We start from the raw sequence: 57,671 nt of genomic DNA, 5'->3' as shown, positions 1-57,671 counted from the left end.
CGTTGAGGTAGTCCAGGGTGGCGGGGGCGGACACACCGAAGGAGTTGCCGACCGAGTCGATGAACTTCTTCAGGTGCCCGTCGATCTTCTTGCGCACCGCTTCGGCGGTCTTGCCGACGAAGCTGTCGGTGGACTGGTTCAGCACCCGGTCCAGGCCGGAGGTGACCTCGCGGGCAAGGCTGCCCAGATCCTCCATCTGGCTGTGGATCGACGACAGGACGTCCGCGTCGCCGGGAGTGGGGTCGCCGTGCAGCCCCAGCGCACTCCAGTCGCCCGGTCGTGCCATCTGTATCCTCCACCGAGTCCGTTCCGGCTTCCACAGCATCCACGAAGAGACCCCCGGGATGGTTCACTTGGGGCCGCAGAGATTATTGTCACGTACCGGATTCACGCATGGAAACGTGGAGCGTTGAACCGCTTACGGGGACCGTACGTGTCACTGTGCGGGACTGTGGCAGCAAGTGGAGGATCACGGCGTGGCCGACATCGTCATCGACTACGAGCTCCTGAACCAGTTGGGCAAGGACACCGACACCCTCAAGCACAAGATCTCGGACGCGCGGACGTCCAACCACCACTACGCGCCGAACGACGTGGGTCCGGACGCGTCGTTCATGATCGACATGTACTACCACGCGTGGAGCGGCGCCTTCAAACACGCCTGGAACCTGCTGGAATCGCTCAGCAACACGTACACCAGCGTCGCCAAGCAGTGGTTCGACCAGGACGCGGGCTACGCGGCGACCGCCAACGAGCAGGCGGCGGGCTTCACCCACAGCATGTGGGAGATGAAGAAGTCGGCGTACGACAGCTGGCAGCGACTGTCGCACACGTACGTGACGGTGCACGGCTTCGACGACAACGGCAACCCGTACGAGAAGCAGGTGCCGCTGGCGGACCCCAACCAGCCGCCGGAGGCGCCGGGGACCGAACCGGACGGCTACCACTACACGGCGTCCGACGGCAGCACCCACAACACGACGTCCACGTACGACTCCAACGGCAACCTGACGTCGAACGACACGGTCGTCACCGACGGCAACGGCGGCCTGAGCTACCACGAGCACACCACGTTCGGTGACAACGGCAGCTACACCTCGACGGTGGAGCACCCGGACGGCACCAAGACCACCGAGACGGTCACCGGCAATGCCGACGGCACCGGGACCAAGACCGACGTCACCGTGGACGCGGACGGCAAGACGACCACCCAGACATGGACCGGCACCGGCGTCAACGGCGCCAATCCGACGTGGACCCAGACCGACGACACCAGCAACTCCGACACTCAGCACGGTGGAGGCGGCGGCGGTGGCGGCGGCGGAGGCGGTCACCAGGTCAAGTAGCGGTACCGGACTCCCGATTCCCCCCGAACCGACCCACCAGGCACCCCACCCAGTAGAGGACATACCGTGCCCAGCAACAACGTACAGCTCGAATACACCCAGATCGACACCGTCTCCTCGCAGCTCAACAACGCGGTGGCGAACATCAACCCGCAGCTGCTGACGCTGAAGAACTCGGTGGACAACCTGCTCAACGACGGCCTGTTCCTGCAGCAGACCAGCCCGGCGATGCAGCACGCCTACGAGCAGTTCACCACCCAGCTGCAGCAGATCGTCACCAAGATCGGTGACTTCGCCAAGCAGTTCACCGACATCAAGACCCAGATCAACGACATGGACACCACCATGGCGAACCAGATCAACCAGAGCAGCTGAGATTCCTGGCGCATGCGGAAGAGGGTGCCGGCGGTTGTTTCCGCCGGCACCCTTTTTCGTACGGTTTTTCGTACGGTCGTTCAGCCGCTCAATTGTTCAGCCGATATTCCACGGGCGTTCAGTCCGCGTCGCGGGCCGGCACGGTGTCCGGCACCAGGACGGTGAGCAGCGCGCCGCCGGTGTCGGTGGTGTAGCCGCGGCCGGGCACCCGGTTGACCCGGATGATGTTGTGCGGCAGCCGCAGGCCCAGGACGTCGCCCTCGCCGACGGTCTGCGGGGAGAGCAGCAGGCCCTTGCGGGAGCGGCGGACCTGGCCGATCCAGGCGCTCAGCGGCGAGACCAGCGCCTCGGCGGGCCCGGCGGCCACCAGGCCGAGCGAGCGGTCGCGGCCGGAGGTGGCGATGTCGCGCAGCACGTTGTCGGCCGGGGTCATGGCCAGCAGGTCCGCGTCGTCGACCAGCACCACCGCCGGGCCGCCGCCCACTTCCTGGAGGGCGGCGGTCACCTCCTGCTCGGTCGGCGCGAGGGACGTGATGACGACCGCGCCGGCCCGGCCGTGCAGGGCGCGCAGCGGCGACTCGCGGGGGGCGAGCGCCACCACGCCGGTGCCGCCGCGCAGCAGCGAGACCGCGAGGGAGGCCAGCGCGGTGCTGCGGCCGGACCCGGGCGGGCCGGCGATCACGAACGAGGACGACACGCCGGAGAAGTCCACCCAGACCGGGGCCACGTCGTCGCCGCCGATGCCGAGCATGCCGCGCATCGGGCGGCGGTCGGCGGCCGCGGTGCGCGCGTACGCCTCCTTGAAGGGGATCTGCGAGGGCAGCGTCTCGATCCGGAACGGCCGGGCCGCCGCGGGCACGCCCTGGTCCCGCCGCTCGGCCTCGGCGCCGATCCGGCGCAGTGCCTCGGCCTGCTCCTGGCCGCTGGGGCCGCCGGGCAGGACCGCGACCTGGAGTTCGGCGCCGCCCTCGGTGCGAAAGCCCCGGCCGGGGCTCATGGCCGACGGGACCCGCTGCCGTTCGATGCCGTGCATCACGTAGTCGCCGACGTCGTTCATCCGCAGGATCAGCTTGTTGTCGTTGAGCGCGGCGATCCGGCCGCCCATCAGGGCGCGTTCGGAGGTCACGATCACGTGCATGCCGGCCGCGGCGCCCTCCCGCAGCAGCATCGCGACCTGGGAGACCATCCGGCCGTCCTCGATGTCGGCGATCAGGGCGTTGAGCGTGTCCCAGCCGTCGATGAGGAGCACCACGTGGGCGGGGCGCTGCGCGGGCGGCAGCAGGCCGCGCAGTTCGGCCAGGGTGCCGGCCGAGTGGGCGGCCAGCAGTTCCTGGCGATGGACGAGTTCGGCGGTGAGCCGGTTGAGCAGCCGGCCCAGCCGTTCGATGTCCGCGCGCGGCACCACGGCGCCGGTGTGCGGCAGCGCGGAGATCGCCGCCAGGGCGCCGCCGGCCGCGTCCACGCCGTAGAAGTGCACGTCGGCGCAGGAGTTGGCGCGGGCGAGAGCGGAGGCGATGGTGCGCAGTGTCTGCGAGCGGCCGGAGCGCGGCATGCCCAGCACGTACAGGTGCCCGAAGTCGTTGAGGTCGAGCAGCACCGGCGGCTGTGCCTGGGCCCAGGGCAGGTCCTCGCGGGCCCAGGCGGCGGGTACGACCCGGCCGTCGTTCGTCGGCGGGGCGGGCACGGGCAGGTCGGACAGGTCCAGCGAGTCCGGCAGCGGCGGCAGCCAGGGGCTGGGCTGCGGCTGGTGGCCGGCCAGTCCGGCGGCGGCGCGGATGGCGTCGACCAGGGCCATCAGGTCGGTCGGGCCCTCCTCGTCGGCCAGGAGCGGGAACTCCTCCTCGTCGTCGTCCTGCGGCGCCTCGACCGCGCGGCCGAGCCGCTGCCAGGGCAGCGGGGTGGTCCACAGCGTCGACTCGTTGTCCCAGCCCTCCTCGGCGCCGTCCCCTTTCGGGTCCGGGTCCACCGGGGCGGCGGGCGCGGCGGCCTCGGGGCGGGGCGCGCCGACGTACGCGGTCTGGAAGCTCATCGCGGAGCGGTGGCCGAGCCGGACCAGGGCCCGGCCGGGGGTGGCGGACGAGATGCCGGCCGCGTCGGGCACGTCCAGCACGTCGGTGCTGTCGGTGACGTCGGTGACGCGCAGCGAGATCCGCAGGTTGGTGTTGGCGCGGATGTCGTTCGTGACCACGCCGGCCGGGCGCTGGGTGGCCAGCACCATGTGCAGGCCGAGCGAGCGGCCGCGCTGGGAGATGCCGACCAGGCCGGGGATGAAGTCGGGGATCTCCCGGGCCAGGGTGGCGAACTCGTCGATGACCAGCAGCAGCCGGGGCATCGGCGGCAGCGAGGGGTCGCGGCGGCGCAGCGCCCGGTACTCGGGGTGGTCCTTGGCGCCGGCGCCGGCCAGCATGTGCTCGCGGCGCACGAGTTCGGCGGTCAGCGAGGCCAGCGCGCGCTGCACCAGGTGGCTGTCCAGGTCGGTGACCATGCCCATGGTGTGCGGCAGCCGCACGCAGTCCTTGAAGGCGCTGCCGCCCTTGTAGTCGACCAGGACGAAGGTGAGTTCGTCCGGGGTGTTGACCGCCGCCAGTGACGCCACGAACGTCTGGAGCAGTTCGGACTTGCCGGAGCCGGTGGTGCCGGCGATGAGCGCGTGCGGGCCGTCCTTGACCAGGTCGAGCGACAGCGGGCGGTCGAAGCCCTGGCCGAGCAGCACCGCGGTGGACGCGGGGCGGCGGGCCCAGCGCTCGGCGACGACCTCGGCGGCGGGCGGTTCGAGGTCCAGCAGGTCCAGCAGCGAGACCCGGTCGGGCAGGCCGCCGGTGGCGTCCGGGGTGACGTCGTGGACGGGCGCGATGCCGCGGGCGACGCGTTCGGCCCACTCGGCGGTCACGTAGTCCGGCCGGATCCCGGTCACGTCGGGCAGTCCGGTGCGGCGCAGCGTCAGGGTGTCCTTGGCGATGGAGACCACGGCGCTGGCCTCCTCGGGCAGCATCCGCTCCTCGCGGTCCACGCACAGCGGGTAGATGCCGCGGGCCGGGCCCTCCTTGAGGACCTGGACCATGCCGGGCACGTCGCGCAGTTCGCGGGCGCCGTCCAGGACGACGAGCACGTCGGGCTCGCTGTAGAGGGCGCCGCGCATGGTGGCCTGCTGGGCCAGGGTGCGGGTGCGGATGGCGCCGACCAGTTCGGTGACCCGGTTGGCGACCGTCTCGGGGTCGTTGCCCAGCAGGATGACGGGGGCGTCCTCCTGCGCGGAGGAGATCCCGGAGCGGGCGTGCGGCAGCCAGCGCGCCCATTGCCAGGCGTCGGCCGCGGCGTTGTCGGTGAGGACGCAGATCCGCAGGTCGCGGGGGCTGTGCAGGACCGCCGCCTGGGCGACGGCCCAGCGGGCCAGGGCGCGGGCCGGCTCCTCGGCGCCGGCGATGCCGACCACCTGGCTGCCGGCGATGTCCAGGCCGATCGGCATGTCGGGGATCTGCCAGAACGTGGTGCGGTGGTTGTCCTCGCGCGCGGCGTCGTCGAGTTGCAGCAGCGACTGCTGCCGGGTGGTGCCGATGCGCAGGATCAGGTTGTCCGGGTCGGTACGCCGCCGCTCCCACAGCCGGGTGCCGGGGCCGACCGCCATCAGGCCGACGACGGCCGGGTCGGGGGCGGAGGTGACCCGCACCCGGCGCTCGGCGTCCACCTTGGCACGTACGTCCGCTTCCAGGGAGGCACGCCGCAGCCGGTAGTTGGCGACGGACTGCAGGAACTCCTTGCGGCCGCTGCGCCGTCCGCTGATCCAGTTGCCCATGCCCATGATCGGGCTGAGCAGCATGAAGATCAGGTAGAAGTAGGAATGGAAGAACCACACCATGGCGAAGCCCAGGAACATGGGCGCGATCATCACCAGGAACGGGATCGGCCGGCGCTTGGGCGGCTGCGGCGGGCCGGGCAGCCGGAAGGTCTCCGGCTGGAGCGGCGGCAGCAGCCGCGGCGGGCGGTTGAAGTCCAGGCTGGTGTCCTTGGCCGAGGCGGTGACGGCGGCGTCGGCCTCGGTGGGCGCGGTCACCCGCAGCAGGTGCTCGCCCAGCACGAGTTCGCCGTCCAGCGGCCACGGCGTCCAGCCGCGCGGCACCGGGTCGGGGTCCTCGTCCGCGTCCGCGGTGTCGGGGACCGGCTCGGGCGGCAGCGCCGCCACGTCGGCGCGCGGCCGGGGCGGCGGCGCCTCGGGCAGCGACAGCCGCACCTGCGCCTCGCCGTCGGGCAGGGCGGCCAGCACCGTGCCGTCCGGCCGCACCACGACGCGCAGCCCGGCCTCGGGCACCCCGCGGCCCTCCAGCCGTACCGAACTGCCCGCGGCCGGGCCCAGCAGGTGGGTGCCCATGCCGAGCAGGTGCACCCGGCCGGCCTGCGGGCCGCCGATGACCTGGACCTCGGCGACGGGCGCCGAGCCGGGCCGGGCGGGGGTGGGCATCTCGTCGCGGACCGGGCCGTAGTCGGTGCCGGTGCGCGGTACGGGCACCCCGATGCCGATGGTGCTGCCGTCGCGGATGCCGGCCGACGCCAAGGTGGCCGACGGGTCCAGCGGGCGCTCGCCGAGGTAGAGCGTCACATCGGGATCGGCGCTGCGGCCCTCGGCCGGTTCCCCGCCGGCGGCCAGCAGTTGCGGGGCCAGCCGTCCCACCGGGGCGCCGGCGGCGGCGTTGACCAGCACGTCACGGCGCTCCCGGTGCTCGCCGTGGACCGTGGTGATGAGGAGTTTCACGACTCGTTCCGGTTTTCCTCGTGAGGGGAGGGCGGGGCGGGCGTCCGCGGGGACGCGGAGGAGGTCGCGGCGCGGGCGTCCGCGGCGGAGACCGAGGTGATGTCGGGCTCCGCGAACAGTTCACGGACGGCGGAGCCCGGCGGTTCGAGGGCCGGCTCGGCGGGGGCCCGGAGCGGGGCCGGGCCGGCCGTCGTCGCACGCAGCGGGGGCGGCGCCGGGCTGGCGTGCGGCTCGGGCACCGGCTCGGCAGCCGTGGCCTGCGCCGCGGGCAGCGGCTCGGCCGGAACCGGTACGGGGCCGGCGGGCGCGGTACGGGCCGCCACCGGACGGGCCGTCACCGGCTCGCGGGCGGGCGGGACCCGGACCGGCGGGGGTCCGTCGGGCGGCGGGACCGGGGCGGTACCCGGTGTGGCCGGTGTGGCCGGCGCCGGTCCGCGGCGGCCCGCCGTACGGGACTTGCGGGCGGTACGCGCCACCGCCGGGCCGAGCGGCGCCGCGTCGGTGGTCAGGCCGAGGCCGGCCGCCTGGGCGCGGCCGCGCGAGTTGACCCGGATCTCCCAGCGGTGACCGGGCACCTGCCCGGCGACGACCGCGCGCAGCAGTCCGGCGGCGGCCATCCGGCCCAACTGCGCGGCCTGTTCGGCGTCGGGCGCCGCGCACACCACGACCACCGGGCGGGAGCGCTCCCCCGCGAGGCCGTCCAGCGAGTCCAGCAGCGAGTCCAGGTCGGGGCCCTGGTGGCGCGGGTGCACCCCGCGGGCGACGATCACCTCGACGTCTTCCGCCAGGTCCAGCCAGGCGGCCACCGCCTGCACGAAGGACCGGCCGGCGGCGCGGTCGCCGTAGGTGCTCAGCACGCCGGGGCCGCGGGCGAGGTCGAGCAGCACCACCGCGTCGTCGTGCAGGCCGACCGGGACGAGCATCCGCGGGACCCCGTCATCAACGGCGTCCGGATCGACGGTGTCCTTGTCGAGGGTCAGGCCCGGCATCGCCGCGGGCGCCAGGTCCTGGCCGGCGGCGAACCACAGCCGGGCGTCGCCCTCCGTCCGCCACGGCGCGGCGGGCTGCGGCACCCGGCGGCCGGCCAGGTGCACGGCGACCTCGGCCGCACCCCTGCGAACCGGCGCCACGCGCACCGCGAAGCCGTACGCTTCGGCGGCGCTCGGCGCCACCGCCGCGTCGACGCCGTTCAGCGCGTCGTGCGCGGTGCCGGTCGTCGCGCCGGCCGACAACAGCCGCGTCAGGTGCCGCACGGACGCCCGGAACCGCAGGAAGTCCCGTACGGGCTGGGAGAACGCCCCCCAGGTCAGCCGCACTTGGCGGCTCATCGCGCGCCAGGCGCGCCGCCAGCCGCCCTGTCTGCGCACCAGCCAGCGCAGCAACAGCAGGGCCAGGAAGAGCAGTTCGACGAGCGCGACGATCAGCGCGCTCGACCCGGAATTCCATGGGAGTGCGACCGCCGCCGTGTGCGTCCGCGCCACGGGGACCGGCGGGCCCACCTGATGGATGTGCACGAGAACCTCTCGGAGTTCGCCACTGGGGAATCGGGAAACGGTCGCGGTCGGGCACGACAGGAGAACGGGAACAGCGGCCGACGTCCCTCGTGCCCGTACCGGATGCCGCCGCTTTCCTCACCGGCCGCACCGCGCCGCGGACCGTCGCCACCGGTGTCCAGGTGGGAGTGTAGACGGCAACCACCCCCCGGTCCGCCCGCAGGGCAACTGATCCTGCCCTGCTCGGGGCACGTGTCGTATACGTCCCCCGCTCCCGGGCGCACGCCGGGGTTCCCGCGGGTTACATCCGGTGGTACGCGGGGCGGTCACGCGCCGTCGAACGGACGAGGGCGCGCGGGTGAACTTCCGGGCCGGAAAGGTCCGGTCGGTGACCCGGGACAGTGCCTAGTGGCCCTCCCACTCCGGTTCTGGCCGGGTGGTGGGCGCGGCGGGGAACGGGGCGTGGTCCGGGGCGGCGAGCAGGAGGGCCTGGGCGGCTGCGTCGAGGTCCACGGCCGCGCCGAGCGGCAGGTCGAGTTCGGCGGTGAGCAGGGCCTTGGTCTCCCGGTGGGCCGGGGCGGGGCCGGCGGCCAGGCGGTGGGCGAGCTGGTCAGCGGCCTCGGCGGCGCGGTCCTCGGGGGCGAGCGGGCCCACCAGGCCGATCCGTTCGGCCTCGGCGGCGTCAACGGGATCGCCGAGCAGCAGCAGCCGGCTGGCCCGGCCGAGCCCGACGAGCCGGGGCAGCAGGTAGGCGGCGCCCGCGTCGGCGCCCGCCAGCCCGGCCCGGGTGAACGGGAAGACGAACCGCGCGCCCGGATCGGCCACCCGGAAGTCGGCGGCCAGCGCGAGGGCTGCCGCCGCACCGGCGGCTGTCCCCCTCACCCCGGCCACCACGGGGAACGGCGCCTCGCGCAGCGCCCGTACGACCTGGCCGGTGGTCCGGGTGAGCGCGAGCAGTTCGCCCGCGCCGAGCGCCAGGGTGGCCGCCACGATCCGTTCCGGGTCGGCGCCCGACCCGAAGCCGTGGCCGCTGCCGCCGAGCACCAGGACGCGGGTTCGCCCTTCCCGGACCAGCTCGGCCACCACGTCGCGCAGCTCAGCGATGATTTCCGCGGTGAGCGCGGGGCGGTCGGCCTGCTCCGGGCCGACCGTGATCACGCCTCCCGACCTCTCCAGCCGCAGGTAGCGCGTGCGCGCGGCGTCATTCGCGGAGCTGCTGGGGTGCCTCGGGTGCGGGCTCATGGCGTGGCCTCCTCGATGCCGACGCTATCACCCGATTTGTCGGCATGTAGGGTTCGCCGGGCGTGCCCCGGGCCCGCCTGACGGCGGGCGGTTCGCCGGGAGAACCTAGGGGCGAACCCGGGGGATCAGGCGAGCGTCGCCACAAGGATGGCCTTGATCGTGTGCATACGGTTCTCCGCCTGGTCGAAGACAACGGACCGCTCGGACTCGAAGACCTCGTCGGAGACCTCGAGGTGTTCCAGGCCGTAGCGGGCATGGATCTCGCGGCCGACCGCGGTGCCGAGGTCGTGGAAGGCGGGCAGGCAGTGCAGGAAGGTGGTGCCGGCCTTGCCGGTGGCGCGCATCACCTCGTCGGTGACGGCGTACGGCTTGAGCAGGTCGATCCGTTCGTCCCAGACCTCCTTGGGCTCGCCCATGGAGACCCACACGTCGGTGTGGACGTGGTCGGCGCCGGAGACGGCCTCGGCGACGTCCTCGGTGAGGGTGATCCGCGCGCCGGTGGTTTCGGCGAGCCGGTTCGCGTCGGCGATGACGGAGGCGTGCGGCCACAGGGGGCGCGGCGCGGCGATGCGGACGTCCATGCCCAGCAGGGCGCCGGTGATCAGCAGGGAGTTGCCCATGTTGGAGCGGGCGTCGCCGAGGTAGGCGTAGGAGATCTCCGGCAGCGGGCGCGGGTTGTGCTCGGTCATGGTGAGCACGTCGGCGAGCATCTGGGTGGGGTGCCACTCGTCGGTCAGGCCGTTCCAGACCGGTACGCCCGCGTGCGCGGCGAGTTCCTCGACTATGGCCTGGCCGTGGCCGCGGTACTCGATCCCGTCGAACATCCGGCCGAGCACCCGGGCGGTGTCCTTGACCGACTCCTTGTGCCCGATCTGCGAGCCGGACGGGTCGAGGTAGGTGGTCCTGGCGCCCTGGTCGGCGGCGGCGACCTCGAAGGCGCAGCGGGTGCGGGTGGAGGTCTTCTCGAAGATCAGCGCGATGTTGCGGCCGGTCAGCCGGGGCTGCTCGGCGCCGGCCTTCTTGGCCGCCTTCAGCTCCGCGGCCAGCTCCACGAGGTGCCGGAACTCCTCGGGCGTGAAGTCCAGCTCCTTGAGGAAGTGGCGGCCCTTGAGGTCGACGGGCATGCGGGGAACTCCTAGGCGTCGCGTGGTGGTCCTGCTCCTCGGCCGCTCTCCGGCCGCTGGAACTCTATACGATAGTCAGCATTCTTATACAGACCCGAGGGCGGGGGGGCGCGGGTGGTCCCGCTCACACTGCCGACCTCCCCCTTCTCGGGTCCGCCCACACCATCCGCCCGCACCGTCCGCCCACACCATCCGGCCACACCATCCGCCCGCGCCAGGTGTCAGACCGCGTCCCGTTCGATCGGGCAGCTCATGCAGCGCGGGCCGCCGCGACCGCGGCCCAGTTCGCTGCCGGGGATCTCGATCACCTCGATGCCGCGCTTGCGCAGGAACGTGTTCGTCGTCGCGTTCCGCTCGTACGCCACCACCACGCCCGGCTCCACCGCCAGCACGTTGCAGCCGTCGTCCCACTGCTCGCGCTCGGCGGAATGGACGTCCTGGGTGGCGATGAGCACGGTGATCGCGTCCAGGCCGAGCGCGGCGGCGATCGCCCGGTGCATGTGCTCGGGCGGGTGGTCGGTGACCTTGAGTTCGCCGTCGGCCGCGCCGGGCTCGATGGTGTACGAGCGCAGCATCCCCAGGCCCGCGTACTGGGTGAAGGTGTCGCCGTCCACCATGGTCATCACGGTGTCCAGGTGCATGAAGGCCCGGGTCTTGGGCATGTCCAGGGCCACGATGGTCTGCGCGGAGCCGGCCGCGAACAGGCCGCGGGCCAGCATTTCCACCGCCTGCGGGGTGGTGCGCTCGCTCATCCCGATGAGCACCGCGCCCTTGCCGAGGACCAGGACGTCGCCGCCCTCGATGGTGGAGGGGTAGGCGGCCTGGCCCTCGGACCAGACGTGGAAGCCGCCGCCGGAGAACAGCGGGTGGTGCCGGTAGATCGCCTCGAAGTGCACGGTCTCGCGCTGCCGGGCCGGCCAGCGCATGGCGTTGATGCTCACCCCGTCGTAGACCCAGGCGGAGGTGTCCCGGGTGAACAGGTGGTTGGGCAGCGGAGCGAGCAGGAAGTCGTCGAGGTCCATGGCGTGGAAGCGGACCGAGACCGGTTCGGGGAAGCGTTCCAGGTACTCCCGTTTGGTCATCCCGCCGACCAGCGCCTCGGTGAGTTCGGCGGGCGGCAGCTCGTCGAAGGCGGCGCGCAGGTGCTCGGTGGCGAGCGGGCCGTACTCCTTCTCCTGGAAGACCCGGTCCAGCACGAGTGCCTTGGCCGGTGGCAGCAGCAGGGTCTCGCGCAGCAGGTCGCCGAAGAGGTGCACCTCCACCCCGCGGTCGCGCAGCACGTCCGCGAAGCCGTCGTGCTCGGCGCGCGCCCGGCGCACCCACAGCAGGTCGTCGAAGAGCAGGGCGTCCTTGTTGGTGGGGGTGAGCCGCTTCAGTTCCAGGTCCGGGCGGTGCAGTATGACGCGGCGCAGCCGCCCGGTCTCGGAGTCGACATGGAATCCCATGAGCTAGACCTTCCCACCGGCGGGCGGAACACCACAGGTGGGACGCGACCGCGCCGGTCGCGGGGTGCGGGACGCGGCCCCGGGCCGCCCGCAGTTGAGCGGCCCGGTGATTCGCGTCACCATGGCGGCGGGTGGGGACGCGCGTCTATTGCCGCGAGTGGGGAGGCGCGCCCATCGCCGCGGGTGGGAGCACGTCGCCCCAGCCCGCCGGTGGGGGACTCGCCCACGGATCACAGGCGCGGGTCGACCGGTTCCGACTCCAGTGCGAGGACTGCGAAGACCGCCTCGTGGACCCGCCACAGGGGTTCACCGGCCGCCAGGCGGTCCAGTGCCTCCATGCCGAGGGCGTACTCGCGCAGCGCGAGCGAGCGCTTGTGGCCGAGGAACCGGCCGCGCAGCCGGGCCAGGTGCTCGGGGCGGGTGTACTCCGGTCCGTAGATGATCCGCAGATACTCCCGGCCGCGGCACTTGATGCCGGGCTGCACCAGGCGGCCCTCGGCGGTGCGGGTAAGGGCGGCCAGTGGCTTGACGACCATGCCCTCGCCGCCGGCCCCGGTCAGCTCCAGCCACCAGCTCACCCCGGCGGCGACGGACTGCTCGTCGCCGGTGTCCACCACCAGGCGGCCGGTGGAGCGCAGCAGCCCGCTCGTGTCGGCCGCGACCATGCGGTCGATCAGCGCGAGCTGGCGGTCGTGCGGGAGCGCGGCCAGGTTGCGGCCGGCCGCGGCGAGCAGGTGGAAGGGGGCCAGGCGCACTCCGTCCAGGCCGTCGGTGGTCCAGCAGTAACGGCGGTAGGCGTCGGTGAACGCCGCCGCGTCCGCCGCCCGCTCCCGCTGCCGGGTCAGCAGCGCCGCCACGTCGGTGCCGCGGGCGGCGGCGGACTCCAGTGCGGCGAGCGCGGGCGGGAAGGCGGCGCCGCCGGCCGCGCCCACCGCCGCGTACTGCCGGCGCAGCAGACCGGACGCCTTCAGCGACCAGGGCAGCAGTTCGGCGTCGAGCAGCAGCCAGTCGGTGTCCAGCTCCTCCCACAGGCCGGCGTCGGTGATCGCCCCGCGCAGCCGGGTCAGCACCGCCTCGGTGACGGCGGGGTCGTCGAAGAAGGGCCGGCCGGTGCGGGTGTGGAGGGCGCCGGTGACGGTGTCCGTGCCGAAGCGGGCGGCGGCCGCGTCCCGGTCGCGGCAGACCAGGGCGACCGCGCGCGAGCCCATGTGCTTCTCCTCGCAGATGACCTGGCGCACGCCGTCCTCGCGGTAGGCGGCGAACGCCTCCAGCGGGTGCTCCAGGTAACCCTCCTGGCCGGAGGTGGCGCTCGGGGCCATGGTCGGCGGCAGGTACGCCAGCAGGCGCGGGTCCACCGCGAACCGGGTCATCACCTCCAGCGCGGCGGCGGCGTTCTCCTCGCGCACGGCGAGCCGTCCCATCAGCGAGGTCTCCACGATGCGGCGGCCCTGGACGTCGGCCAGGTCCAGCGGCCGGCCCTCGCGGCCGCCGGGCGCCTCGCCGGCCAGCGGCTTGACCGGCTCGTACCAGACGCGCTCGGCCGGCACCTCGACCAGCTCGCGCTCGGGCCAGCGCAGCGCGGTGAGCTTGCCGCCGAAGACGGCGCCGGTGTCCAGGCAGATGGTGTTGTTCAGCCAGGAGGCGGTGGGCACGGGGGTGTGGCCGTAGACGACGGCGGCCCGGCCGCGGTAGTCCTCGGCCCACGGGTAGCGCACGGGCAGGCCGAACTCGTCGGTCTCGCCGGTGGTGTCGCCGTAGAGCGCGTGCGAGCGGACCCGGCCGGAGGTGCGGCCGTGGTACTTCTCGGGCAGGCCGGCGTGGCAGACCACCAGCTTGCCGCCGTCCAGGACGTAGTGGCTGACCAGGCCGTCGAGGAAGGCGCGGACCCGGTCGCGGAAGGCGGGGTCGCGCTCGTCCTCGGCGTCGAGCTGGGCGATGGTCTCGGCCAGGCCGTGGGTGGCCTGGACCCGGCGGCCCTTGAGGTGCCGGCCGAGCTTGTTCTCGTGGTTGCCGGGCACGCACAGGGCGGTGCCGGCCTCGACCATGCTCATGACGCGGCGCAGCACTGCGGGGGTGTCGGGGCCGCGGTCGACCAGGTCGCCGAGGAACACCGCGGTGCGCCCCTGGGGGTGGCGGCCGTCCGCGTACCCGAGCTTGCCGAGCAGCGTGTCCAGCTCGGCGGCGCAGCCGTGGACGTCGCCGATGATGTCGAACGGGCCGGTCAGGTGGGCCAGGTCGTTGAACCGGCGCTCGGTGACCACCTCGGCGGCGTCGATCTCGGCGGTGCCGCGCAGGACGTGCACCTTGCGGAAGCCCTCGCGCTCCAGGCCCTTCAGAGAACGGCGCAGCTCGCGCTGGTGGCGCTGCACCACGTGGCGGGGCATCGAGGCCCGGTCGGGGCGGGTGGCGTTGCGCTCGACGCAGACCTGCTCGGGCACGTCCAGCACGATCGCGATGGGCAGCACGTCGTGCTCCCGGGCCAGCGCGATCAGGGCCCGGCGGCTCTCGGGCTGCACGCTGGTGGCGTCCACGACGGTACGGCGGCCCGCCGCGAGCCGCTTGCCCGCGATGTAGTGCAGCACGTCGAAGGCGTCCTTGGTCGCGCTCTGGTCGTTCTCGTCGTCGCTGACCAGCCCCCGGCAGAAGTCGGAGGATATGACCTCGGTGGGCCGGAAGTGCCGTGCCGCGAACGTGGACTTGCCCGAACCGGTGGCCCCGATCAGCACGACGAGGGACAGGTCGGTGACGGGCAGCGTCCGCCGCGAAGAGCTCGCGGGGCTCGCCGGTGCCTCGGTACTGGTCATGCCACTGCCTCCTTCTCGTCCGTCGGGTCGGTGTCGGGGTCGTTGTCGGTGTCGCGGGGGTCGTCGGTGCCGGCCGGTCCGGCGGGGACGGGCTCGGCGGGGACGGGGATACGGGCGTCGAGCGCGCCTCGGTGCCGGGCGGGCGTGCCCTCGGCGGGTGCGGCCAGGGTGAAGACGGCCATCTGGGTGGGCGGGCCGACCTCGGGGTCGTCGGGGCCGACCGGCACGAACCGGACCGCGTACCCGTACCGTGCGGCCACCGGCCCGGCCCAGTCGGCGAACTGTGCCCGCGTCCACTCGAAACGGTGGTCCGCGTGCCGCACCTGCCCGGCCGGCAGCGACTCCCAGCGCACGTTGTACTCCGCGTTCGGCGTGGTCACCACCACCGTACGCGGGCGGGCCGTGCCGAACACCGCGTACTCCAGCGCGGGCAGCCGCGGCGGGTCGACATGCTCCACGACCTCGCTGAGCACCGCCGCGTCGTACCCCTTCAGCCGGGCGTCGGTGTACGTCAGCGAACCCTGCGTCAGCCGGACCCGGGACGACTGGCGCTCGCCCATCCGGTCCAGCCGCAGCCGGCGTGCCGCGATGTCCAGGGCGCGGGCCGACACGTCCATCCCGACGATCTCGGTGAACCGCGGGTCCTTGAGCAGCGCGGCCACCAACTGGCCCTGCCCGCAACCCAGGTCCAGCACCCGGGCGGCGCCGCCGTCGCGCAACTCGGCGAGGATCGCCTCCCGGCGCTGGACGGCGAGCGGGGCGGGCCGCTCCTCGGCTTCCTCGGGCACCTCGGGGGCGACCGCGTTGTCCAGTTCCTCGACCTCGATGTCGTCGGCGTCGGCCAGCCGGGCCAGCTCCAGCCGCTCCATCGCCTGTCGTGTCAACGACCAGCGGCGGGAAAGGTAACGGCTGGTGATCAGCCGCTGCTCCGGGTGCCCGGGCAGCCATCCCTCGCCGAACCGCAGCAACTTGTCCACCTCGTCCGGCGCCACCCAGTAGTGCTTGGCGTCGTCCAGCACCGGCAGCAGTACGTACAGGTGCCGCAGGGCGTCGGCCAGCCGCAGCTCGCCCTCGAGCACCAGCCCCACGTACCGGGACTCGCCCCACTCGGGGAACCGCTCGTCCAGCGCCACCGGCACCGCGCTCACCTGCCACCCCAACGGCTCGAACAGCCGCGCCACCAGCGCCGGTCCGCCCTTGGCCGGCAGCGCGGGCACCTCGATCCGCAGCGGCAACGGCGCCGCCGCCCGTTCCGGCAGCGTCCGGCACTCCCCGCGCAGCGCGGTACTGAACACCGTCCGCAGCGCCACCGCCAGCAGCGACGACGCGGCGTACGGCCGGTCGTTCACGTACTGCGCCAGCGCGGCGTCCGGCGCCCCGCCCCGGCCCTTGCCCTTCCCCCGGGCCCGCCGGAGCAGCGCCGCCGGATCGACCTCCAGCAACAGCGCCGCCGTGGTCCGCTCCGGCGACGCCTCGGGATAGAAGACATGGGCGTCCCCGTACGCGGTGGAGAACACCTGTGCCTTGTCGGGGTGCTTGTGCAGCAGGAATCCCAGGTCCGTCGCCGGACCCGCGCTGCCGTCGGTGGTGGTGATCGTCAGGAACACCGCTCGAGTATCCCCACCGCAGCCACGGCGGCACCACGCATTTCCCGGTGACCGGCCGGACGTCCCGCCGCTCGCCACGACGCCGGTCCGTCACCCGTCCCCGGCCAGCACCGCCGCGATCCGGGCGATCTCGTCCGGGCCGACCCGGCAGCAGCCGCCGATCAGCCGCGCCCCGGCCGACCGCCAGCGACCGACCCGGGCCGGGTCGAAGGCCGACCCCCCGTACCAGCGCCGCTCGGCCGCGTCCCACCCCTCGCCACTGTTGGGGTAGACCACCACGGGCTTGCCGGTGGTCGCCGCCGCCACCTCCACGGCGTGGTCCGCGTCCGCGGGCGCACAGCAGTTGACACCCACGGCGACCACGTCGTCCCGGCCCGCGGCCATGGCGAACGCCTCCGCCAGCGGCTGCCCGGCGCGCGTACGCTCCCCCTCGATGGTGAAGGACAGCCACACCGGCACGCCCACTCCCTCGACCGCCCGCAGCATCGCCTCGGCCTCGTCCGCGTCCGGCACCGTCTCCAGCGCGAGGACATCGGGCTCGGCCTCGGCCAGCGTCTCGATCCGCGGCCGGTGGAAACGCTCCAGCTCCCGTACCGTCATCCCGTACCGCCCCCGGTACTCGCTGCCATCGGCCAGCATCGCCCCGTACGGCCCCACCGATGCGGCGACCCGTACTCCCGGTGTGCCCGCCGCCGCCCGCCGGGCCAGCGTGACGCTGCTGCGCAGCAGCGCGCTTGCCTCCTTTCCGCCGACTCCGCGCCGTGCGAAGCCTTCGTATGTCGCTTGGTAACTCGCGGTGATCAGGACCCGCGCCCCCGCCCGGACGTATGCGGCGTGCGCCGCCTCGATCCGAGCCGGGTCGTCGGCGAGCAACCGGGCCGACCACAGCGGGTCGGACAGGTCGCACCCCTGGTCGGCGAGCTGGTTGGACAGCCCGCCGTCCAGCACCAGGGCGGCGCCGCCGGACAGCGGCACGGACAGCGGCGTGGGTCCGGTCACGACGAAGTCACCCCAGCTGGGCCTGGACCTGCGAGGCGATCAGCTCCAGGTGGTCCAGGTCGGACAGGTCGAGGATCTGCAGGTAGAACCGGCTGGAACCCTGCTCCGCGTACTGCCCGATCCGGTCCACGACCTCGGCCGGCGTACCGGCGAGGCCGTCCGCCTTGACCTCGTCCACGTCCCGGCCGATGGCCGCGGCCCGGCGGGCCACCTCGGCGTCGTCCTTGCCGACCACGGCGACCACGGCGTTGGAGTAGACCATCTCGTCCGCCGCGCGCCCGGCGGCCGCGACGGCCTCCTTCACCCGGCCGATCTGCTCGGTGCTCTTCGCCAGCGGGGCGAAGGGCACGTTGAACTCGTCCGCGTACCGCGCCGCCAGTTCCGGGGTGCGCTTGGCTCCCATGCCGCCGATGATCACCGGCACCTTGGTCTGCGTGGGTTTCGGCAGTGCGGGCGAGTCCTTGAGCTGGTAGTACGTGCCGTCGAAGTCGAACGTCCGGCCCACGGGCGTGGACCACAGTCCGGTGACGACCGCGAGCTGCTCCTCGAGCCGGCCGAACTTCTCGGCCGGGAAGGGGATGCCGTACGCGGTGTGCTCCGCCTCGTACCAGCCCGCCCCGATCCCGAACTCGACGCGCCCGCCCGACATCTGATCCACCTGCGCGACCTGGATGGCCAGCACGCCCGGCAGCCGGAAGGTGGCCGCCGTCATCAGGGTGCCCAGTTTGATCCGGCTGGTCTCCCGGGCGAGACCGGCCAGGGTCACCCACGCGTCCGTGGGTCCGGGCAGCCCGTCCGAGTCACCCATCACGAGGTAGTGGTCAGAGCGGAAGAAGGCGTCGAATCCGAGGTCCTCGGTCGCCTTGGCCACCGCCAGCAGCGTGTCGTAGCTCGCCCCCTGCTGGGGCTCGGTGAAGATGCGTAGCTCCATGTCCTCCATCCTGCCCGCACCGCGGGCTCCATGGTCACTTAGGGGGTGCGTGCCGCGGGGTGGCGCTCCCCCTGCCCGGTCCCCCGGCTCCGGGTCCGCCCCCGACCCGGCACCGTGCGTCCGCCCGCCGGACCGGCCCCCGCAGGCCGCCCGGCGTGCCGACGCTCAGTCCTGGACGTCCCGGACCAGTTCCCGCACCCGGTCCTTCGCCTCGTCCACCGCGTCCAGCGCCTCGATGCAGTCCCAGTAATCGGCCTCTGCGTCGACCGTGCCCGTGACGGCCACCAGGGCGAGCCCGATCTCGCCCAGCAGCACACGCAGCGCGCGAAGCGTGCCGGCCGGGTCGCGTACCGAGGTCAGCAGAGCCGCTCTCGGTCCGGGACCGCGTGCCACGGCCGTCGGTGCCGGTCCGGCCCGCGCCACCGGACCACCGTGTTCAGGGCCGTCGCCCCGCGCCGACGCTCCGCTGCCCCGGTCCTGCCGACCGTGGCCGTCGTCGAGCAGCCGTGCCACCGCCTCGGTCAGTTCATAGGCCTGCCATGCCTCCGCGATGACGTCCTCGGGCTGCGGATGCCGGCGCATCACGCGTTCCGCCTCCGCGACCAGTCGTGCCGCGTCCATCTCCCCTGTCTCCTCCGGGTCCGTGGCGGTGACCTCGCGTCACCGCTGATGTCACCCAGAGTGACAGAGTTCGGCCGGTCCGGAAGGGCCTGTCGGCACATCTGTGGACAACCACGCGGCTGTGGACAACTCGCTCACCCGGACGAGGGATCCACGCCTCCGCCCGGCCGGGGAAACCGCAGTTCATTGCGGTCGATCTTCGCGGCGAGCGCGGCCAGCAGGTCGATGCCGAGCACTTCGCAGAACTGCAGGAGATACGCCAGCACGTCCGCGACCTCGTCCCGTACCCGATGAGCGGTGTCCTCGTCGGCCATCACCGCCCCGGCCTGCTCGGACGTGAGCCACTGGAAGATCTCCAGCAGCTCCGCCGCCTCCACGCTCAGCGCGGCCGCGAGGTTTTTCGGGGTGTGGAACGGCTGCCAGTGCCGGGCCGCCGCGAATTCGGTGAGGCGGCGCTGCAGCGCTGCGAGATCGGGGCCGTTGGCCCCCAAATCCTTGTCATCAAGGCCTTGGCCGGTCGGGCCTCGACCCGCCTGGCCTTCGCCGGCCGCCGCGCGTTCAGTTCCATCCGTCACCCGGACTGGTCTACCGCATCCTCCCGATCCGCGCCGAGGCCGGTGATCGTGACGCCGCCGAGGCCGTCCGCGCAGGCGGGGTCCTGGACGGTGGCGAGCAGGCGGATGTGGCCGCGGCCGGCCGCCAGCCCGGCGAGCCGCAGCAACTCGCGCAGCTGACGGCGGTCGAGGCCGAGGTCGAGGCCGTCGCCCAGCACGGTCAGGACCTGCCCGGCCGGCAGCAGTTCCGTACTCGTGTCCACGTCCAGCACGCTGGGCCCGGTGAGCAGGACCAGCGCCAGCGCGACGAAGCGGAGTTCGCCGTCGCCGAGCCGGTCGATGGGGACGAGGCCCAGCGGACCGCGGTCCACCGCCGCCGTCACCGCCTCGACCGGCGGGGTACGGCTGTCGCCGGGCAGCACGGCCGGGAGGGTGATCAGCCCCTCGACCGGCCCACTGCACACCTCACGCACCGCGTTGACCAGCGCGGCGTGCCGGGTGGCGCACTCCCCTTCGGTCCTGGCCAGGACGGCGGCGAGGTTGTCGCAGGAGGTACGCAGCCGGCCGGCGGCGACCGGCACGGGCGCGCGCATCAGCTCGGGGCGGGGCTCGACGGGAAAGACACCGCGCAGCGCCACAACCATTTGTTCGGCCGCGGCGAGCACCAGCCGCTGCCCGTCGGTGCTGCCGGAGACCCGCAGCGGCAGCAGCGCGGTCGCGAGCCGGTCGTCGGGCAGCGGGGCCTTGGTCACCGCGACCGCGCCGGCGGTGTGCCAGGCAGCTTGTACGGTACGGCGGTGCGGGTCCCGGAGCGCGGTGGTCAGCAGGGTCTCACCACCACCGGTGAGCCGCTCGCCGACGATCCGCAGGGCCGGCTCGGTCTGCACGGCCACGTCCAGCCGGACCGGGCCGAGGGGTCCGGTCACGGTGCAGCCGACACGGAAGCCGCGGCGGCCCTGCACGTCGGGCTGGGCGCTCTGCGGTACGCACGCGGTCGCGCCCCCGCGCACGGCACCGAACGCCTCGGCGAGCTCCGCCCCGCAGGCCAGCCGGCCGAGCGCGGTCACGGCCTCCAGCACGCTCGACTTTCCGGTGCCGCTTCCCCCGCTCAGCAGGGTCAGCGGGCCGAAGGCGAAGGTCGCCCCGCGATGCGATTTGAAGGCCGACAGCCGCAGTTCGGTGACGACAGGGCGGTTGTGGGGGGTACTCATGGGCGGGACCGTATTCAGCGGTCGGACCGGCGAACCGTTCATGCACAGCCGTGATCATTCGATCGGGGGACATCGCGCATGACCGGGTCCGACAGTGGAAATGACCCTCGTGCGGCCGTGTCAGCGGAGCGGCCGCAGGCGCCACCCGCGGCGTGCGGCCCCCGGCCGTTCCCGACCGCCGCCCGGCGCTTCCCGATCACCGCACTGTTCTTTCCCTCCGCGCGCCCGGTCACTGTCAGTGGCTCCGGCTACGGTGACGAACGTGACCACCACGAGCTACGTCGCCCTGCTGCGCGGGATCAACGTCGGGGGGAAGAACAAGGTCCCCATGGCGACTCTGCGCGAGTTGCTGACGCGCATCGGAGCCACCGACGCGCGCACCCACCTCCAGTCCGGCAACGCCGTGTTCACGCACGAGGAGGAGGATCCGCTGCGGCTTGCCGCCGAACTGCAGCGGGCCATCACGGAGGAGCTCGGCCTGACGATCTCCTGCCTGGTGCGCTCGGGCACGGATCTGCGCCGTGCGGTGGAGGCCAACCCCTTCCCGATGGAAGGGATCGACGGATCACGTTTCCTGGTCGTCTTCCTGTCCGGTCCACCGCCCCTGGACCGGCTGGCGACGATCGACCCGGCTGCGTACGCACCCGACGCGTTCCGGCCGGGCGAGCGGGAGATCTACGCCCACTTTCCCGACTCGATCCGCGATTCCAGGCTGGCCGCCCTGTTCACCGACCGGTGGCTGGGCATGACGGCGACCGCGCGCAACTGGAACACGGTCACCAAGCTGCTGGCGCTCAGCGGGAGCTGACCGCCGAGCACAGGAAGAGCTCGCCGGGCCGGAAGTCCGTACGGGTGCAGTGGGCGCGGACCCAGACCGCGTTGTCGTGGCCGATGGCGGTGGACGGACCGCCGAGGAGCACATAGCGCAGCTTGCCGGTGGCCACGAGGTGCTGGAGCCAGGCCGTGGACGGGCTGGGCACGGCTCCGGTGAAGCCGCCCATGGGCATGACGGGGGCTCCTGCATAAAGGATGAAGGGAGAGGCGACTCGCCAACTGGTGGTGGCGAAGAGGAAGGAGGCACCGTCGCGGTTGGCGCGGGTGTAGGCGAGCAGCCGCAGTTGGTCGGGGCTGAGGGCGCGCGGCAGCCCGTAGCCGGTGACGGGGAAGGTCGCCGCCGTGACGCGGTGCGGGGCGTGCCCGGCCCGGCCGGTACGGACGCCCGCGAGGCCGTGCCGGCCGTGGACGCCGGCACGGGTCGAGGAAGGCGACCCGTGCGCCGACGAGGGGACCGCCGTCGCCGAGCCCGGGGTGCCCGCGCCCGGGGTGCCGGTGGCCGCGGGGTGTGCGGCGGCCGGCGGCCGGCGGTGGTGGCCGACGACGTCCGCGATGGTGAGGGGTCCGGCGGCGCCCATGCCGGAGTGGCCGTACTTGCTGTCGAGGACGGAGGACGCCCACGCGGCGGAGGGCAGCAGCATGCCCACCAGGCCGAGACCCAGGCCGAGGGCCGCCACGCGGTGCCGCGCACCGAGGGTTCCGGTCCGGGAGGCGGCCAGCAGCCCGACCGCGCCGAGCCCGAGGACGGCGGCCACCGGGGCCAGCCATGGGAGGAAGGAGAAACGGGCGGCGGTGAGGGCCGACCAGCCCACCGTCGTGATCACAGCGGCCGGCAGTGCCCAGGCCCGGTCGCGAGTACCGCTGCGCCAGCCGCGCCACAGCAGCGTCGTCCCGCCGCCGAAGAGCGCCGCGATGGGCACGGCGACGACGCCCATGTAGTACATGTGCGTGCCGACGGCGCCGGCGCTGAAGACGACGAAGAAGGTGGCGAACCAGGTGCTCCACAGCACGAATCCGGCCCGCAGCGGATCCGTGCGGGGCCTGCCGCGCCGCCAGAACAGGCCGCACGCGGCGCCGAGCACCGCGGCGGGGTAGAGCCAGCCGGTCTGTGAGGCCAGCGGCTTGCGCACCAGCTTGACCCAGTCGTTGTGGTGCGGGGTGGAGCCGGCGTCCTCGCGAGGGGTGCCGGCCATGGAGGAGGTGTCGACGCTGCCGGTCTGCTGCGCGCTGACACCCAGAGAGGAGAAGCGATTGAGGAAGTTGTAGCCGACGACCTGGCTGACCGCGGAGTTGTCGGTGGTGCCGTCCACCCATGGCCGGTCGTGCGCCGGGGTGGCCGTGACCAGCAGCACCCAGGAGGCGGAGACGGCCACGCACACGCCGAGGGCGATGCCGAGGTGGGCGAGGCGGCGGCGCAGGGCGGCGGGGGCGGCCACGGCGTAGGTCAGGCCGAGCGCGGGCAGTACCGCCCAGGACTCCAGCATCTTGGCCTGGAAGGCGAGCCCCACCCACACCCCGGCCGCGATCAGGGACCGCAGCCGGGCCTCGCGGGCGGCGCGGATGGCGGCACTGGCCGCCAGCAGCACCAGCAGGGTGAAGGCGGGGTCCTCGACCTGGGTGCGGAACAGGCCGGTGACGGCCGGGGTGGCGGTGAAGGCCGCGGCGGCGAGCAGGCCCGCGGCGGGGCCGGCCCAGCGCCGTACCGCGCGGTGCAGCACGGCCACGCTCAGCACGCCCTCGAGCACCTGCGGCAGGGTCAGCGCCCACCCGTGGAAGCCGAAGATCCGCACCGACAGCGCCTGCGGCCACATGAAGCCGGGCAGTTTGTCGATGGTGATCGAGTTGCCGGGGTCGAACGAGCCGTAGAAGAAGCCCTTCCAGCTCTCGCTCATGCTCCGCACGGTCTCGGAGTAGAAGGGGTGGTAGGTGCTGTGCTGGATGTCCCAGGCGAACAGCACGGCCGCCACCGCGAGGATGCCCAGCAGGGCCGGTCTGCTCCAGTCGGGGTCGCCGTCCGGCGAGCGCCACGGCCGTGCGGCGAGGCTGAGTGCGGGCATACGGGTACGGGTGCGCGCCTCGACCAGTGCGGGCGCGTCTGTGCTGGCCATCCGAGCGAGTCCCTCCGGCGTTCCGGTCGCCGTGCTAGATGGCGAAATCGCCCGGTGGGATGCCTGTCAGTTCCGGCGGTCACGAGTGTTCACCGGGACGTAACCTGAGCGTCGTACAGGCGGGGCTGCCATGCCACTCGTACGACGGTCGGCAGGTGTGATCGTCGGAGTACGCGGGCCCAGCCGGCCCAGCCCCGCTCCCGCTCGCCCCCGGGACCCGCACCCGCGCCCGTCCTGCCCGCCCTACTGCAACTACAACCACCCCCGGCGAGCCGCCTGCAGCCCCGCCTGGAAGCGGGTCTGGGCGCCGAGTTCCGCCATGAGTTCGCGTACGCGGCGCTGGGCGGTGCGCGGGTGCCAGCCCATGTGCCGGGCTATCGCCTCGTCGGTCAGGCCCGCGGCCAGCAGGCCGAGCAGGGTGCCGCGGTCGGCCGGGTGCCGGGCCGAAGTCCGCGCCGTCCCCGCCCCCGTCCCCGTCCCCGTCCCTGGCGGGCCGAACCGGATCGGCACCGCGTCCGCCCACACCTCCTCGAAGAGCGCGATCAGCGTGTCCAGCAGCGAGGACTGATGGATGATCAGCGCGCTGTCGCTGGTCGGGGAGCGTTCCAACGAGATCAGCCCGATCCGGTCGTCGGCGATGAACATCTTGACCGGCACCCCGGCGGCCACCCGGGCCTGTTCACCGCTGGCCACCAGGTCGCGGATCGCGGCCGGCCGGCCCGGCAGTTCGAGGCCGGTCCGGTCGTATACGCACCGGTACCGCACGCCGGTCGGCAGGAGTTCGGACTCGATGTCGTTGGTGCCGGCCCCGCCGATGTACGGCGGCCGGTCGAAGGCGCTGACCTGGTGCCGGGCGCTGCGCTGGAGCTGGGCGAGCCGTTGCACGGTGCCCTCGCGCGTGGTCACGGTCTCGACGATCTCCGTGGAGCTGACCGCCTTCTGCCCGGCGCGGAACCGTTCCATCAGCCCGGCGGCGAGCACCCGTACCTGTTGCAGCGCCTGTTCCTGGGAGCGGACCAGCACCTCCATCGCCATGTCCGGCCGCGCCGGCTGGTAGCGCACCGGCCGGCCCGGCAGCCGGGAGACGAGCCCCTTCGTCTCCAGCACGGCGAGCGACGCCGTCACCCCGGCCACCGTCACCCGGCCCCGCAGCTCGGCCGCCGTCGCGGGGGCGCCGTCCAACAGGGCCAGGTAGACCTCCTGCTGGCCGGAGGTCAGGCCCAGCGCGTCCAACATTGCGGATCACCACCGTATTCACGACAGGGACGTGAACTCCCCACCATGCTCCCTTCCGACCCGGCCGCGCGGCGTGGAAGCGTGACCGGAAACACAGCGCGATCTTGGGAAGGAGGCACGGGTGCGCATCCAGCGCAATCGCCGTACGGCCGCGGTCGGGGCGGTCCTCGCCCTGGCCGCGGTCCTGATACCCGGAGCCTGGGGCGGGCCCGCGACGGCCGCCGCCCCGCGACAGGCCGCCCGGCCGGCCCCGGCCACTGCGACGACCAAGGGCTTCGACCCGTCCCGGGCCTATGTGCCGGGCTCACCGACACCACTCCAGACGTCCGCCGGCACGGCAGCGGCGGCCGACGACCCGGCCTCCGGACCGACCGGACCCACCGGACCCACCGGACCCACCGGACAGGCCACACCGGCCGCCCCCAGCGCCGACCCCAACGGCGGCACCCTCGGCCTCGACGTCGCCGCGGGCGTGGAAACCGCCCAGGGCGTCCCGTTGACCAGCCCGTTGCCCGGCGGCGACTCGCTCCAGGTGTTCAGCATGGGCGTGGTCAGCCGGGTCCGCGCCGACGGCAGCACCGTCTGGCAGCGCGGCACCGGCTCGCTCTACCGCGACTGGCACCTGACGTTCAACAGCGCCGGCTACGTCCCGACCCCGCAACTCGTGGTCGGCACCGACCCGGCCGACCCCTATTACGTGACCACCGGCGCGTCGTACTCGATGGGCGGCCCCACGCCGTACGCCGTCGGTGACCTGACCGGCGACGGCTCGCCCGACATCGCGGTCGCCGAGACCGTGGGCGTCAACCTGGGCGCGGCGAGCTGCGGTTCCTGCGGCTGGCCATTCACCGTCCCCGGCTCCGACCTGCACTTCGGCACCTTCGTGACGGTCCTCGACGGCCGCACCGGCGCCACCGTCGACCACGAGCTCGACCCCGGCTTCGTCACCCAGCTGGCCGTCGTCGGCCACGACCTGGTGATCGGCGACGAGACCGGCTCGCCCAGCGGCAAGAACGGCCCGGGCGCCTGGGACTCCGTCACGACCGTGCGGGCGATCACCCTGCGCGGTGACCACGGCACGACGACCGCCCACCAGGAGTGGCAGTACTCCACCGGCGCGCAGTGGGGCCGGCTGCTCGGCCTGCGGCCGGTCCCGGTCGACGGCGGCGCCGTGGCCGTCTCCTGGACCGACACCCCGCTCGGCCTCGGCGTCCCCGGACCCCCGGACGGCCATGTGGTGCTCCTCGACTCCCGCGGCACCGTCCGCTGGGACCACCGCACCGCCGGCTACCCGGTGCTGTCGGCGTACGACCCCAGCCGCGGCCTGCTCGCCGTCGCCGAACTGACCGACCCGGCCACCGCGGTCGGCTACACCCTCACCGGCCTGCGGCCCTCCGACGGCCGCGCCGTCACCGCCGTCCCCACCGACGGAGTGCTGCCGACCACCCTGACCGTCGGCGCGCTGGACCGGCACGCCGGCACCTCCTGGCTGGTCAGCGGCGTGGTGACCACGCCGGACCAGGTCAGCCCGCCCGGCTACAACTTCACCGCGGCCACCGTGGCCGCGGTCGACCCGGCGGCCGGCCGCACCCAGTGGACCCGTACGCTGCCCGCCGCGAACGGCAACCCGCCGCAGCCCGGCACCGTCGCGGTACTGCCGTCGGCCGGCGGCGCCGCCACCGTCGTGGTCGGCTCCTACCTCGGCTCGGTGACGCCGAGCCCGCAGGCCCCCTTCGACAGCGCCTTCGACGTGACCGGCCTGTCCGGCGCGGACGGCGCGGTGCGCTGGGAGCACTCGGGCGACACGGCCGACCCGCTGACCATGGCGGCCGACCGGAACGGAGTCCGCGGCGTCACCGCCGAGCAGCGCGCGGTCGTCTACGACGCGTCCGGGCGGGCGGCCGACCGCTCGCCCCTGCTCGGCGACCTGTACGCGGCCGTCTCGGCGGACGTCAACGGCGACGGCCGCCCCGACGACATCGCGGGCGGCCAGAGCGGCGCCGTCTACGCCATCGACGGCCGCGCCTTCTCCCCCGCCGACGACACGCCGCGGACGCTGTGGCGGGCCGACGTGGGCGGACCGGTGCACGCGATCGTGCCCACCGCTGTCGCCGGCCGGCCCGTGCTGGCGGTCGCCGCCACCGATCGGGTCGTGATCGTCGACGAGCGCACCGGACAGGTCCTGCACACCGTACGACTGCCCGGCCAGTACGTGTGGAACGTGGCGGCCGGCAGCGCCGGCGGCCGGACCGTCGTGGTGACGGGCACCGACCGGCTGTCGGCGTTCGACGCGGCCACCGGACAGGCCCTGTGGACGTACGCGCCGCCGGCCGCCTCCTGGTTCGCGAACGCCTCGGTCACCGACGGGATCGTCGTCACCGAGTACCAGGACCAGGTCGGCCGCCACCAGGCGCCCATCGCGATGGCGGCGCTCGGCCTGGACGCCCGCAGCGGTGACCGGGTCTGGACGGCCCCGGCCGATCCGGCGGCGACCTTCGCGCCCCAGTTGCACAACGGAGTCGTGGCGGGCCCGGGCATCCCCGGCGCCGGCCCGGACGGCGCGGCCTTCGCCTGGACCACCGCCGACGGACAGGGCCGGATCGACGTGCGCGACGCCCGTACCGGCGACCTGAAGTACAGCGACACCGACGGCAGCCTCACCAACCACGAGGCGTACGCGCTCGATTCGCGCGCCGGGCTGATCGCCACGGGGGACAGCGGCTCGGCCGCGATCACGCCGGACGGCCCGCAGGTGTCGCTGTCGGCCAGCGGTACGGACGCCGGGATCGCCACGGCCGGCGGCCGGCCGATCCTGGTGACCGCCCACATCGCGGTCAACGCGTACCCGATGTCGGTGCTGTCCACCGGGGACGCCTCGGTCGCCCCGCTCGCGTCGTACCAGCCGTACCAGACCGGCCAGGTGGACGTCACCGCCGACAACAAGGTGCTCACCACGCCGATCGACTGGCGCGCGCACCAGATCCTCACCGCCGAGTCCGGCCAGACCGTGCGCCCGTACCAGGTGTCGATCCAGCACGGGTTGCTGGCCCTGGCACCGACCGGCAGCCCGGCGGCGAACGCGGTGCGACAGCGCACGATGGCGCCGAAGGCCGCGGCCGCGCGGCCGACGACGGTGCCGCTGGAGACCGCCGCGACCACCGTCGCCAGGACCGGCACCGCACAGCCGTCCGGCCGCATCGCGGTACGCGGCTGGAGCGGCACCGGATCCCCGCAGCTCACGGCCGACGACCCGGCGGGGTACAGCCCCGCCGCCCTGCGCGCCTACCTGGGCCTGCACGGGGCCGGCGCCGGCCAGACGGTCGCGGTGGTGGACGCGCCCGGCGACCCGGCGATCGCCGCCGACGTGGACCGGTTCAGCGCGCAGTACGGGCTGAGCCAGGTGTGCTCCGGCGGCACGACAACGGGCTGCTTCGACTTCACCGTCACCGCGCCGCAGGGCACCGGGCCCGACGACGGCGGCTGGGGGCTGGAGACCACCATGGACGTCGAGTGGATCCACGCCGTGGCCCCGCAGGCGGCGGTGGTGCTGGTCGAGGCCGAGAACGCCACCTTCGCCTCGCTGTTCCGGGCGGTGGACTCCGCCGCGGCCCTGCACCCGGACGCGATCAGCATGAGCTGGGGCATCCCGGAGGAGTTCACCGACGAGACGTACTACGACGGGCACTGCCGGCTGACCGCCTCGGTCTGCTCGGTGGCCAGCGGCGACTACGGCCACCCGGGCTCGTACCCGGCGTACGCCCCGGCCGTGCTGTCGGTCGGCGGGACCACGCTCCAACTCGCCGGCGACGGTTCGGTGACCGGCGAGACGTCCTGGTCCGGCAGCGGCGGCGGCCGCAGCTACGTCGAGCCCGTGCCCGGCTACCAGAAGGGCGTGGTCAGCGGCGGGCGCGGCATCCCGGACGTCAGCTTCGACGCCGATCCCGCGACCGGGGTGGCCGTCTACGACAGCGTCGGACCGTACGGCCAGTCGGGCTGGTTCCAGGTGGGCGGCACCAGTCTCGGCGCCCCGGCCTGGGCGGCGGTCCTGGCCTCCGCCGACCAGTTGCGGGCCGCGGCCGGCAAGGCCCGGCTGACCGGCGCGGACGGCTCCGCCCAGCGCGCGGTGTACGCGGTCGCCGGCCGACTCGGTGACATCGTGTCGGGACCGGCCAACGGGTACTGCCCCGCCCAGTGCGCACCGGGCACCGGCTACGACTTCGTCACCGGACTCGGCAGCCCGCGGGCGGGCATCGACGCCACCCTGGCCGCGACTCCCTGACGCGACCCGCCGGTTGTCCCCCGCGCCCCCGGTCCTCGGTCCTCCCGCCGAGAACCGGGGGCGTGGCGGTTCACGAGCCTCGGGCCGCGCGAGGTCCGGGCCGGTGCGGGCGCGCAGTGCCACCGCGAAGTGTCCCGGTCAAGCCCGGACCTGCCCGGAGTGCGTCAGCCAAGCCCGGACCACCGCGGAGTCCCCCGCCAAGCCCGGATCGGCCCGGCTCAACCGCGGCCGGGGCAGCGCAACCCCCGGCGTACCGCCATCCCCCCTACGCCGGCACCCCGTCCGGCAGCACCTCGAAGCCGCTCAGGCCCTCGGGCTCCTCCTGCCAGGACCGGACGCGGTCCACGCGGGCGGCGTCCGAGCCCCGGGCGGCCCATTCGCTCATCCGGTGGACGGGCTCGGGCTCGCCCTCGAAGACCGCCTCCACCTGGCCGTTGGTCAGGTTGCGCACCCACCCCGCGACACCCGCCTCGCGGGCCGCCCGCCGGCAGGTGTCGCGGAAGAAGACGCCCTGGACCAGGCCGGTGACCAGGACATGGGTACGCACGCTCATGCCGATGCCTCCTCGTGAAGGATTCCGGGGACGCCTCCCGCCAGGGGATCAGTGGATCACGCGGCCCGGCGCGCCACCACGACCTTGCCCGTGACGTGCCCGGACTCCACCAGCCGGTGCGCCTCGCGCAGCCCGGCCGCGCCGAAGTCGTCGATCGTCGTCGTCATGGTGGTACGGATCCGTTTGTCGTCCACCAGGGCGGCCACGTCCTCCAGCAGTTCCTTCTGCCGGATCATGTCCGGCGTGCCGTACATCGTCCGGGTGAACATGAACTCCCAGTGCCAGGCGATGCTGCGGGACTTCAGGGGCAGCAGGTCCAGGCCCTCGGGCTCGTCGATGCCGGTGATGTGGCCGAACGGCCGGACGATCCGCGCGTACGCCTCGATGTTGCCGCGCGAGTGCGGGCTGAACAGGTAGTCCAGCCCGTCGGGCACCTCCCGCAGGGTGGTGGCCACCAGGTCGTGGTGGTCGACGAGGGCGTCGGCGCCCATCGCGGTGGCCCACTGCCGGGACTCCGGCCGGCTCGCCGAGACGAGCACCCGCAGCCCGGTGAGCTCCTTGGCGAGCTGGACCAGCACCGACCCGACGCCGCCGGCCCCGCCCAGCACCAGCAGCGTGCCCCGGGACGAGGCGTCCAGGCCGAAGCGCTCGAACAGCGTCTCCCACGCGGTGATGGTGGTCAGCGGCAGCGCGGCGGCCTCGGCGAAGGACAGGCTCTCGGGCTTACGGGCCACCACCCGCTCGTCGACCGCCTGGAGTTCGGCGTTGCTGCCCGCCCGTGTGACGTCCCCCGCGTACCAGACCTCGTCGCCGGCCGCGAGCGTCGTCACCTCCGGGCCCACCGCCTCCACCGTGCCGGCCGCGTCGAAGCCCAGGACGCGTGGCTGGTCGGAGGGGGTCAGGGAGGCGCGGAGCTTGACGTCCGCGGGGTTCACCGAGACGGCCGCCACCCGTACCAGGACGTCCCGCGGGCGCAGCTGCGGCACCGGCACCTCGACGTCCCGCAGGCACTCCGGGTCCTCCACCGGCAGCCCCCGGTAGGAGGCGACGGCCTTCATGTGCCCTGCCATGGCATGCTCCTTCTCGTCCGGCGGCACCTTCGGCGTTTTTGCGTCGTCTGCGGGCGTCGTCCGCCGGCGTCGTATGTCGGCTTTCGTCCGTCCACCCGCGTCGTACGCCGGCGCCGCCCGGTGTCCGTCTGTCTGCTTCTGTCAGCTTCTGTCGCGTGTCCACCGCCATCTTCCGGCGGTCCTTCCCTCGGCGCACCCCCGCGCGGAACACCGGAGGTCCCGCAGTTCGTTGGCTGCTCGCAGGCGTATGCCCCAGGAGGGGTCTTCGATGGCATTACCGTTTGACATGTGCCGTCGAACACATATGGGGGGTGCATTGCTCTTTGCATATGATCATTTATTTAGAGTGACTTCAGGTCGCGTGCACCTGTGATGTCTCAGGGGGAGTACACGGATGGAGAGGGACGGAGCACGATCTTCCGGCACGGCGAGCACCACCCGTCCACCCGAGCGGGGACGGACGCCGGCGCAGCAGCTTCTCGACCAGGAGGCGCGGATACTTCAGCTCTTCGCACAGCGATTACACGACATCTACGGTCCCGTGTCCGACGACCCCGACGCCTGGTACTGGGCCGAGGAGCAGGCCCGGCGGATCATCGTCGACTGCGCGGACAGTCTCGCCCAGGGGACCACGATCGTCTCGGCGCCGCAGACCTGGGGCCAGGTGGCCCCGGACAGTGACCGCGTCACGCGGCTCGGCCTGCGGCTGACCCAGTTCGTCCAGTCCTACACCGCCTTGACCGAGGTGGTCATGGACGCCATCGGCCGGGCCGTCGTCGCGCCCGCCGGCCCGGATCCGGACCAGCCGGACGAGGGGGAGGAGTTCGCCCGGGCCGCGGTGGCCGGCTACGCCGCCGCCGTGCGCTCCCTGCACCAGGGCGTCGGCAGCCGCTTGGAGGCCGGCACGGTCGGCTGCGACAAGATCTCGCTCACTCGGGTCAAGGAACTGCACGAGGAGAACCGGCGCTGGCTGGCCCGGGAGATCCACGACGAGTTCGGCAACTCCCTGAGCCTGGCCATGCGGCAGCTCGAGCTGCACGAGGTGCTGGCCGGCCGGGCGGGCGCCGACATCGGCCCGCAGATCCGGGCGGCGAAGGCGGCGCTCGCCGAAGCGCTGGACACCAGCCGCCGGCTGGTGACCGAGCTGCGCCGGCCCAATGTCGCCGGCTCGCTGTCCCTCGCCCTGCGCCGGTTCGCGGAGACCACCGAGGACACCGGCTGCCGCATACGGATCTGGGTGGAGGGGCCGGAGGATCGGCTACCGGGGTGGCTGGCGGAGGAGCTGTTCCTGCTGATCCGCGAGTGCCTGCGCAACGCCCTGCGGCACGCCTCGGCCACCAATGTGGTGGCGAGTGTCGACGTCGTCCCCGGCCACATCCGGGCCGAGGTCATCGACGACGGCAAGGGCTTCGACCAGGCCGCTCTCGGGGAGGGCGGCAACGGGCTGGGGGTCATGGCCGAGCGGGTCCATCTGCTGCACGGCTCGCTGAACATCAGCAGCGCCCCCGAGGTCGGCACCCGCATCACCATGTCGATGCCCTTCGACGACGGGGGTGCCGGTGGCTGAGGGGACCATCAGCATCCTGGTCGCCGACGACCACACCCTGCTGCGCCAGGCGCTCAGCGACCTGCTGGCCGCCGAGCCGGACTTCGACGTGGTGGCCCAGGCCGCGACCGGCACCGAGACGGTGCGCCTGGCCGGGCAGTACCGGCCCGACGTGGTCATCCTCGACATAGAGATGCCGGAGAACGACCCGGCCACCACCGTGCGGTGCATCCTGATGCAGCTTCCCGAGGCCCGCATCATCGTGCTCAGCATGGACGACAGCCAGCCGCTGGTCCGGGAGTTGCTGTCGCTGGGGGTGCACGGTTATCTGCACAAGAGCGTCAGCCGGGAGACCCTGGTCTCCGCGATCCGCGAGCGCCAGGCCGGCGGCCGCCGCACCGTGACGGTGTCGGTCTCCGCCGCCAGCCTGGAGCCGTCGGCGGCCGAGCCGGAACTGCACGGGGGCCTCACGCTGCGGGAGATCGAGGTGCTGACCCTGGCGGGGCGGGCGCTGAGCAACCGCCAGATCGCCATCAAGCTCGGCATCGCCGAGGGTACCGTCAAGCGGCATCTGCGCAACGTGTTCGAGAAGCTGGGCGCGGTCTCCCGGATCGACGCGGTGAACAAGGCGGTGGCCCGCTCGCTGATCCCCGCGCCGGGCCGGGCGGACGACCTGGTGCCGCCCCGTTGAGGCCTGCCGTTCGGTCCACGCCGGGTGCCCGACCGCACCCGGCGCTGCGCCGTGCCCGGGTCGTCCTCGCCGCCCGGTGCCCGGTGAACGGGCTGTGAAAACCGGGCGCCGGGGAAGTGGCCGATTCTTCGGCGGCCTGCGCCGCGAGGAGTACGCCCTGCCGCTCCCGCCTGTCCCTGCCACCGTCTCCTCCCTCGTCCTGAATCCGCACGCAGGGCCAAGGTTGCGGTACGGCGCGCGGCGGGCGCACACCCCCAAGGGGTGGCCCGGCATGTGTCTTTAGAGGGATCGGAATACCGCCAAGAGGTAACCCGCGTTGCCTCCGAGGACTATTCAGACGGCAGGTGCCCGAGTCCTAGCATGAGTGCCGTGCGAGCGACCAGGGGAGCGTCACCGGCCGGTCTCCGGGCCGATCCGGTCCGGCCCCGCCGGTACGGCGGATTCCCGGCCCTCCCCCGCGCACAAGGTGCCGGTCGCCGCCGCTTCCGGGCGGCGACCGCGCCGGCCGCGAGGTGAGCGAATACCGTCCGCCGGGGCAATGACGGCCCGCAGCGGCACTGACACACGGGGGGACAACGGGGTCGGTCCGGCATGTCGGTCACAGGGGCTGCTGCGCCCTGCGACCGTGCGGCATCGGCCGCCTTCCTCCCCTCAGTATCCGCACACCTCAGCGTGACGGGCTGTGGTCCGTGACGCCGCACGACCTTGGGTACGAGCGTGATCCTCGGGGCGGCATTACGCCTGCCCCCACCGTGCACCACCGTCTGCCTGCACCGTTCGGGTTCCTAACCGAGGAGAGACCTTGACCGACCTCATTTCCCGCGGCGCTTCCCGTGGCCGCGACTGGCTGCGCAGCAACAACCTCGCGTACAGCGACGAGATCCCCCTGGAGGCCTCGACCAGCCAGTTCGAGGGTGGCGGCCACTACGGCGTCGAAGTTCCCGTCATCAACTCCTTCAAGGTGCTGGAAGCGACCCTGACCCTGCTGCAGCGCGAGGGTCTTCCGGTCACCCGGTTCAACGAGACCCTGGGCGCCTTCCTGCTGTCGGACGCCGAGGTCAAGGACATGCTGGACCTGTGCCGTGAGAACGGCGTGGGCATGGTCTTCGCCCTCGGCCCCCGGCCGGAGTACGACCGCAAGGCCGCCTTCTACCGCGGCGGCTTCGGTGGTTCGCAGGGCCGCCGCGTCAACAACAACGACGCGCTGGCCGTCTCCGCGGACGAGGCGATCCGGCTCACCGAGCTGGGCTGCCGCGGCCTGATCGCGTACGACCTCGGCGTGATGCGGATGCTGAAGACCATGCGGGACACCGGCGCGATCCCGGCCGAGACCCAGTTCAAGGCGTCCTCGCACTGCATCGTGTCGAACCCGTTCACCTCCAAGATCTACGAGGAGAACGGCGCCGACAGCGTCACCACCATTCACGACCTGGGCCTGCCGGTGTTCCAGGAGATGCGCAAGGCGTCCCCGAACCTGGTGCTGGACATCCCGACCGACGTGTACGGCCAGAAGGGCGGGTTCATCCGGTTCACGGAGGTGCCCGAGCTGGTCCAGATCGGCTCCCCGATGATGCTCAAGATGGGTGCCAGCGCCCAGGGTCACCCGTCCGACCCGGTGAACCAGACCACCATCGAGAAGCGCGTCCAGCGCGTCGCCCTGGGTCTGGAGTACCTGCAGAAGTCCGGCATCAAGGCGGACTACATCGGCGAGACCTCCCCGCAGCGCATCCTGCCCGTCAAGGTCTGACCGCCGAGGTCACGGTCCGGCCGGCACGGCCCGGGCGTCCTGCCCTGAGCGCCCGGGCCCGTCCGGCACCGGACCGACCGGCATCGCGGGCCCGACCCGGTCGGCCGTGCCGCAGGGCCGACCTGTGCGGCTCGCCGGGCCCGTCGTTCCGCCGGTCACCGGCCGGTTTCCACCGGCCGAAGTGCCGCCGCCCTGCTCCGGACCGTGCACCCGGAGCAGGGCGGTTCGGCGCGGCTCGACCGCCCGACCCGCGCGTGCGCCGGCCGCGAACCCCCGGCCGGCGCGTCCCGACCGCGCACCCGACTCGCGCGTGCCCGACCTGCGCGTCCACCGGTTCACCGAAGGAGCCCGCAAGGCCATGGAATTCACGTTCACCGAAGAGCAGGAGCGGCTCAGGAGCGAGGGCCTGGACCTGGCCGGTCCGGTGTCCGGCGAGCCGCGCGCCGAGGTCACCGAGGACGTCTTCCGCACCCTGACCGGCAAGGGTCTGGCCGCCGTCGCGCTGCCGGCCGACGCCGGCGGCCGCGCGCTGGACGTCTCGCAGCTGTCCGCGCTGTGGGAGGGCCTGGGCCAGGGCGCAGGCGCGGCCCTGGCGTCCGCGCTGAGCACGCACGCCGTCCTGTCCGCCGTCGCGCTGGACAAGCTGGGCACCGACGAGCAGCGGCGCAGCCTGCTGCCCGGCATCGCCGACGGCAGCCTGATCACCGCGCTGTCCTCCTACGAGCTGGCCGGCGGCGCGGCGCGGGCCAACCGCGCGCTGACCGCCACGGTTCGCCCCGACGGCGGCTGGCTGCTGGAGGGCACCAAGACCGACGTGGTCAACGCCCCCTTCGCCGGCCTGCTGCTGGTCACCGCCGCCACCGGCCCGACCGCCGCCACCGCGTTCGCCGTCCCCCGCGACACGCCCGGCCTGGGCGTCACCGACACCGGTGAGGGCCTGGGCAACGTCACCTTCGACGGGGTCGAGGTGCCGGCCGGCGCGCTGCTGGGCACCCCCGACGCCGCCTACCGCGAGCTGCTGCCGCTGCTGCTCGCCCTCGACGCCACCATCACCTCGGCCACCTGGATCGGCGTGCTGCGCACCCTGCTGGACCGCGCGCTGGACGCGGCGCTGAACGCCGAGTTCCTCGATCGCCCGGTGCAGCGCTTCCAGGACCTGCGCTTCTCCCTGGCCGACAGCCGCAGCCGGATCGAGCTGGCCACCGGCCTGGTGTACCGGGCCGCCTGGGAGCTGGACCACCAGGAGCAGCCGGGCCGTCAGGACACGGCAGTCGCCAAGCTGTTCACGGTCCGCGGCGCGCGCGCCACGCTGACCGACGTCACCCGGGTGCTCGCCCTGGCCGACCGCTGGCCCGACCCGGCGGCCGAGGCCGCCGACCGCGCGCTGACCCGGCTCGAGCACGCCGCCCACGGCACCGACCTGACCCGTTCCGCCGTCGCCGCCTCGGTTCTGGGCCTGGGCTGACGGCGCCCGCCCGGACCAGGACGCCGCACCGGACGTCCGCCCGACGACGACTACTTACGGAGTGAGCATGGACTTCTCAACGGACAGTGTGGACACCGCGCTCGTGGCCGAGTTCGAGCGGCGCTTCCAGGCGGGCGTCGCGCAGCGGGCGACCGAGGCGGACAAGGCCGGCGGCATGCCGCCGGAGAACTGGCAGGACATCGTCGCCAGCGACTACCTGCGGGCCTTCCACACCGAGGACATCGGGGGCCTGGGCCTGGACGGCGTCACGCAGGCGCAGATCATGGAGACCCTGGCCCGCGCCTGCGGCGGCTCGTACTGGTCGGCCACCATGTCCACCCTGGTGTGCGGCAAGATCATCAGCTCCTACGGCGACAAGGTCGAGCACCGCCGGCTGCTCGACCCGCTGCTCAGCGGCGAGAAGCTGGCCGCCTTCGCGGTGGTGGAACGCACCTCCGGCAGCGACGCGGGCACGTACCGTACGGTGGTCACGCCCGCGCCCTCCGGCGACGGCTGGGTGATCAGCGGCGAGAAGGCGCGCATCACCAACGGCCCCAACGCCGACCTCGGCGTGGTGTTCGCCCGCTTCGACGGCTCGGCGGACGGCTCCGGGCCCGGCCCGGACGACTGGTGCTTCGCCTTCGTGGACCTGCGCCAGGAGGGCGTCGGCCAGTACGACATGCCGCACATGGGCCTGCGGGCGATGCCGTGGGGCGGGATCACCTTCGACAACGTGCCGATCCGGCGCGAGGACGTCGTTCCGGTGCCGCAGGCGGAGTTCGCCCAGGCCATGGCCTGGGGCTGGCTGTTCATCTCGATCTGCGCCATCGGCCTGGCCGAGAACGCGCTCCAGGCGGCCGTCGAACACGCCTCGGACCACGTCGCCTTCGGCCGCCCGCTGGCCCACATGGAGGGCGTGCAGGCGCAGATCGCCGCCGCCCGCGCCGAGATCGACGCCGCCCGGCTGCTGGCCTGGCGCGCCTCCTGGCACCGCACCGAGGGCCGCTCGGTGTACGAGCTGATCGCCATGCTCAAGCCGTACGCCACCGAGATGGCGGTCCGCGTGGTGCAGTCCTCGGTGCAGATCCACGGCTCGTGGGCGCTGACCCCCGATCACGCGGTGGAGCGCATGTACCGGGACGCGCCGATGAACGTGATCGGCGGCTTCACCTCCAACCGGCTGCGGGAACTGGTGGCCGCGGCCGACGGCCTGGACATCACCACCTTCCAGGAGTTCGACTGGCTGTCCGCGACCGGCCTGCTGGACGGCCCTTCCGGGCTGGCCGCTGCCTCCGCCGGGGTGCGGCCGTGACCGCCGCGCCCGCCGCGGACCCGTACCGGATCGCCCTGCTGCCCGGTGACGGCATCGGCGGGGAGGTGACCGCCCAGGCCGTGCAGGTGCTGGAGGCGGTCGGCGGGCTGACCGACCTGCGCTTCGACTTCGACGAGATCCCGGCCGGCGCGGCCTACTACCGCGAGCACGGCCGGGACTGGCCGGAGGGCAGCGAGGAGCGCTGCGCCTCGGCCGACGCCATCCTGCTGGGCGCCATCGGCCTGCCCGCCCAGGAGGGCGGCCACGGCAGCCTGCTGCGCTCCGACGGCAAGATGGCCGGCTGGTCGGCCATCGTCGGCAACCGGATCAAGCTGGACCTGTACGCCAACGTTCGCCCGGTCAAGCTCTACCCCGGGGTGCGGCACTACGTCTCCGGCAGCCACAAGCAGGTGTGGGACCCGGAGAACGTCGACATGGTCTTCATCCGGGAGAACACCGAGGACCTGTACGCCGGTTCCGGCGGCATCCTGGCCCCCGGCGGGGTCGCCCAGGTCGCCACCGACACCCGTATCGTCACCCGGGCCTCCTCCGAGCGGGTGATCCGGCTCGCCTTCGAGACCGCGATGGCCCGCGAGGGCGCTCCCGGTGACAAGACCCGCCGGGTGACGGCCGTGGTCAAGGACAACATCCTGTACGGGTGCCGGCTGTTCGTGAAGGTCCTGGAGGAGGTCGGCGCCGAGTACCCGCAGGTGGAGGTGGAGACCATCCTGGTCGACGCCTTCACCCAGTGGCTGGTGCGGCGTCCCGAGCACTACGACGTGGTCGTCGCGCCCAACATGTTCGGCGACATCATCACCGAGCTCGGCTCCGCCCTCCAGGGCGGCATGGGCGTCTCGGTGGGCTGCAATGTCGGCGCCCGGCACGGCATGTTTGAGCCCATTCACGGCTCGGCGCCCAAGCACGCCGGCAAGAACCGGGTGAACCCGCTGGCGTCGATCCTCAGCGCCGGACAGGCCCTGCTGTGGCTGGGCACCCGGCGCTCCGACCCGGAGCTCCTGCGGGCGGCCGGGGCGGTGGAGGCCGCGGTCTGCGACGTGCTCGCCGCCGGGGAGCCGCTGACGTACGACCTGGTGGGCACCGAGCGGGCCGCGCCCATGACCGCGGTGACCAGCGCCGTGGTGGACCAACTGGCCGAGCACCTGCCGGCCCGGGCGGCTTCGTGATCGTCGACGCGCAGCTCCACCTGTGGGGCGAGCCTTCAGCCGGGCGGCCGTGGCCGCCCGGCACCGCCGGTTCGGCGCACCGCGCCCGGCCGTACGACGCGGCCGAGCTGCTGGCGGCGATGGACGGCGCCGGGGTGGACCGGGCCGTGCTGGTCCCGCCGTCCTGGGAGGGCGACCGCAACGACCTCGCGCTGGCCGCCGCACAGCGGTATCCGGACCGGTTCGCGGTGATGGGCCGGCTCGACGTGACCGATCCGGACCGCGCGCTCGCGGCGGTGGCGGACTGGAAGGCGCAGCCCGGGATGACCGGACTGCGGCTCACCTTCCACCGCCCGCCGCACCGCGAGCTGTTCGCCTCCGGCGCGCTGGACGCGCTGTGGCCGGCGCTGGAGGCCGCGGACATCCCGGTGGCCCTGTACCCGCCGGGTCAGCTGCCGCAGGTCGGGGTGGTGGCCGCCCGCCACCCCGGCCTGCGGCTCGCCGTCGACCACTTGGCGCTGCCCACCGACGTCACCGGCCCGGCGGCCTTCGCCGAGCTGGACGACCTGCTCGCGCTGGCCGTCCATCCGCGGGTCGCCGTCAAGGCGTCCTGTCTGCCGGCGAGTTCGGCCGAGCCGTATCCCTTCCGGGACCTGGACGACCCGCTGCGGCGGGTCGTCGACGCGTTCGGCCCGGACCGGGTGTTCTGGGGCTCCGACCTGACCCGGCTGCCCTGCACCTACCGCGAGTGCCTGGACCACGTGGCGGGCCTGCCCTTCCTGGACGAGAAGGACGCCGAACGCATCCTCGGCACGGCCCTGTCGGACTGGCTGGGGTGGCCGGAATGAGCCGCTCACGGACCGACCGCAGGGAACCGGTCAGCAGGTGGCCGAAAACGATCGGTGACTGTGGCACGTATCGGTATAACTGCTGACAGACACGGCACCACAGCAGCACCAGGAACCACAGGTGCCGACAGCACGATGCCGACAGCACCCGGAACGACCGGCGGCACAGCCGGACGGCCCGGAAACCCGGAACCAGCAGAAAGAAGCGGAAAGGCGAAATGGCGCTCACCGTTCGTTTCCACGAACTCGGCGGCCCGGAGGTCCTGCGGCTCGAGGACCTGCCCGATCCCGAACCGGGGCCGGAGGAGGTCCTGATCCGGGTGGAGGCCATCGGCCTCAACCGGGCCGAGGTCAACTTCCGCCTCGGCAGGTACATGGACCAGCCCCGCTCCCTGCCCTCGCTGATCGGGTACGAGGCCGCCGGGGTCGTCGAGGCGATCGGCCCGCGGGTGAACGGCATCGCCAAGGGCGACCCGGTGGCCGTCGTTCCGGCCTTCTCCATGCGGGACTACGGGACGTACGGCGAGCTCGTCGTCGTACCGGCCGCCGCCGTGGTGCGCCGCCCGGAGTCCGTGAGCGCCATTACCGGCGCCGCGGTGTGGATGGCCACCCTGACCGCGTACGGGGCGCTGGTCGACATCGGCGGCCTGCGGGCCGGTGACGCGGTGGTGATCAATGCCGCCTCCAGCGGCGTGGGCATCGCCACCATGCGCCTGGTCAAGTCCCTGGGCGGGCTGCCCATCGCGGTCACCCGCACCAGCGCCAAGCGCGAGCAGCTCGCCGCGCTGGGCGCGGACGCGGTGGTCGCCACCGACCGGGAGGACCTGGTGGCGGGAGTGATGGCGGCCACCGGCGGCGCGGGCGCCCGGTTCGTGTTCGACGCCGTCGCGGGACCGGGCGTGCGTCAACTGGCCCGCATCGTGGCACCCGGCGGCATCCACTTCGTCCACGGCAACCTCAGCGGACAGCCGACCCCCTTCCCGGGGCCGGAGACGATGCAGAACTATTCCATGCGCAGCTACACCCTGTTCGAGGTCACCAAGGTCCCGGCCCGGCTGGCGCCCGCCACCGCGGCGATCACCGAAGGAGTGGTCTCCGGCGCCCTCGAGCCGGTGATCGACCGCACCTTCCCGCTCAGCCGGATCGTCGACGCCCACCGCTTCCTCGAGTCCGAGGAGCAGGTCGGAAAGGTCGTCGTCACCGTGTCCTGATTCCCCTCGGCTCCCGCGCGGCCCCCCTCATTGTTTTTCCCTCGCCCACGACCCGCTTCCCAGCAGATCGGCCTGTCATGAAGTTCGGATTCATCATGTTCCCGTCCAAGGACGCCATTCGCCCCGGCGACTTCGGCCGGCTCCTCGAGGACCGGGGGTACGAATCGCTGTTCTACCCCGATCACACCCACATCCCCGCCACGACGAAGGAGTACTTCGACGTCGCGGGGCTGCCCGAGGAGTTCAAGATCGGCATGGACCCGTTCGTCGCCCTCGGCGCGGCCGCCGAGCAGACCACCACCCTGCAACTGGGGACGGCTGTGCTGCTGGTGCCCGAGCGCGACCCGATCGTCACCGCCAAGCAGGTCGCCTCGGTCGACGTGCTGTCCAACGGCCGGATGAACTTCGGCATCGGCCCCGGGTGGATCTTCCAGGAGATGCGCAACCACGGCTTCAAGCCGGAGGACCGCTGGGACATCATGCGCGAGCGCACCGAGGCCATGCGCGAGATCTGGACCCGGGACGTCGCCTCCTACCACGGCGAATTCGTCAACTTCGACGTCGTCACCTCCTGGCCCAAGCCGGTGCAGCGTCCGTACCCGCCGATCCTGGTCGCGGGCAACGGCCCGAACGTCGCCAAGCGCGTCGTCGCCTACGGTGACGAGTGGATCCCGATGCTGCGGCCGACCGTGGTCGCGGACATCGCCCGCTTCAAGGCGGAGGTCCGCAAGCCCGGCTCGGACGACCCGATCCCGGTCACGCTGTTCGGCGGCGAGGTGGAGGACGTGGACCTCTACGCCAAGGCCGGCACCGACCGGACGCTGTTCTGGATCCGGCCGACGCCGTACGCCGAGGCGGTCAAGCTCGTGGACCGCATCGCGCGGACGCTGGGCTCCCGCCTCAAGGAGGGCTGAGCCGGGGCCGGTTCCGGCCGTCCTCACATGGGCGAGGTCTCGCGTACGCGAGGTCAGGACGCCGTGCGCTCACCGGGGCCGACCCGGGGCGCACGGCGTCCTCGTCTCTACGGGGCCGCCGGATCAGGGCCGCAGCGGCGTGAGTTCGGCGAGCAGGACCGTACGGTCGTCGCAGGTCGCGTCGATGGGCGCGGCCAGGATCAGCGCGTCGCACAGCGGCTGGAGATCCACTCGGCTCAGGTCCGCCGGCCCGTCCTCCTCCCCCGGGCCCCGCGTCCGCTCCAACTCGCCGGCAAGCGCGGTGTCCAGGGCCCGGCCGAGCTGTTCTATCCCCGTGTCGATGTCCGAGTGCCGGGTCTCCACCACGCCGTCGCTGTAGAGCAGCAGCAGGGTCGGCCGGTCGATCTTCAGGACGGTCGGCTCGGCGTGTGCCGCGCTGAGCAGCCCCAGCGGCAGGCCCGGGTCGAGCGTCACCGGCCGGGCCGGCTCGTCGCTCCGGCGGACCAGCGCCGGCGGGTGGCCCGCGCCGATCACCGTGCAGGTGTGCAGTTCGGCGTCCCACTCCACATACGTGCAGGTGGCGAAGGACGCCCCGGGCGTCTCGGCGGCCAGGTCGTCGAGCCGGCGCAGCAGTTCGCCGGGCGGGATGTCCAGGCCGGCCAGCGTACGGGCGGCCATGCGCAACTGGATCATGGCGACGGCCGCTTCCGGGCCGTGCCCCATGGCGTCGCCGACGATCAGGCCGGTGCGCCGACCGGGCCGGGGGAACACGTCGTACCAGTCGCCGCCGATGATGCCGTCGCGCCCGGCGGGCCGGTAGCCGTGGGCCACCCGGCAGCCGTCGAAGGCCAGGCCGGTGACCGGCACCAGGCTTCTGCGGATGGCCAGCGCGGTGCGCCGCTCGTGCTCGTAGCGGCGGGCGTTGTCCAGCGCGACCGCGGCCCGGGCGGCCAGCAGCGCGATCCGGTCGGTGTCCGGCCGGGTGAACAGCGGCAGGCGCGGCCCGCGGGTGGCGGCCACGAAGCCGATCGCCTCGCCCTTGAGCAGCAGCGGGACCACCACGAAGGAGGTGGTGGTACGCAGCAGGTCGTCGATGCGGGTGTCCGCCGGGCCGGAGCCGGCCAGCCGGTCGGTGGTGTGCGGGTCGAAGGCGTCGAGCAGCTGGGCGTTCCCGGTGCTCAGCGCGCGGGCGTACGGCGTGTCGCGCGGGAAGACCAGCACCTGGTCGATGGGCAGCCCGTCGGGCCCCGCGGGCAGGCCGGCGCCCACCCGCAGGGCCAGCCGCCGCGCCTCCACCTGCGGCGCTTCGGCCGAGGTGCCGCCGGACCCGTCCGCCACCCACCGTTCCAGCAGGTAGACCGACACCGCGTCGCAGAAATCGGGGCCCAGCGAGTGGACGACGTGGTTGCCGGTCTCGTGCAGGTCGAGGGCGGAACCTATGACATCGGCGGGATCGCCGGAATGATCGTGCGCTCCGTTCAGGGTGGTCGCCCCTTCACCAGGCAGACACAAGGCGGACACAAGGCAGATGCGGGCGGTCCGGCACCATCCGACACCGTCCGGCACCACCCGTACCGACGCTCGCAACCCCCGCAGCGCATCGCCGGACTGAATTCTATGATGATCCCTCAAGAGTGAATATCTGCATAGGAGTTGCCGGTGGCAGGGGAGTTCGGGAGTGTCCCGGAGGGCGTGGATCCGAACCGGGCGAGCGTGGCCCGCATCTACGACGCCATGCTGGGCGGCCGGCACAATTTCGACATCGACCGGGAGGCGCTGGCCGCCTTCACCGCGATCGACCCGCAGGTCCGCGCCCTGGCCCGGGCCAACCGGGCGTTCCTGGGCCGGGCCGTGCGCTTCCTGGTGGACCAGGGCGTGCGCCAGTTCATCGACCTCGGGTCCGGCATCCCCACCCAGGGCAACGTCCACGAGGTGGCGCAGGCCGCCGCGCCCGGCAGCCGCGTGGTCTACGTCGACAACGACCCGGTGGCCGTGGCGCACAGCGCGTCCCTGCTGGCCGGCGACCCGAACGCGGACATCCTCAGCGCGGACATCCGCCGGCCCGCCGACGTCCTGAACGCCCCCCAGGTGCGGCGGCTGATCGACTTCGACGAGCCGGTCGCCGTACTGATGATCACCATCCTCCACTTCATCACCCACGAGGAGGACCCGCACGGCCTGGTGGCCGCCTACCGCGACGGGCTGCCGGCCGGCAGCTGGCTGGCCATCAGCCACGCCACCGACCAGGACCGGCCGGACACCGCTGCCGCGGTCGGCCACCTCTACCGCTCCCGCGCCACCTCCCCGGTGACCGCCCGCTCCCACGACGGCATCGCCGCCCTGTTCACCGGCTTCGACCTGGTCGACCCGGGTCTGGTGTACGTCCCCCTGTGGCGCCCCGACGCCGCCGACGACGTCCCCGCCAACCCTTCCGAGTACTGGGTCTACGCGGGAGTGGGCCGCAAGAACGCCTGACGTCACCTCAGCGTGCTGAGGTCGTGGTTGAGGTTCACGACATTGACGTGCTTCTGGCCGAGGAAGCCCAGGGCCCGGCCCTGCACGCGGGCGGTGACCAGGTGGTGCACCACGGCTTGGGGCAGGCCGCGGGCCCGTGCGACGCGCGGGACCTGCTCGTAGGCGTAGGCCGGGGAGATGTCAGGGTCCAGGCCGGAGCCGCTGGCGGTGAGGGCGTCGACGGGGACGGAGCCGGGCGGCACCCCGTCGAAGGCGGCGACGGCCGCGCGGCGCCGGTTGACCATGGCGATCAGGCCGGAGTTGTTGGGCCCGAGGTTGGAGGCGCCGGAGGCGGTCGGATCGTAACCGCTCGGGCCCGCCGCGGACGGCCGCGGCTGGAACCACCTGGGGTCCGGCGGCGGCACGGTCCGTCCGCGGCGCGGGGGCAGGGCGAAGTTCTGGCCGATCATGCTGGAGCCGATCACGTGGCCGTTCTGCGAGACGAGCGAACCGTTGGCGCGGTGCGGGAACGCCGCCTCGGCGATGCCGGTGACCGCCAGCGGGTAGAGGGCGCCGGTGATCACGGTGAACACCAGCAGGATCCGCAGCGCCGCCAGGTGCTGGCGCGCCAGGGGACCGATGATCCGGGCCACGCGATCGCCTCCTTCGTCGGTCGGTCCTCAACCGGTCGCCCGGTCCGCTGCGGTCAGCGCAATCCGGGGATGAACTGGACGATCAGGTCGATGACTTTGATCCCCGCGAACGGCACCACCAGCCCGCCCAGGCCGTAGATCCAGATGTTGCGGCTGAGCAGTGCGGCCGCGGACGAGGGCCGGTAGCGGACGCCGCGCAGGGCCAGCGGGATCAGCACCACGATGATCAGGGCGTTGAAGATGATCGCCGACGCGATCGCCGAGGTGGGGCTGTGCAGCTTCATGATGTTGAGCTTGTCCAGACCCGGCTCGACCCGGGCGAACATGGCCGGGATGATCGCGAAGTACTTGGCGACGTCGTTGGCGATGGAGAAGGTGGTCAGGGCGCCGCGGGTGATCAGCAGTTGCTTGCCGATCTCGACGATCTCGATCAGCTTGGTGGGGTTGGAGTCCAGGTCCACCATGTTCCCGGCCTCCTTGGCGGCCGAGGTCCCGGTGTTCATCGCCACTCCGACGTCGGCCTGGGCCAGCGCCGGCGCGTCGTTGGTGCCGTCGCCGGTCATCGCGACCAGCTTCCCGCCGGCCTGCTCCCGCTTGATCAGCGCCATCTTGTCCTCGGGCGTCGCCTCGGCCAGGAAGTCGTCGACCCCGGCCTCCTCGGCGATCGCCCGCGCGGTCAACGGGTTGTCACCGGTGATCATCACCGTACGGATGCCCATCCGCCGCAACTCGTCGAACCGCTCCCGCATGCCCGCCTTGACGACGTCCTTCAGGTGGATGACGCCGAGCACCCGGGCCGTCGAGCTGTCCTGCTGCCGGAGGACCTCGCCGACCACCAGCGGGGTGCCGCCGCTGGCGGAGACGCCGTCCACGATCCCGCCGACGTCCGCCAGGGGATGTCCGCCGGCCGAGCGCACCCAGGTCATGACGGAGGCCGCGGCGCCCTTGCGCAGCGCGCGCTGCTCCTGCGGATCGTCGAGGTCCACCCCGCTCATCCGGCTCTCCGCGGTGAAGGGCACGAAGGTGGCGTGCGCGAGTTCGCCTTCGGTACGGGCGCGCAGCGCGTGCCGCTCCTTGGCCAGGACCACGATGGAGCGGCCCTCGGGCGTCTCGTCGGCGATCGAGGAGAGCTGTGCGGCGTCGGCGAGTTCCTCGAGGTCCACGCCCTGGACCGGGAGGAATTCGGCGGCCTGCCGGTTGCCGAGGGTGATGGTGCCGGTCTTGTCCAGCAGCAGCGTGTTCACGTCGCCCGCCGCCTCCACCGCACGCCCCGACACCGCGAGCACGTTGCGCTGCACCAGCCGGTCCATGCCCGCGATGCCGATCGCCGACAGCAACGCCCCGATCGTGGTCGGAATCAGCGCGACCACCAAGGCCACCAGCACCACGATCGACTGCGGGGCACCCGCGAAGACCGCGAAGGGCTGGAGGGTGACGACCGCGATCAGGAACACGATGGTCAGCGAGGCCAGCAGGATGTTCAGCGCGATCTCGTTGGGCGTCTTCTGCCGCGAAGCACCCTCCACCAGCGCGATCATCCGGTCGATGAACGTCTCGCCCGGCTTGGAGGTGATCCGCACCACGATCCGGTCCGACAGCACCTTCGTGCCGCCGGTCACCGCCGACCGGTCGCCGCCCGACTCGCGGATCACCGGCGCGGACTCACCGGTGATCGCCGACTCGTCCACCGACGCGATCCCCTCGACCACGTCACCGTCACCGGGAATGACCTGACCGGCCTCGACCACCACATGGTCACCCAGCTTCAGCCCGGCCGCCGGCACCGACTCCTCGCGCGGGGCGGTGTCGCCCCGCCGCCAGTCCGCGAGCCGGCGCGCGACCGTCTCGGTCCGGGTCTTCCGCAGCGTCTCGGCCTGCGCCTTGCCCCGGCCCTCGGCGACCGCCTCGGCCAGGTTGGCGAACACCACGGTCAGCCACAGCCACACCGTGATCACCCATGCGAACACGCTCGGGGTCTTGATCGCGAAAGCCGTGGTCAGGACCGCCCCGACCTCGACCACGAACATCACCGGATTGCGGGCCATCACCCGCGGGTCCAGTTTCCGCAGCGCGTCGGGGAAGGACCGGAGCAGCTGCCGGGGGTCGAGCAACCCCCCGGAGACCCGGCCGGTCCCGCCGGGGGCCGGATCGGTCCCGCCCCGGTGGGCCGGCTTCCCGCGGTTGACGGCCATCAGCGCAGACCTTCCGCGAGCGGACCCAGCGCCAGCGCCGGGAAGTAGGTGAGACCGACCACGATCACGACGACCGCGGTGAGCAGGCCGGCGAACTGCGGCCGGTGGGTGGGCAGGGTGCCCGCGGTGACCGGCACGGGCCGCTGCCCGGCCAGCGAGCCGGCCAGGGCGAGCACGAAGACCATCGGCAGCAGCCTGCCCACCAGCATGATCAGCCCGAGGGCGGTGTTGTACCAGGTGGTGTTGGAGGACAGTCCCGCGAAGGCCGAGCCGTTGTTGTTGGCGGCGGACGTGAAGGCGTAGAGCACCTCGGAGAAACCGTGCGGGCCGGAGTTGAGCATCGCGGCGCGCTGCCCGGGCAGCGCCATCGCGATCCCGGCGCCGGCCAGGACGAGGGCCGGTGTGGTCAGGATGTAGAGGGAGGCGAACCGCATCTCCCGGCCGGTGAGCTTCTTGCCCAGGTACTCCGGGGTCCGGCCGACCATCAGGCCCGCCACGAAGACCGCGATGACCGCCAGGACGAGGATGCCGTACAGGCCGCTGCCGGTGCCGCCGGGCGCGATCTCGCCCAGCATCATGTTGAAGATCGTCATCCCGCCGCCGCCCGGCGAGTACGAGTCGTGCGCGGAATCGACCGCGCCCGTCGACGTCAGGGTGGTGGAGGCGGCGAACAGCGCCGAGGCCCAGACACCGAGCCGCTGCTCCTTGCCCTCCAGCATGCCCCCGGCGTCGTGCCCGGCCGTGCTGCTGATGCTGTGCAGCTCGTTGACGGTGATCAGTGTCACCGAGGCGGCCCAGATCAGCACCATCACGGCCACGATCGTCCAGCTCTGCCGCTTGTCGCCGACCATGACGCCGAAGGTGCGCGGCAGGCAGAAGGAGATCACCAGCAGCAGGTAGATCTCGATCAGATTGGTGAAGGCGGTGGGGTTCTCGAAGGGGTGGGCGGAGTTGGCGTTGTAGAAACCGCCGCCGTTCGTGCCCAGCTCCTTGATGGCCTCCTGGGAGGCCACCGGGCCGCCGGGGATCTTCTGGGAGCCGCCGGCGATGGCGGTGGCGTCCTGGAAGCCGTGGAAGTTCTGGATCACCCCCGCGGCCACCAGTACGATCGCGAACACGAACGCCATCGGCAGCAGCAGCCGTACCACCACCCGGGTCAGGTCCACCCAGAAGTTCCCGACCCGGTCGGTCCTGGTGCGGGTGAAGCCGCGGATGAACGCGGTGACGACGGCGATGCCCACCGCGGCGGAGAGGAAGTTCTGCACGGCCAGCCCGGTCATCTGCACCAGGTGCCCGAGCGCCGCTTCGCCCGAATACGACTGCCAGTTGGTGTTGGTGACGAAGGAGGCGGCCGTGTTGAACGCCTGGGACGCCGACATCTGGGGCGTGCCCAGCGCGAGCGGCAGGTGGTTCTGCAGCCGCAGGAAGCCGTAGAGGAACAGGACCGAGACCGCCGAGAAGGCGAGCACGCTGCGCAGGTAGACGGTCCAGATCTGGTCGGCGTCCCCGTCCATGCCACCGGCCCGGTAGACCAGGCGCTCCACCCGCCAGTGCTTCCGGGAGGTCAGGATGTGTGCCATGTAGTCGCCCAGCGGGCGGAACGACAGCGCGACGGCCGCCGCGAGAGCGAGGATCTCCAGCCAGCCGCCGAGGGTGTCGGACACGTCAGAACCTCTCGGGGAAGAGCAGGCACAGCACGAGATAGACCACCAGCGCCGAGGCGATGATCAGCCCGACGATGTCGTCCCCGCTCACAGCCGGCCGACCCCTCGGCCGACCAGTCCGAGCACGGCGAACACCAGGATCGTGAGGCCGATGAAGGCAAGGTCCGCCATCGCCGCGCTGCACCTCGCATCTTCAGGAGTCGCCTTGGCTCGGCGAATCCGCGCTTGACGGCACGACGCTAACGGAACCGGGTCCGGACCTGATTTCTCACACGGCGGGCGAACGGGTGATAGCGGTCCGGCCGTGGCGTGACGGGTGAGGACCGGTCACGCCGTGGCGTCGGTGGTCCCCGAGCGGCGGTGCAGCAGCCGGCCGTGCGCGGCCTCGGCGTGGGTGACGACGTGCACGTCGATGTCGTCGCCGGAGCCCTCGATGACGATCTCGCCGATGCCGCGCGAGAACAACCGGTGCAGGCGGCTGCGGCGGGTGGCGCCGATCAGGATCTGGCTGGCGTTGACCTCACGGGCGAAGTCGAGGATGGCCCGGGGAGTGTCGTTGCCGGTGATGACGTGAAGGGTGCCGCCGAGTTCGTCCACCAGCGCGCGCTGCCGGTCCGGCAGCCGGGAGGAGCGCGAGGCCAGCGAGTCGTCGGGTTCGACGTGGACGGCGAGGAATTCACCGCCCGCGCCGCGCGAGGCGGTGCGCTTGGCGCGGCGGATCAGGGTGTCGCCCTCCGGGCCGCCGGACAGGGCCACCAGCACCCGCTCCCGGGTGGACCAGGGCTGCTGGATGCCGTGGTCGTGGCGGTAGCGCAGCAGCGCCTCCTCGACGCGGTCGGCCGCCCACAGCAGGGCGAGCTCCCGCAGCGCGGTGAGGTTCCCGGCGCGGAAGTAGTTGGCCAGCGCCTGCTCGGCCTTCTCCTGCGGATAGACGTTGCCGTGCACCATCCGGCGGCGCAGGGCCTCGGCCGACATGTCCACCAGTTCGATCTGGTCGGCGCCGCGGACCACGTCGTCGGGCACGGTCTCGCGCTGTTTGACGCCGGTGATGTGCTCGACCACGTCGTTCAGCGATTCGAGGTGCTGGATGTTGACGGTGGAGATCACGTCGATGCCCGCGTTCAGCAGGTCGTCGATGTCCTGCCAGCGCTTCCGGTGGCGCGAGCCGGGGACGTTGGTGTGGGCGAGTTCGTCCACGAGGGCAACCTGGGGCCGGCGGGCCAGGACGGCGTCGAGATCCATCTCGGTGAAGACGCACTCGCGGTAGGGCATGGTCCGGCGGGGCACGGTCTCCAGGCCCTTGGCCATCTGCCGGGTCAGCGGCCGGCCGTAGTCCTCCATGAAGGCGATCACGACGTCCGTGCCCCGCCCGGCGCGTCGCTGCCCCTCGGCGAGCATGTCGTACGTCTTGCCGACCCCGGGAGCCGCCCCGAGGTAGACCCGCAGACTGCCGCGCCCCACAGCCACCCACTCCTCTCGGGCGAGCCGGGCGGCCGGGCGGACCGGGTGAACGGCCGAACCGGCCGGACCCGGTGAACCGGCCGAACCGGCCCGCCGCACGCCCCGGACCCGCACCCACAGCACCCGCACCCGTCGCGCGAGTCCTCGGTGCCCGCTTCTTCCGTCTCCTCCATCTTCGTCCACCCGCGGCGACACGCGCCGCTCCACCGCGCCGGGCCCTCGCCCGCACTGCCGCACCGGGCCCTCGCCGGCGCCTGCCCACGCCCTTCCCGTACCGCCGCCCGGGCCCGTCCGGCCCTGTCCCGCACCCCGGATTGCCACCCAAAAAGTAATGCACTCCGCTCTTGCAACGTTGAAATCCGCTGGTTACTGTCTTGCAACGTTGCAGAAAGCGCGAAGAAGGGCTCAGGTGACAACGACGATGTCCGAGTACTCCACTGGCAGAGGCCGTCTCCGCGGCCGGGGCCGCCACTGGGCGGTGGCGACCGGCGCGGCCGTCCTGGCGACCGCCGTGCTCGCCGCGTGCGGCAGCAGCGGTGACACCGCGACGCCGGGCGCGAGCGGCGCGAGCAGCGCGTCCGGCACCGGCGCGTCCGGCGGCGCGGGCTGCCGGTCGGGCGCCACGTCCCTGACCTTCTGGGGCTGGTCGGCCGGCTACGACCTGGTGGTCAAGCAGTTCAACCGGACCCACCCGGACATCTGCGTGAAGCTGGAGAACGCCGGCGCCGCCAACGACGAGTACGTCAAGCTCAGCGACGCCCTCAAGGCGCACACCGCCACCCCTGACGTCGCCCAGCTCGAATACTTCGAACTGCCGTCGTTCGAGATCACCAAGAGCCTGGTCGACCTGACCCCCTACGGCGTCGGGTCCGCGCAGGCCACCGAGGCCCCGGCCGCCTGGTCCCAGGTCACGCAGGGCTCCGCGCAGTACGCGATGCCCGTCGACCTCGGCCCGCTCGCCCTGTACTACAACTCGGCCGCGTTCACGAAGCACAAGATCGCGGTGCCCGGCACCTGGAGCGAGTTCGCCGCCGCGGCCGACACCCTGCACGCAGCCGACCCCAAGGCCGCGATCACCAACTTCGACCCGGTCGACGCCCAGCCGGTGCTCGCGATGATGCAGCAGTACGGCGCCTTCCCGTTCACGTACAGCGGCGGCGACACGCTCGGCATCAACTTCACCGGGCCCGCGCAGACCGCCTTCGCGAACTTCTGGCAGGGGCTGATCGACAAGAAGGAGGTCACCACGGCGGCCGACTTCTCCCCGGCGCAGTGGTCCGACCTCGACAGCGGGGCCGACGCGGCCCGGATCAGCCCGGCCTGGGGCCCGGTCGGCATGCAGGGCAGCATCAAGAAGACCATCGGCTCCTGGCGGGCGGCCCCCGTCCCGCAGCAGCAGGCGGGCCAGGACGCCGGCGGCAACTGGGGCGGCTCCACGCTCGCAGTGGTCAAGGGCACCCCGCACGCCAAGGAGGCGGCGCAGTTCCTCCAGTGGTTCGGCGGCTCGGCCGACGCCTGGCAGATCCTCAGCGGTGACGTCGCCGGCGCCTTCCCCGGCTACCTGCCGCTGCTGAACGCGGCCGACTTCCAAAGCAGGACCCTGCCGATCTCCGGCACCTCACAGCCCAACAAGGTGTTCGCCAAGGCCGCGCTGGACCTCAAGCCCATCCAGTGGCCGCCGATCATGACCGCGGCCCTCACCCAGTGGACCTCCACCTTCGCCGGGGTCACCAAGGGAACCGAGACCCTGCCGCAGGCCTTCAAGACCTTCCAGCAGCAGATGGTCTCGTACGCCAAGGCCCAGGGCTTCAAGGTCACCGAGGGCTGAGAGCGCCAGGTACGAGAGGTACGAGCCCGTGAACCACACCACCGCCCACCGCGCCTCCCCGCCCGGCCGCCCGGGCAGCGCCGCCACCGCCACGGCCGATGCCGGGACCGCCCCCGCCCCTGGTGCCCGCACCCGGTCCGGCCCGGCGGCCGGCCCGCCGCGGCGCACCGGGCGCCGCCGCAGAAACGGCCGCGAGTGGCCCGGCGCGGTCTTCATCAGCCCGCACATGCTGGCCCTGGCCCTGTTCATGCTGGTCCCGACGGTCTACGCGATCTACGACAGCCTGCGCACCACCCGCCTGATCGGCGGCACCCACTACTCCGGGTTCGCCAACTACCGCACGGTGCTGCACTCCGCGCAGTTCTGGGACGGTGTGCGCCGCGTCCTGGTGTTCACCGCGATCCAGGTGCCGGTGACCATCGCCCTGGCCTTCTTCTTCGCCGCGCTGTTCGACGCCGGGGTGGTGAAGTACGGCCGCTTCTTCCGCACGGTGTTCTTCATGCCGTTCGCGGTGCCGGGCGTGGTGGCGGCGGTGATGTGGTCCTTCCTGCTGCTACCGGACTTCGGCCCGTACGCGAAGCTGATGCACGGCCTCGGCTTCGGGCACGTGGACTTCTTCTCCTCCAGGCTGATCCTGCCGACGATCGTGATCATCGTGATCTGGGAGTGGACCGGCTACAACGTCACCGTCCTCTACACGTCGCTCAAATCAGTACCGCGGCACGTCACCGAGGCGGCCGTCATGGACGGCGCCAAGCTGTCCACGATCATCCTGCGGCTGAAGCTGCCCATGGTCCGCCCGACGATCGTCATGCTGCTCTTCCTCAACACCGTGGGCGCGTTGCAGCTGTTCACCGAGCCGTCCATCCTCGCGGCCTTCCAGCCGCAGGCGGTCGACTACGGCTTCACGCCCAGCCTGTACGTCTACAACACCGCCGTCGGCAGCGGCGACTACAACCTCGGCGCGGCCGCGGCGGTCGTGCTGGCCCTGATCATCGGCGTGCTCTCGCTGGGCGCGTTCGCGGTACGCAAGCGGGCGGGGGAATTCCGATGAGCATCCGGCGCAGCAGGTCACGCACCCGCACCCGTACCTCCGACACCGTCCCGATCCACCTGTACGGGCTGCGCCGCGGCACCGTCACCGTACTGACCGCCCTCTGCGGCGCGTTCGCGCTGTTCATCCTGGCGCCCATCGCCTGGCTGGCGATCAACGCGACCAAGACGCAGGCCAACGTCTACGGCACGTCCGGCTTCTGGTTCGCCCGCCCCTTCCACCTCTTCCAGAACCTCTCGGCGCTGGGCCGGAACGTCAGCGGCGCCGGCGTGTACCTGCAGTGGCTCGGCAACACCATGCTGTACGCCGGAAGCGCCGCGGTCGGTGCCACCCTGCTCTCTGCGATGGCCGGCTACGGCTTCGCCCGCTTCCGGTTCCGCGGCTCCAACGCGCTGTTCCACCTCGTGATGTCCACCCTCCTGGTGCCCATCACGTCGGTGGCGCTGCCGCTGTTCCTGGTGTACGCCAAGGTGGGGCTGGTCAACACGGTGTGGGGGATGATCCTGCCGAGCATGGTCACCCCGGTGGGCATCTACCTGATGCGCACCTACATCGACTCCTCGGTGCCGCGCGACCTGATCGACGCCGCCCGCATGGACGGCGCGGGCGAGCTGCGGATCTTCGTCAGGATCGTGCTGCCGCTGACCGTGCCCGGGCTGGTCACGGTGCTGCTGCTGACCGTCGTCGCGGTCTGGAACAACTACTTCCTGCCGCTGATCATCTTCAGCCGCAACAGCCTCTACCCGCTCACCGTCGGCCTGTCCTCGCTCTCGCACGCGGCCGAGACGGGCTCCAAGAGCGAGCTGGTCCCCGTCCTCATCGCCGGCGGCCTGGTCACCGTACTCCCGCTGATCCTGCTGTTCCTGTTCCTCGAGAAGTACTTCCGGGGCGGCGCGCTCCAGGGCAGCACCACCGGCTGAACCGTCCGCCCGCCCCTCCCCCGCTCCCGCCACGGCACCACCCCACGGCACCACCCATTTGGAGAAGAAGAGTGTCCTCGGTCCGTCCCGAATACCCCCGCCCGCATTTCGACCGCTCGCACGCCTGGCTGACCCTGAACGGCGGCTGGGACTTCGCCGCCGACCCGAGCGGGACCGCGACCGCGCCGGACCTGGCGGCGCGGGAGCGGTGGCCGCAGCAGGTCACCGTGCCCTTCGCCTGGGAGACCGAGGCGTCCGGGCTGGCCGCGCACTGGCTGGAGCACGGCTGGTACCGGCGCGGCGTCACCGTCCCGGCGGAATGGCAGGGCCTGCGGGTGGTGCTGCACTTCGGCGCCGTCCACCACCACGCCCGGGTGTGGGTGGCGGGCGTGGAGGTCGGCGAGCACGAAGGCGGCTACACCCCCTTCGAGTTCGACATCACCGACGCCCTGGCCGGCCGCGCCGAGGCCACCGTCCTGGTACAGGTGTGGGCGCCGGCCGACAAGCGCGAGATCGTGCACGGCAAGCAGCGCAGCATCCCCCGCGACGACTACGACGACTGCGCCTTCACCCCGACCAGCGGCATCTGGCAGCCGGTGTGGCTGGAGGCCCGGCCCGCCACCCATGTGTCGGGTTTCGCCCTGACCCCCGGCGAGAACCTCGACGCCATTGTCGCGAAGATCGGCGTCACCGGGCCGCACGCAGCGGGGGCGCGGCTGACCGTCCAGGCGACGGGCGGCGAACCCGTCACCATGGCGGCGGATACGGACGGCCCGGTACGCGTCACCCTGCCGGTCGCCGCGCCGCGCCTGTGGTCGCCGGCCGACCCGCACCTCTACGACGTCACCGTGACCCTGGACTCCGCGGACGGCACCGACCAGGTCCGCGGCTCCACGGGCCTGCGGCGGATCGAGACCCGCGGCGACCACCTGCTGCTCAACGGGGAGCGGCTGTACGTCCGCGGCGTGCTCGACCAGGGGTACTGGCCGCACACCGGGCTGACCGCGCCCGACGACCAAGCCTTCGTCACCGACCTGGAACTCGCCCGGGAGTCCGGCTTCAACCTGGTGCGCAAGCACCTGAAGCTGGAGGACCCCAGGTTCCTGCACCATGCCGATCGCCTGGGGATGCTGGTGTGGGCCGAGCCGGCCTCCACCGGCACGTTCACGGCCGAGGCGGCGGCCCGCTTCGAGGCGCAGATCGCGCCCATGGTCGCGCGCGACGGCAACCACCCCAGCGTCGTGATCTGGGGCCTGTACAACGAGGAGTGGGGCCTGGACTGGGACGTGCCCGGCGACCCGGCCAAGCAGGACGCGGTCCGCCGCGCGTACGACCTGCTCAAGAGCCTGGACCCGACCCGGCCCGCGGTGGACAACTCCGGCTGGACGCACGTGGCCACCGACCTGGTGGACTGGCACATCTACGACGAGACCCCGGCCGGATGGGCCGCCAAGGTCCGCCCGCTGCTCGCCGAGCGGGCCGAGGGCTTCCCGGTCGGCCTCGGCGCCGGGAACATCGTGCGCAAGCTCGTCATGGCCGACGGCGGCCCCGCCCCGGCCGCCCCCAACCTCAACAGCGAGTACGGGGGCGGGAAGACCAGCGTCGAGCGCGGCTGGAACCAGCGCTGGCAGACCCAGGAGCTGCGCCGCCACGACGTGCTGTCCGGCTACGTGTGGACCGAGCTGTACGACATCGAGCACGAGTTCGCCGGCATCTACGCCTTCGACCGCTCGCTCAAGGACCACGGCGCCAGCCCGGCCGCCGACGCCCACGCCGACACCGTGCTCGTGGTGGACGTCCAGCCGGTCGCCCCCGGCCGCGACCTGGTCACCGGCCCCGACCGCAAGGTGGCCTTCGACGTGCGGATCTCCCACCACGGCCCGGCCGCGACCGAGGTCACGGTCGCCGCGGTGTGGGGCCCGGCCCTGGGCTCCGCGGACGGCCTCCACGCCGGCGACGGAGCGCCGGCCGTCACCGTCGAGCCGTACCGGCTCAGCGAGCCGGTGCACATCTCGGAAAGTCTCCCGGACGGCGCCGCCGCGGCACGCCTGCACCTCTTGGCCCTGAGTGCCTCCGGCGGCCGGGTGCTCGGCAGCACGTGCGTGGACGTGGCCGTCCGGTGAGGGGGCGGCGCCGCGGGCCGGGGAGCGGGCCGCGGCGCCGCCGCACCGGGCCGAGCCAACTGAGCCGATCCGCCCGCCGGATCGACCCGGCCCGGGAACCTGCATCGTTGCAATAAGCTCCAGTCATCACCTCACCGAAGCCTCGCCCGAAAGGACCGCGATGGCCACCGCACGACTGCGTGATGTCGCCGAACGCGCCGGTGTCTCGATCCGTACGGTGTCCAACGTCGTCAACGGATACGCACAGGTCTCCGAGGAGACCCGGCGCCGGGTGGAGAAGGCGGTCGCCGAACTCGGCTACCGTCCCAACCTGCTGGCCCGCAACCTCAAGCGCGGCCGGACCGGGCTGCTGGCCCTGGTCGTCCCCGAACTGGACGTGCCGTACTTCTCCGAACTGGCCAGGGCCGTGATCGCCGAGGCCCGCACCTACGGCTACACCGTCGTCATCGACCAGACCGACGGCGAGCCGGACCGGGAGCGGGAGCTGATCATGCGCGGCGCCAGCGCCGCCCTCTTCGACGGCGTGATCCTCAGCCCGCTGTCGCTGTCCCAGGCCGACCTCGCCCGGCGCGACGGCTCCGACCCGCTGGTGCTGCTCGGCGAGCGGATCGCCGAGAGCCCGTACGACCACGTGGCCATCGACAACGTGGCCGCCGCGTACACCGCCACCGAGCACCTGCTCGACCTCGGCAGGACCCGTATCGCGGCGGTCGGCGACCAGCCGTACGACACCGGGGAGACCGCCCAGTTGCGCACCCGCGGCTACCGGGACGCGCACGCCGCCCGCGGCCTGGCCGTCGACGAGTCGCTGGTGGTGGCCACGCCCCGGTTCCACCGCTCGGACGGCGCCGCCGCCATGGCCGCCCTGCTGGACCGCCCGGACGGCCCGCCGGACGCCGTCTTCTGCTACAACGACCTGCTGGCCCTCGGCGCCATCCGCACCCTGCTCACCCGCGGGCTGCGCATTCCCGAGGACGTGGCCGTCGTCGGCTTCGACGACATCGAGGCGGGCCGCTACAACACCCCCACCCTCACGACGATCTCCCCCGACAAGGCCGCCATCGCCCGGCTCGCGGTGCAGCGCATCACCGGCCGCCTCGGCGACGGCCCCCAGCAGCCGCCGGTCGAGCTGTGGGCGCCCCACCGCCTGGAGATCCGGGAGAGCACCGCGGGCAGCTGAGCGCCGGCGGCAGCCGTGCGGGGCCGATCGGCCCTGGGGAACCGCCGGCCGGCCCCTGGGCGCGGGTGGTCCGCAGGCCCGACACTGGCCCGGGTCCACGCGTACCCGCGGGAAGTGCCCGTGCGCGCACGGGCGTTACCGGCACCAACGGCGCCAACGGCTTTCAACCGCGAGGAGTGCTCCATGGCTGACCAGGCCATCGAGGTCGAGGGGCTCGTCAAGAGATTCGGCGGATTAGCCGCCGTCGACGGTCTCGACCTTTCCGTGCGCACCGGTGAGGTGCACGGGTTCCTCGGCTCCAACGGAGCCGGCAAGTCGACGACCGTCAGGGTGCTGCTGGGGCTCTACCGGGCCACCGCCGGCCGGGTCCGGGTCTTCGGCCTCGATCCGGCGGAGCACGCCGCCGAGGTCACCCGGCGGATCTCCTACGTGCCGGGCGAGGTCGGCCTGTGGCCGAACCTCACCGGCCAGGAGGTGCTGGACGCGCTGGCCGGGCTGCGCGGCACCCGTGACCAGGCGGCCGAACGACGGCTCGCCGACGCCTTCGCCCTGGATCCGCGCAAGCTGGTGCGCACGTACTCCAAGGGCAACCGGCAGAAGGTGGTCCTCGTCGCCGCGTTCGCCGCCCGTACCGACCTGCTGGTGCTCGACGAGCCGACGTCCGGG

At 72.8% G+C, this 57,671-nt stretch carries 43 protein-coding genes (2 of these 43 only partly in view); 20 read left to right on the top strand and 23 right to left on the bottom strand.

Translation table 11 applies throughout. From position 1 onward, the window contains the following. Positions 1–286 carry the beginning of a scabin-related ADP-ribosyltransferase gene (locus ITX44_RS22905; RefSeq protein ID WP_205359193.1) on the bottom strand. The gene continues 18,470 nt to the left of window position 1, outside the view, so only the first 286 of its 18,756 coding nucleotides appear in the window; its start codon is at positions 284–286; its stop codon lies beyond the left edge, outside the window. Positions 287–476: 190 nt separating this feature from the next. Here ITX44_RS22905 and ITX44_RS22900 point away from each other — a divergent pair, with 190 nt between their 5' ends. Both ITX44_RS22900 and ITX44_RS22895 read left to right on the top strand, forming a co-directional pair. Beyond that, the gene (locus tag ITX44_RS22900) at positions 477–1,346 is read left to right on the top strand and encodes a hypothetical protein (RefSeq protein ID WP_205359192.1); all 870 of its coding nucleotides are present in this window, start codon (positions 477–479) and stop codon (positions 1,344–1,346) included. Between the two features lie 66 nt (positions 1,347–1,412). After that, a complete protein-coding gene (locus ITX44_RS22895) occupies positions 1,413–1,721 on the top strand; it encodes a hypothetical protein (RefSeq protein ID WP_205359191.1) in 309 nt (102 codons plus the stop codon). Positions 1,722–1,839: 118 nt separating this feature from the next. Here ITX44_RS22895 and ITX44_RS22890 read toward each other — a convergent pair whose 3' ends face one another. The 12 genes from ITX44_RS22890 to ITX44_RS22835 form a co-directional block, all read right to left on the bottom strand. Beyond that, complete coding sequence (locus tag ITX44_RS22890; RefSeq protein ID WP_205359190.1) at positions 1,840–6,468, bottom strand: FtsK/SpoIIIE domain-containing protein; 4,629 nt, start codon at positions 6,466–6,468, stop codon at positions 1,840–1,842. After that, positions 6,465–7,982 (bottom strand): hypothetical protein, encoded by a 1,518-nt coding sequence (locus tag ITX44_RS22885; RefSeq protein ID WP_205359189.1) that lies wholly within the window; start codon positions 7,980–7,982, stop codon positions 6,465–6,467. The genes ITX44_RS22890 and ITX44_RS22885 overlap by 4 nt, the downstream gene beginning before the upstream one ends. Before the next feature lie 384 nt (positions 7,983–8,366). Then, positions 8,367–9,203, bottom strand: coding sequence for an enoyl-CoA hydratase-related protein (locus ITX44_RS22880; protein WP_205359188.1), 837 nt, complete (start codon positions 9,201–9,203; stop codon positions 8,367–8,369). Between the two features lie 125 nt (positions 9,204–9,328). After that, positions 9,329–10,327, bottom strand: coding sequence for an ornithine carbamoyltransferase (gene argF, locus ITX44_RS22875; RefSeq protein WP_205359187.1), 999 nt, complete (start codon positions 10,325–10,327; stop codon positions 9,329–9,331). Positions 10,328–10,548: 221 nt separating this feature from the next. After that, entirely contained in the window at positions 10,549–11,772 is a 1,224-nt protein-coding gene (locus tag ITX44_RS22870; protein ID WP_205359186.1) for an arginine deiminase, read from the bottom strand. Between the two features lie 230 nt (positions 11,773–12,002). Then, positions 12,003–14,576: a polynucleotide kinase-phosphatase gene (locus ITX44_RS22865; protein WP_205359185.1), complete on the bottom strand. Its 2,574-nt coding sequence runs from the start codon at positions 14,574–14,576 to the stop codon at positions 12,003–12,005. Next, the gene (locus ITX44_RS22860; protein WP_205359184.1) at positions 14,573–16,183 is read right to left on the bottom strand and encodes a 3' terminal RNA ribose 2'-O-methyltransferase Hen1; all 1,611 of its coding nucleotides are present in this window, start codon (positions 16,181–16,183) and stop codon (positions 14,573–14,575) included. Before ITX44_RS22860 ends, ITX44_RS22865 begins: the two co-directional genes overlap by 4 nt. Before the next feature lie 90 nt (positions 16,184–16,273). Then, positions 16,274–17,182, bottom strand: a complete 909-nt coding sequence (mmuM, locus tag ITX44_RS22855) for a homocysteine S-methyltransferase (protein ID WP_205359183.1) — start codon at positions 17,180–17,182, stop codon at positions 16,274–16,276. 7 nt (positions 17,183–17,189) lie between these two features. Beyond that, complete coding sequence (locus ITX44_RS22850; protein ID WP_205359182.1) at positions 17,190–18,113, bottom strand: LLM class F420-dependent oxidoreductase; 924 nt, start codon at positions 18,111–18,113, stop codon at positions 17,190–17,192. Positions 18,114–18,278: 165 nt separating this feature from the next. Further along, positions 18,279–18,734, bottom strand: coding sequence for a DUF6099 family protein (locus ITX44_RS22845; protein ID WP_205359181.1), 456 nt, complete (start codon positions 18,732–18,734; stop codon positions 18,279–18,281). A 134-nt stretch (positions 18,735–18,868) separates the two neighbouring features. Continuing rightward, positions 18,869–19,225, bottom strand: a complete 357-nt coding sequence (locus tag ITX44_RS22840; protein WP_205359180.1) for a nucleotide pyrophosphohydrolase — start codon at positions 19,223–19,225, stop codon at positions 18,869–18,871. Between the two features lie 80 nt (positions 19,226–19,305). Further along, positions 19,306–20,499, bottom strand: coding sequence for an AAA family ATPase (locus tag ITX44_RS22835; protein ID WP_205359179.1), 1,194 nt, complete (start codon positions 20,497–20,499; stop codon positions 19,306–19,308). Between the two features lie 262 nt (positions 20,500–20,761). Here ITX44_RS22835 and ITX44_RS22830 point away from each other — a divergent pair, with 262 nt between their 5' ends. Then, on the top strand, positions 20,762–21,307 hold the full coding sequence (locus ITX44_RS22830) for a DUF1697 domain-containing protein (RefSeq protein ID WP_307795441.1): 546 nt from the start codon (positions 20,762–20,764) through the stop codon (positions 21,305–21,307). On the opposite strand, the gene ITX44_RS22825 is transcribed toward ITX44_RS22830, so the two are convergent. Together ITX44_RS22825 and ITX44_RS22820 are read right to left on the bottom strand one after the other, a co-directional pair. After that, positions 21,294–23,441 carry an ArnT family glycosyltransferase gene (locus ITX44_RS22825; protein ID WP_205359177.1) on the bottom strand — a complete coding sequence of 716 codons (2,148 nt, stop codon included), beginning with the start codon at positions 23,439–23,441 and terminating at the stop codon, positions 21,294–21,296. The two genes, ITX44_RS22830 and ITX44_RS22825, sit on opposite strands and share 14 nt — an antisense overlap. Positions 23,442–23,693: 252 nt before the next feature. Beyond that, the gene (locus ITX44_RS22820) at positions 23,694–24,677 is read right to left on the bottom strand and encodes a TrmB family transcriptional regulator (RefSeq protein ID WP_205359176.1); all 984 of its coding nucleotides are present in this window, start codon (positions 24,675–24,677) and stop codon (positions 23,694–23,696) included. A gap of 121 nt (positions 24,678–24,798) precedes the next feature. Between ITX44_RS22820 and ITX44_RS42725 the strand changes: the two genes are divergently transcribed. Next, on the top strand, positions 24,799–28,956 hold the full coding sequence (locus ITX44_RS42725) for an outer membrane protein assembly factor BamB family protein (RefSeq protein WP_205359175.1): 4,158 nt from the start codon (positions 24,799–24,801) through the stop codon (positions 28,954–28,956). Positions 28,957–29,221: 265 nt separating this feature from the next. Here ITX44_RS42725 and ITX44_RS22810 read toward each other — a convergent pair whose 3' ends face one another. Further along, entirely contained in the window at positions 29,222–29,509 is a 288-nt protein-coding gene (locus ITX44_RS22810) for an acylphosphatase (RefSeq protein WP_205359174.1), read from the bottom strand. A 56-nt stretch (positions 29,510–29,565) separates the two neighbouring features. Then, on the bottom strand, positions 29,566–30,579 hold the full coding sequence (locus ITX44_RS22805; protein ID WP_236061306.1) for a zinc-binding alcohol dehydrogenase family protein: 1,014 nt from the start codon (positions 30,577–30,579) through the stop codon (positions 29,566–29,568). Positions 30,580–30,973: 394 nt separating this feature from the next. Here ITX44_RS22805 and ITX44_RS22800 point away from each other — a divergent pair, with 394 nt between their 5' ends. The 9 genes from ITX44_RS22800 to ITX44_RS22760 all read left to right on the top strand — a co-directional run bounded on the left by ITX44_RS22800 (position 30,974) and on the right by ITX44_RS22760 (position 41,476). Further along, the gene (locus ITX44_RS22800; protein WP_205359173.1) at positions 30,974–32,146 is read left to right on the top strand and encodes a sensor histidine kinase; all 1,173 of its coding nucleotides are present in this window, start codon (positions 30,974–30,976) and stop codon (positions 32,144–32,146) included. Further along, positions 32,139–32,816: a response regulator gene (locus ITX44_RS22795; RefSeq protein ID WP_307795440.1), complete on the top strand. Its 678-nt coding sequence runs from the start codon at positions 32,139–32,141 to the stop codon at positions 32,814–32,816. The genes ITX44_RS22800 and ITX44_RS22795 overlap by 8 nt, the downstream gene beginning before the upstream one ends. A gap of 802 nt (positions 32,817–33,618) precedes the next feature. Further along, positions 33,619–34,563: a hypothetical protein gene (locus tag ITX44_RS22790; protein ID WP_205359172.1), complete on the top strand. Its 945-nt coding sequence runs from the start codon at positions 33,619–33,621 to the stop codon at positions 34,561–34,563. A 358-nt stretch (positions 34,564–34,921) separates the two neighbouring features. Continuing rightward, positions 34,922–36,028 carry an acyl-CoA dehydrogenase family protein gene (locus tag ITX44_RS22785; protein WP_205359171.1) on the top strand — a complete coding sequence of 369 codons (1,107 nt, stop codon included), beginning with the start codon at positions 34,922–34,924 and terminating at the stop codon, positions 36,026–36,028. Positions 36,029–36,095: 67 nt separating this feature from the next. Beyond that, positions 36,096–37,340, top strand: coding sequence for an acyl-CoA dehydrogenase family protein (locus tag ITX44_RS22780; RefSeq protein WP_205359170.1), 1,245 nt, complete (start codon positions 36,096–36,098; stop codon positions 37,338–37,340). Continuing rightward, positions 37,337–38,524 carry an isocitrate/isopropylmalate dehydrogenase family protein gene (locus tag ITX44_RS22775; protein WP_205359169.1) on the top strand — a complete coding sequence of 396 codons (1,188 nt, stop codon included), beginning with the start codon at positions 37,337–37,339 and terminating at the stop codon, positions 38,522–38,524. Before ITX44_RS22780 ends, ITX44_RS22775 begins: the two co-directional genes overlap by 4 nt. Continuing rightward, the gene (locus ITX44_RS22770) at positions 38,521–39,351 is read left to right on the top strand and encodes an amidohydrolase family protein (RefSeq protein ID WP_205359168.1); all 831 of its coding nucleotides are present in this window, start codon (positions 38,521–38,523) and stop codon (positions 39,349–39,351) included. Before ITX44_RS22775 ends, ITX44_RS22770 begins: the two co-directional genes overlap by 4 nt. 218 nt (positions 39,352–39,569) lie before the next feature. Further along, a complete protein-coding gene (locus ITX44_RS22765; RefSeq protein ID WP_205359167.1) occupies positions 39,570–40,562 on the top strand; it encodes a zinc-dependent alcohol dehydrogenase family protein in 993 nt (330 codons plus the stop codon). 77 nt (positions 40,563–40,639) lie between these two features. After that, positions 40,640–41,476, top strand: a complete 837-nt coding sequence (locus ITX44_RS22760; RefSeq protein WP_205359166.1) for an LLM class F420-dependent oxidoreductase — start codon at positions 40,640–40,642, stop codon at positions 41,474–41,476. A gap of 123 nt (positions 41,477–41,599) precedes the next feature. Here ITX44_RS22760 and ITX44_RS22755 read toward each other — a convergent pair whose 3' ends face one another. Next, the gene (locus tag ITX44_RS22755; RefSeq protein WP_307795439.1) at positions 41,600–42,988 is read right to left on the bottom strand and encodes a PP2C family protein-serine/threonine phosphatase; all 1,389 of its coding nucleotides are present in this window, start codon (positions 42,986–42,988) and stop codon (positions 41,600–41,602) included. 147 nt (positions 42,989–43,135) lie between these two features. Here ITX44_RS22755 and ITX44_RS22750 point away from each other — a divergent pair, with 147 nt between their 5' ends. Then, a complete protein-coding gene (locus ITX44_RS22750) occupies positions 43,136–43,951 on the top strand; it encodes an SAM-dependent methyltransferase (protein WP_205359165.1) in 816 nt (271 codons plus the stop codon). 2 nt (positions 43,952–43,953) lie between these two features. Here ITX44_RS22750 and kdpC read toward each other — a convergent pair whose 3' ends face one another. The 5 genes from kdpC to ITX44_RS22725 all read right to left on the bottom strand — a co-directional run bounded on the left by kdpC (position 43,954) and on the right by ITX44_RS22725 (position 49,900). Continuing rightward, positions 43,954–44,583 carry a potassium-transporting ATPase subunit KdpC gene (gene kdpC, locus ITX44_RS22745; protein ID WP_307795438.1) on the bottom strand — a complete coding sequence of 210 codons (630 nt, stop codon included), beginning with the start codon at positions 44,581–44,583 and terminating at the stop codon, positions 43,954–43,956. A 53-nt stretch (positions 44,584–44,636) separates the two neighbouring features. Further along, entirely contained in the window at positions 44,637–46,775 is a 2,139-nt protein-coding gene (gene kdpB / locus ITX44_RS22740; RefSeq protein WP_205359164.1) for a potassium-transporting ATPase subunit KdpB, read from the bottom strand. After that, positions 46,775–48,439 (bottom strand): potassium-transporting ATPase subunit KdpA, encoded by a 1,665-nt coding sequence (gene kdpA / locus ITX44_RS22735; protein WP_205359163.1) that lies wholly within the window; start codon positions 48,437–48,439, stop codon positions 46,775–46,777. Before kdpA ends, kdpB begins: the two co-directional genes overlap by 1 nt. A 1-nt stretch (position 48,440) precedes the next feature. After that, positions 48,441–48,530 (bottom strand): K(+)-transporting ATPase subunit F, encoded by a 90-nt coding sequence (gene kdpF / locus ITX44_RS41345; RefSeq protein WP_205359162.1) that lies wholly within the window; start codon positions 48,528–48,530, stop codon positions 48,441–48,443. 236 nt (positions 48,531–48,766) lie between these two features. Beyond that, positions 48,767–49,900 carry a universal stress protein gene (locus ITX44_RS22725; protein WP_205359161.1) on the bottom strand — a complete coding sequence of 378 codons (1,134 nt, stop codon included), beginning with the start codon at positions 49,898–49,900 and terminating at the stop codon, positions 48,767–48,769. Between the two features lie 409 nt (positions 49,901–50,309). On the opposite strand from ITX44_RS22725, the gene ITX44_RS22720 reads away from it, so the two are divergent. The 6 genes from ITX44_RS22720 to ITX44_RS22695 all read left to right on the top strand — a co-directional run. Continuing rightward, a complete protein-coding gene (locus ITX44_RS22720) occupies positions 50,310–51,728 on the top strand; it encodes an ABC transporter substrate-binding protein (protein ID WP_307795437.1) in 1,419 nt (472 codons plus the stop codon). Positions 51,729–51,756: 28 nt separating this feature from the next. Beyond that, positions 51,757–52,782, top strand: coding sequence for a carbohydrate ABC transporter permease (locus ITX44_RS22715; protein WP_307795436.1), 1,026 nt, complete (start codon positions 51,757–51,759; stop codon positions 52,780–52,782). Further along, the gene (locus tag ITX44_RS22710; RefSeq protein WP_205359160.1) at positions 52,779–53,702 is read left to right on the top strand and encodes a carbohydrate ABC transporter permease; all 924 of its coding nucleotides are present in this window, start codon (positions 52,779–52,781) and stop codon (positions 53,700–53,702) included. The genes ITX44_RS22715 and ITX44_RS22710 overlap by 4 nt, the downstream gene beginning before the upstream one ends. 71 nt (positions 53,703–53,773) lie before the next feature. Continuing rightward, positions 53,774–55,825 carry a glycoside hydrolase family 2 protein gene (locus tag ITX44_RS22705; protein ID WP_205359159.1) on the top strand — a complete coding sequence of 684 codons (2,052 nt, stop codon included), beginning with the start codon at positions 53,774–53,776 and terminating at the stop codon, positions 55,823–55,825. Between the two features lie 160 nt (positions 55,826–55,985). After that, positions 55,986–57,005 (top strand): LacI family DNA-binding transcriptional regulator, encoded by a 1,020-nt coding sequence (locus tag ITX44_RS22700; RefSeq protein ID WP_205359158.1) that lies wholly within the window; start codon positions 55,986–55,988, stop codon positions 57,003–57,005. A gap of 183 nt (positions 57,006–57,188) precedes the next feature. Then, positions 57,189–57,671, top strand: partial view of an ABC transporter ATP-binding protein gene (locus ITX44_RS22695; RefSeq protein ID WP_205359157.1) — the 5' portion only. 423 nt of this gene lie beyond the right edge of the window; only the first 483 of its 906 coding nucleotides appear in the window; the start codon lies at positions 57,189–57,191; the stop codon falls past the right edge of the window.

The sequence above is a fragment of the Actinacidiphila acididurans genome (assembly GCF_016918855.1).
Taxonomy (GTDB): domain Bacteria; phylum Actinomycetota; class Actinomycetes; order Streptomycetales; family Streptomycetaceae; genus Actinacidiphila; species Actinacidiphila acididurans.
The sequence above is the reverse complement of the archived record's forward strand: the minus strand, read 5'-3'. Positions and strand labels throughout refer to the sequence as shown.

Coding starts and splice junctions, on each gene's coding strand:
- ITX44_RS22780 (WP_205359170.1), top strand. CDS start 36,096: ATGGACTTCTCAACGGACAGTGTGGACACCGCGCTCGTGGCCGAGTTC.
- ITX44_RS22820 (WP_205359176.1), bottom strand. CDS start 24,677: ATGTTGGACGCGCTGGGCCTGACCTCCGGCCAGCAGGAGGTCTACCTG.
- ITX44_RS22805 (WP_236061306.1), bottom strand. CDS start 30,579: ATGGCAGGGCACATGAAGGCCGTCGCCTCCTACCGGGGGCTGCCGGTG.
- kdpB (WP_205359164.1), bottom strand. CDS start 46,775: ATGGCCGTCAACCGCGGGAAGCCGGCCCACCGGGGCGGGACCGATCCG.
- ITX44_RS22850 (WP_205359182.1), bottom strand. CDS start 18,113: ATGGAGCTACGCATCTTCACCGAGCCCCAGCAGGGGGCGAGCTACGAC.
- ITX44_RS22760 (WP_205359166.1), top strand. CDS start 40,640: ATGAAGTTCGGATTCATCATGTTCCCGTCCAAGGACGCCATTCGCCCC.
- ITX44_RS22865 (WP_205359185.1), bottom strand. CDS start 14,576: ATGACCAGTACCGAGGCACCGGCGAGCCCCGCGAGCTCTTCGCGGCGG.
- ITX44_RS22785 (WP_205359171.1), top strand. CDS start 34,922: ATGGAATTCACGTTCACCGAAGAGCAGGAGCGGCTCAGGAGCGAGGGC.
- ITX44_RS22880 (WP_205359188.1), bottom strand. CDS start 9,203: ATGAGCCCGCACCCGAGGCACCCCAGCAGCTCCGCGAATGACGCCGCG.
- argF (WP_205359187.1), bottom strand. CDS start 10,327: ATGCCCGTCGACCTCAAGGGCCGCCACTTCCTCAAGGAGCTGGACTTC.
- ITX44_RS22825 (WP_205359177.1), bottom strand. CDS start 23,441: ATGGCCAGCACAGACGCGCCCGCACTGGTCGAGGCGCGCACCCGTACC.
- ITX44_RS22845 (WP_205359181.1), bottom strand. CDS start 18,734: ATGGACGCGGCACGACTGGTCGCGGAGGCGGAACGCGTGATGCGCCGG.
- ITX44_RS22800 (WP_205359173.1), top strand. CDS start 30,974: ATGGAGAGGGACGGAGCACGATCTTCCGGCACGGCGAGCACCACCCGT.
- ITX44_RS22700 (WP_205359158.1), top strand. CDS start 55,986: ATGGCCACCGCACGACTGCGTGATGTCGCCGAACGCGCCGGTGTCTCG.
- ITX44_RS22835 (WP_205359179.1), bottom strand. CDS start 20,499: ATGAGTACCCCCCACAACCGCCCTGTCGTCACCGAACTGCGGCTGTCG.
- ITX44_RS22765 (WP_205359167.1), top strand. CDS start 39,570: ATGGCGCTCACCGTTCGTTTCCACGAACTCGGCGGCCCGGAGGTCCTG.
- ITX44_RS22870 (WP_205359186.1), bottom strand. CDS start 11,772: ATGGGATTCCATGTCGACTCCGAGACCGGGCGGCTGCGCCGCGTCATA.
- ITX44_RS22710 (WP_205359160.1), top strand. CDS start 52,779: ATGAGCATCCGGCGCAGCAGGTCACGCACCCGCACCCGTACCTCCGAC.
- ITX44_RS22810 (WP_205359174.1), bottom strand. CDS start 29,509: ATGAGCGTGCGTACCCATGTCCTGGTCACCGGCCTGGTCCAGGGCGTC.